At 72.6% G+C, this 54,614-nt stretch carries 56 protein-coding genes and 1 pseudogene (1 of these 57 running past the window's edge); 20 read left to right on the top strand and 37 right to left on the bottom strand.

Annotated features, from left to right (window positions below):
• Both ABZ342_RS30275 and ABZ342_RS30270 read right to left on the bottom strand, forming a co-directional pair.
• Positions 1-433, bottom strand: partial view of a DUF3800 domain-containing protein gene (locus ABZ342_RS30275; protein WP_360480005.1) — the 5' end (the start) only. It extends 482 nt beyond the left edge of the window; 433 of the gene's 915 nt are visible here — the first part of the coding sequence; its start codon is at positions 431-433; its stop codon lies beyond the left edge, outside the window.
• Between the two features lie 40 nt (positions 434-473).
• Positions 474-983, bottom strand: coding sequence for a DUF3291 domain-containing protein (locus tag ABZ342_RS30270; RefSeq protein WP_360480090.1), 510 nt, complete (start codon positions 981-983; stop codon positions 474-476).
• Between the two features lie 376 nt (positions 984-1,359).
• Here ABZ342_RS30270 and ABZ342_RS30265 point away from each other — a divergent pair, with 376 nt between their 5' ends.
• Positions 1,360-2,871: a hypothetical protein gene (locus ABZ342_RS30265; protein ID WP_360480002.1), complete on the top strand. Its 1,512-nt coding sequence runs from the start codon at positions 1,360-1,362 to the stop codon at positions 2,869-2,871.
• Here the strand turns inward: ABZ342_RS30265 and ABZ342_RS30260 are convergent.
• From ABZ342_RS30260 to ABZ342_RS30250, 3 genes are read right to left on the bottom strand one after another with little or no spacing between them, the layout of a single operon-like run.
• Positions 2,868-3,293, bottom strand: coding sequence for a Rieske (2Fe-2S) protein (locus tag ABZ342_RS30260; protein WP_360479999.1), 426 nt, complete (start codon positions 3,291-3,293; stop codon positions 2,868-2,870). The two genes, ABZ342_RS30265 and ABZ342_RS30260, sit on opposite strands and share 4 nt — an antisense overlap.
• Before the next feature lie 9 nt (positions 3,294-3,302).
• Entirely contained in the window at positions 3,303-3,848 is a 546-nt protein-coding gene (locus ABZ342_RS30255) for a DUF6529 family protein (RefSeq protein ID WP_155543550.1), read from the bottom strand.
• Positions 3,848-4,531: a hypothetical protein gene (locus tag ABZ342_RS30250; RefSeq protein ID WP_360479996.1), complete on the bottom strand. Its 684-nt coding sequence runs from the start codon at positions 4,529-4,531 to the stop codon at positions 3,848-3,850. Before ABZ342_RS30250 ends, ABZ342_RS30255 begins: the two co-directional genes overlap by 1 nt.
• A gap of 135 nt (positions 4,532-4,666) precedes the next feature.
• Between ABZ342_RS30250 and ABZ342_RS30245 the strand changes: the two genes are divergently transcribed.
• Positions 4,667-5,689 carry an alpha/beta hydrolase-fold protein gene (locus ABZ342_RS30245; protein WP_360479993.1) on the top strand — a complete coding sequence of 341 codons (1,023 nt, stop codon included), beginning with the start codon at positions 4,667-4,669 and terminating at the stop codon, positions 5,687-5,689.
• A 3-nt stretch (positions 5,690-5,692) separates the two neighbouring features.
• On the opposite strand, the gene ABZ342_RS30240 is transcribed toward ABZ342_RS30245, so the two are convergent.
• Positions 5,693-6,004 (bottom strand): hypothetical protein, encoded by a 312-nt coding sequence (locus tag ABZ342_RS30240; RefSeq protein WP_360479990.1) that lies wholly within the window; start codon positions 6,002-6,004, stop codon positions 5,693-5,695.
• Positions 6,005-6,081: 77 nt separating this feature from the next.
• Here ABZ342_RS30240 and ABZ342_RS30235 point away from each other — a divergent pair, with 77 nt between their 5' ends.
• Positions 6,082-6,936, top strand: a complete 855-nt coding sequence (locus ABZ342_RS30235; protein WP_360479987.1) for an alpha/beta fold hydrolase — start codon at positions 6,082-6,084, stop codon at positions 6,934-6,936.
• Here ABZ342_RS30235 and ABZ342_RS30230 read toward each other — a convergent pair.
• Positions 6,894-7,235: a DoxX family protein gene (locus ABZ342_RS30230; protein ID WP_155543545.1), complete on the bottom strand. Its 342-nt coding sequence runs from the start codon at positions 7,233-7,235 to the stop codon at positions 6,894-6,896. The two genes, ABZ342_RS30235 and ABZ342_RS30230, sit on opposite strands and share 43 nt — an antisense overlap.
• Positions 7,236-7,393: 158 nt before the next feature.
• On the opposite strand from ABZ342_RS30230, the gene ABZ342_RS30225 reads away from it, so the two are divergent.
• A complete protein-coding gene (locus ABZ342_RS30225) occupies positions 7,394-7,909 on the top strand; it encodes a hypothetical protein (protein ID WP_360479984.1) in 516 nt (171 codons plus the stop codon).
• Between the two features lies 1 nt (position 7,910).
• Here ABZ342_RS30225 and ABZ342_RS30220 read toward each other — a convergent pair whose 3' ends face one another.
• The 6 genes from ABZ342_RS30220 to ABZ342_RS30195 are packed head-to-tail and all read right to left on the bottom strand — an operon-like array spanning position 7,911 to position 11,864.
• The gene (locus ABZ342_RS30220) at positions 7,911-8,375 is read right to left on the bottom strand and encodes a GNAT family N-acetyltransferase (RefSeq protein WP_360479981.1); all 465 of its coding nucleotides are present in this window, start codon (positions 8,373-8,375) and stop codon (positions 7,911-7,913) included.
• Positions 8,372-9,364 (bottom strand): non-homologous end-joining DNA ligase, encoded by a 993-nt coding sequence (gene ligD / locus ABZ342_RS30215; RefSeq protein WP_360479978.1) that lies wholly within the window; start codon positions 9,362-9,364, stop codon positions 8,372-8,374. Before ligD (ABZ342_RS30215) ends, ABZ342_RS30220 begins: the two co-directional genes overlap by 4 nt.
• 32 nt (positions 9,365-9,396) lie before the next feature.
• Positions 9,397-9,816 carry a DUF6292 family protein gene (locus tag ABZ342_RS30210; protein ID WP_155543543.1) on the bottom strand — a complete coding sequence of 140 codons (420 nt, stop codon included), beginning with the start codon at positions 9,814-9,816 and terminating at the stop codon, positions 9,397-9,399.
• 56 nt (positions 9,817-9,872) lie between these two features.
• Positions 9,873-10,469: an STAS domain-containing protein gene (locus ABZ342_RS30205; protein ID WP_360479975.1), complete on the bottom strand. Its 597-nt coding sequence runs from the start codon at positions 10,467-10,469 to the stop codon at positions 9,873-9,875.
• Positions 10,470-10,525: 56 nt separating this feature from the next.
• Positions 10,526-11,446 (bottom strand): non-homologous end-joining DNA ligase, encoded by a 921-nt coding sequence (gene ligD, locus ABZ342_RS30200; RefSeq protein ID WP_360479972.1) that lies wholly within the window; start codon positions 11,444-11,446, stop codon positions 10,526-10,528.
• Between the two features lie 52 nt (positions 11,447-11,498).
• Complete coding sequence (locus ABZ342_RS30195) at positions 11,499-11,864, bottom strand: hypothetical protein (protein ID WP_360479969.1); 366 nt, start codon at positions 11,862-11,864, stop codon at positions 11,499-11,501.
• Between the two features lie 65 nt (positions 11,865-11,929).
• Here ABZ342_RS30195 and ABZ342_RS30190 point away from each other — a divergent pair, with 65 nt between their 5' ends.
• Positions 11,930-12,865, top strand: a complete 936-nt coding sequence (locus tag ABZ342_RS30190) for a LysR family transcriptional regulator (RefSeq protein WP_360480087.1) — start codon at positions 11,930-11,932, stop codon at positions 12,863-12,865.
• Between the two features lie 159 nt (positions 12,866-13,024).
• Here the strand turns inward: ABZ342_RS30190 and ABZ342_RS30185 are convergent, their stop codons facing one another.
• Positions 13,025-13,414: an STAS domain-containing protein gene (locus ABZ342_RS30185; RefSeq protein WP_360479966.1), complete on the bottom strand. Its 390-nt coding sequence runs from the start codon at positions 13,412-13,414 to the stop codon at positions 13,025-13,027.
• Positions 13,415-13,679: 265 nt separating this feature from the next.
• Between ABZ342_RS30185 and ABZ342_RS30180 the strand changes: the two genes are divergently transcribed.
• Complete coding sequence (locus ABZ342_RS30180) at positions 13,680-14,558, top strand: PfkB family carbohydrate kinase (protein ID WP_360479963.1); 879 nt, start codon at positions 13,680-13,682, stop codon at positions 14,556-14,558.
• Between the two features lie 7 nt (positions 14,559-14,565).
• Here ABZ342_RS30180 and ABZ342_RS30175 read toward each other — a convergent pair whose 3' ends face one another.
• From ABZ342_RS30175 to ABZ342_RS30165, 3 genes are all read right to left on the bottom strand, one after another.
• Positions 14,566-14,742: a hypothetical protein gene (locus tag ABZ342_RS30175; RefSeq protein WP_155543538.1), complete on the bottom strand. Its 177-nt coding sequence runs from the start codon at positions 14,740-14,742 to the stop codon at positions 14,566-14,568.
• On the bottom strand, positions 14,742-14,930 hold the full coding sequence (locus ABZ342_RS30170) for a hypothetical protein (protein WP_360479960.1): 189 nt from the start codon (positions 14,928-14,930) through the stop codon (positions 14,742-14,744). Before ABZ342_RS30170 ends, ABZ342_RS30175 begins: the two co-directional genes overlap by 1 nt.
• A gap of 154 nt (positions 14,931-15,084) precedes the next feature.
• Positions 15,085-16,632: a glycoside hydrolase family 13 protein gene (locus ABZ342_RS30165; protein WP_360479957.1), complete on the bottom strand. Its 1,548-nt coding sequence runs from the start codon at positions 16,630-16,632 to the stop codon at positions 15,085-15,087.
• Positions 16,633-16,658: 26 nt separating this feature from the next.
• Between ABZ342_RS30165 and ABZ342_RS30160 the strand changes: the two genes are divergently transcribed.
• Positions 16,659-17,465: a class I SAM-dependent methyltransferase gene (locus ABZ342_RS30160; RefSeq protein WP_360479954.1), complete on the top strand. Its 807-nt coding sequence runs from the start codon at positions 16,659-16,661 to the stop codon at positions 17,463-17,465.
• Between the two features lie 19 nt (positions 17,466-17,484).
• Here the strand turns inward: ABZ342_RS30160 and ABZ342_RS30155 are convergent, their stop codons facing one another.
• From ABZ342_RS30155 to ABZ342_RS30120, 8 genes are read right to left on the bottom strand one after another with little or no spacing between them, the layout of a single operon-like run.
• Positions 17,485-17,877 carry a hypothetical protein gene (locus tag ABZ342_RS30155; protein ID WP_155543534.1) on the bottom strand — a complete coding sequence of 131 codons (393 nt, stop codon included), beginning with the start codon at positions 17,875-17,877 and terminating at the stop codon, positions 17,485-17,487.
• An 8-nt stretch (positions 17,878-17,885) separates the two neighbouring features.
• Entirely contained in the window at positions 17,886-21,191 is a 3,306-nt protein-coding gene (locus tag ABZ342_RS30150) for a WXG100 family type VII secretion target (protein WP_360479951.1), read from the bottom strand.
• Positions 21,191-21,508, bottom strand: coding sequence for a hypothetical protein (locus ABZ342_RS30145; protein ID WP_360479948.1), 318 nt, complete (start codon positions 21,506-21,508; stop codon positions 21,191-21,193). Before ABZ342_RS30145 ends, ABZ342_RS30150 begins: the two co-directional genes overlap by 1 nt.
• Position 21,509: 1 nt before the next feature.
• Positions 21,510-21,767 carry an acyl carrier protein gene (locus ABZ342_RS30140; RefSeq protein ID WP_360479945.1) on the bottom strand — a complete coding sequence of 86 codons (258 nt, stop codon included), beginning with the start codon at positions 21,765-21,767 and terminating at the stop codon, positions 21,510-21,512.
• Positions 21,760-23,406, bottom strand: coding sequence for a fatty acyl-AMP ligase (locus ABZ342_RS30135; protein WP_360479942.1), 1,647 nt, complete (start codon positions 23,404-23,406; stop codon positions 21,760-21,762). Before ABZ342_RS30135 ends, ABZ342_RS30140 begins: the two co-directional genes overlap by 8 nt.
• 9 nt (positions 23,407-23,415) lie before the next feature.
• Entirely contained in the window at positions 23,416-24,018 is a 603-nt protein-coding gene (locus tag ABZ342_RS30130; protein ID WP_360479939.1) for a cysteine hydrolase, read from the bottom strand.
• Positions 24,011-25,405 carry an MFS transporter gene (locus ABZ342_RS30125; protein ID WP_360479936.1) on the bottom strand — a complete coding sequence of 465 codons (1,395 nt, stop codon included), beginning with the start codon at positions 25,403-25,405 and terminating at the stop codon, positions 24,011-24,013. Before ABZ342_RS30125 ends, ABZ342_RS30130 begins: the two co-directional genes overlap by 8 nt.
• Positions 25,402-25,845 (bottom strand): MarR family transcriptional regulator, encoded by a 444-nt coding sequence (locus ABZ342_RS30120; RefSeq protein ID WP_155543527.1) that lies wholly within the window; start codon positions 25,843-25,845, stop codon positions 25,402-25,404. Before ABZ342_RS30120 ends, ABZ342_RS30125 begins: the two co-directional genes overlap by 4 nt.
• 78 nt (positions 25,846-25,923) lie before the next feature.
• Between ABZ342_RS30120 and ABZ342_RS30115 the strand changes: the two genes are divergently transcribed.
• Positions 25,924-26,388 (top strand): DUF2087 domain-containing protein, encoded by a 465-nt coding sequence (locus ABZ342_RS30115; RefSeq protein ID WP_155543526.1) that lies wholly within the window; start codon positions 25,924-25,926, stop codon positions 26,386-26,388.
• Here ABZ342_RS30115 and ABZ342_RS30110 read toward each other — a convergent pair.
• Both ABZ342_RS30110 and ABZ342_RS30105 read right to left on the bottom strand, forming a co-directional pair.
• Positions 26,352-27,320, bottom strand: coding sequence for a sigma-70 family RNA polymerase sigma factor (locus ABZ342_RS30110; RefSeq protein ID WP_360479932.1), 969 nt, complete (start codon positions 27,318-27,320; stop codon positions 26,352-26,354). The genes ABZ342_RS30115 and ABZ342_RS30110 overlap by 37 nt on opposite strands.
• A gap of 63 nt (positions 27,321-27,383) precedes the next feature.
• Positions 27,384-27,899, bottom strand: coding sequence for a bifunctional nuclease family protein (locus ABZ342_RS30105; RefSeq protein WP_155543524.1), 516 nt, complete (start codon positions 27,897-27,899; stop codon positions 27,384-27,386).
• A 159-nt stretch (positions 27,900-28,058) separates the two neighbouring features.
• Here ABZ342_RS30105 and ABZ342_RS30100 point away from each other — a divergent pair, with 159 nt between their 5' ends.
• From ABZ342_RS30100 to ABZ342_RS30085, 4 genes are all read left to right on the top strand, one after another.
• On the top strand, positions 28,059-28,529 hold the full coding sequence (locus ABZ342_RS30100; protein ID WP_360479928.1) for an SRPBCC family protein: 471 nt from the start codon (positions 28,059-28,061) through the stop codon (positions 28,527-28,529).
• Positions 28,530-28,610: 81 nt separating this feature from the next.
• Positions 28,611-30,050: an MFS transporter gene (locus ABZ342_RS30095; protein ID WP_360479925.1), complete on the top strand. Its 1,440-nt coding sequence runs from the start codon at positions 28,611-28,613 to the stop codon at positions 30,048-30,050.
• Entirely contained in the window at positions 30,028-30,447 is a 420-nt protein-coding gene (locus tag ABZ342_RS30090; protein WP_360479922.1) for a hypothetical protein, read from the top strand. Before ABZ342_RS30095 ends, ABZ342_RS30090 begins: the two co-directional genes overlap by 23 nt.
• A gap of 5 nt (positions 30,448-30,452) precedes the next feature.
• On the top strand, positions 30,453-30,701 hold the full coding sequence (locus tag ABZ342_RS30085; protein WP_360479919.1) for a hypothetical protein: 249 nt from the start codon (positions 30,453-30,455) through the stop codon (positions 30,699-30,701).
• Here the strand turns inward: ABZ342_RS30085 and ABZ342_RS30080 are convergent.
• Positions 30,632-32,032 (bottom strand): PLP-dependent aminotransferase family protein, encoded by a 1,401-nt coding sequence (locus ABZ342_RS30080; RefSeq protein WP_360479916.1) that lies wholly within the window; start codon positions 32,030-32,032, stop codon positions 30,632-30,634. The genes ABZ342_RS30085 and ABZ342_RS30080 overlap by 70 nt on opposite strands.
• An 80-nt stretch (positions 32,033-32,112) precedes the next feature.
• Between ABZ342_RS30080 and ABZ342_RS30075 the strand changes: the two genes are divergently transcribed.
• Positions 32,113-33,318 (top strand): MFS transporter, encoded by a 1,206-nt coding sequence (locus ABZ342_RS30075; protein WP_360479913.1) that lies wholly within the window; start codon positions 32,113-32,115, stop codon positions 33,316-33,318.
• A gap of 9 nt (positions 33,319-33,327) precedes the next feature.
• Here the strand turns inward: ABZ342_RS30075 and ABZ342_RS30070 are convergent, their stop codons facing one another.
• Entirely contained in the window at positions 33,328-34,839 is a 1,512-nt protein-coding gene (locus tag ABZ342_RS30070; protein ID WP_360479910.1) for a helix-turn-helix domain-containing protein, read from the bottom strand.
• Positions 34,840-34,961: 122 nt separating this feature from the next.
• Between ABZ342_RS30070 and ABZ342_RS30065 the strand changes: the two genes are divergently transcribed.
• From ABZ342_RS30065 to ABZ342_RS30055, 3 genes are read left to right on the top strand one after another with little or no spacing between them, the layout of a single operon-like run.
• Positions 34,962-35,975 carry an amidohydrolase family protein gene (locus tag ABZ342_RS30065; RefSeq protein ID WP_360479907.1) on the top strand — a complete coding sequence of 338 codons (1,014 nt, stop codon included), beginning with the start codon at positions 34,962-34,964 and terminating at the stop codon, positions 35,973-35,975.
• A 1-nt stretch (position 35,976) separates the two neighbouring features.
• Positions 35,977-36,651, top strand: a complete 675-nt coding sequence (locus tag ABZ342_RS30060; RefSeq protein WP_360479904.1) for an iron-sulfur cluster assembly protein — start codon at positions 35,977-35,979, stop codon at positions 36,649-36,651.
• Positions 36,648-37,673, top strand: a complete 1,026-nt coding sequence (locus tag ABZ342_RS30055; protein WP_360479901.1) for an NAD(P)-dependent alcohol dehydrogenase — start codon at positions 36,648-36,650, stop codon at positions 37,671-37,673. The genes ABZ342_RS30060 and ABZ342_RS30055 overlap by 4 nt, the downstream gene beginning before the upstream one ends.
• Positions 37,674-37,822: 149 nt before the next feature.
• Here ABZ342_RS30055 and ABZ342_RS30050 read toward each other — a convergent pair whose 3' ends face one another.
• The 3 genes from ABZ342_RS30050 to ABZ342_RS30040 form a co-directional block, all read right to left on the bottom strand.
• The gene (locus ABZ342_RS30050; protein WP_360479898.1) at positions 37,823-38,611 is read right to left on the bottom strand and encodes a hypothetical protein; all 789 of its coding nucleotides are present in this window, start codon (positions 38,609-38,611) and stop codon (positions 37,823-37,825) included.
• An 87-nt stretch (positions 38,612-38,698) separates the two neighbouring features.
• Positions 38,699-40,225 carry a CehA/McbA family metallohydrolase gene (locus ABZ342_RS30045; protein WP_360479895.1) on the bottom strand — a complete coding sequence of 509 codons (1,527 nt, stop codon included), beginning with the start codon at positions 40,223-40,225 and terminating at the stop codon, positions 38,699-38,701.
• Positions 40,226-40,339: 114 nt separating this feature from the next.
• The gene (locus ABZ342_RS30040; protein WP_155543514.1) at positions 40,340-40,666 is read right to left on the bottom strand and encodes a hypothetical protein; all 327 of its coding nucleotides are present in this window, start codon (positions 40,664-40,666) and stop codon (positions 40,340-40,342) included.
• Positions 40,667-40,820: 154 nt separating this feature from the next.
• On the opposite strand from ABZ342_RS30040, the gene ABZ342_RS30035 reads away from it, so the two are divergent.
• The 3 genes from ABZ342_RS30035 (at position 40,821) to ABZ342_RS30025 (ending at position 49,147) form a co-directional block, all read left to right on the top strand.
• On the top strand, positions 40,821-43,031 hold the full coding sequence (locus ABZ342_RS30035) for a hypothetical protein (RefSeq protein ID WP_360479892.1): 2,211 nt from the start codon (positions 40,821-40,823) through the stop codon (positions 43,029-43,031).
• Between the two features lie 95 nt (positions 43,032-43,126).
• On the top strand, positions 43,127-43,366 hold the full coding sequence (locus ABZ342_RS30030; protein WP_360479890.1) for a hypothetical protein: 240 nt from the start codon (positions 43,127-43,129) through the stop codon (positions 43,364-43,366).
• A 306-nt stretch (positions 43,367-43,672) separates the two neighbouring features.
• The gene (locus tag ABZ342_RS30025; protein WP_360479887.1) at positions 43,673-49,147 is read left to right on the top strand and encodes a biotin carboxylase N-terminal domain-containing protein; all 5,475 of its coding nucleotides are present in this window, start codon (positions 43,673-43,675) and stop codon (positions 49,145-49,147) included.
• Positions 49,148-49,187: 40 nt separating this feature from the next.
• Here ABZ342_RS30025 and ABZ342_RS30020 read toward each other — a convergent pair whose 3' ends face one another.
• Together ABZ342_RS30020 and folP are read right to left on the bottom strand one after the other, a co-directional pair.
• A complete protein-coding gene (locus ABZ342_RS30020) occupies positions 49,188-49,928 on the bottom strand; it encodes a dihydrofolate reductase family protein (RefSeq protein WP_360480084.1) in 741 nt (246 codons plus the stop codon).
• Entirely contained in the window at positions 49,925-50,794 is an 870-nt protein-coding gene (gene folP / locus ABZ342_RS30015; protein ID WP_360479884.1) for a dihydropteroate synthase, read from the bottom strand. Before folP ends, ABZ342_RS30020 begins: the two co-directional genes overlap by 4 nt.
• A 195-nt stretch (positions 50,795-50,989) precedes the next feature.
• Between folP and ABZ342_RS30010 the strand changes: the two genes are divergently transcribed.
• Positions 50,990-52,309 carry a M14 family zinc carboxypeptidase gene (locus ABZ342_RS30010; RefSeq protein ID WP_360479881.1) on the top strand — a complete coding sequence of 440 codons (1,320 nt, stop codon included), beginning with the start codon at positions 50,990-50,992 and terminating at the stop codon, positions 52,307-52,309.
• A gap of 1 nt (position 52,310) precedes the next feature.
• On the opposite strand, the gene ABZ342_RS30005 is transcribed toward ABZ342_RS30010, so the two are convergent.
• From ABZ342_RS30005 to ABZ342_RS29995, 3 genes and pseudogenes are all read right to left on the bottom strand, one after another.
• Entirely contained in the window at positions 52,311-53,342 is a 1,032-nt protein-coding gene (locus ABZ342_RS30005; protein ID WP_360479878.1) for a class I SAM-dependent methyltransferase, read from the bottom strand.
• A gap of 62 nt (positions 53,343-53,404) precedes the next feature.
• A complete protein-coding gene (locus tag ABZ342_RS30000; RefSeq protein ID WP_360479875.1) occupies positions 53,405-54,211 on the bottom strand; it encodes a PadR family transcriptional regulator in 807 nt (268 codons plus the stop codon).
• Between the two features lie 270 nt (positions 54,212-54,481).
• Positions 54,482-54,614: pseudogene (locus ABZ342_RS29995) on the bottom strand (LysR family transcriptional regulator); the annotation flags it as partial.

Here is a 54,614-nt window from a genome sequence, read left to right as displayed (position 1 = left end):
GACGCGGGTTGAGGCGCAGGACGCTGGTGAACGCGGCGAGGAAGCACGCCCACCGGCCGGGGCCGAAGGCGGCGGGGCCGGCGCGGTGAAGGGTGCGGGCCATGGCGTCGGTGCCGTCCTCGGCCAGCAGCGTGACCGCGGCCCGCACGGCGAAGAACGTCTTGTCGGTCAGGTGGACGTGCCCCCGCCCGGCGAGCGGGCCGGCGGGGTCGAGCAGCCATTCGAGCACCGGGCGGTGCTTGCCGCGCAGGAGGTGGTTGGCCTTGTACTCCTCGGCGGGCGACCCGATGCGGGCGCGGATCTCTTCGACGCAGCCCCGCGCGTCATCGGGGGTCAGCCGGACGCCGGCGTGGGCGAAGACATCGGTTTCGCCGCCGACCAGGTTTTCGCCCTCCGAGCCCGACTCGTCGCAGGCGATCTCGACCGGGCTCACCGGTCCGATGGTGCCAGACGGCAGGACTGACGGCGACCGATTACCAGCGCCGGCGCCGTCCTCGCCCGCCGAAACGCCCCCGCCCTTCCCAGGCAGGGTTCCGGCAAAGTCTGGGGGCGCAGCCGAAGGGGGCGGTTTCGGCGGCGCTGGCGTGGCTGCGGTGTCTTGAGTGAGCGAGCCACTGCGACTTTGCCGGGCCCGCCTTTCCCTGGGGGGCGTCTCCGGTCCAGTCCATCGGTGAGGTGCGACGGAAAGGCCGGGAATCGGTAGCCGAGCCGAAGCTGTCCACAATCGGCATCGGGTGTGGATGGTCCGGCGACGCCCGCGCGAACCAGCCGCGGCGGCGCAGCAGGAACCGCCCGTGTGCACTGCGGTAGACGAACTCGTGGAGGGTGCGGTAGTCGCTCCAGACCGAGACGTTGACGACCACCTCGGCCCCGGCGGAGGTGGCGAGGACGGCATGACCGTCGGCACCCAGCCGCCGGACGAACCCGGGAGCGGCTTCGGCGAGCTTGGCGACGGCTTCGAAGGCGTTCGCGAAGCCGGCTATGGAGGGTGGTCCAGCGGCGCCCGCGGGACCGCGACGTTCACCTCAGCCAGCTCGGCCACGGCGCCAGACCAAGCACCGGCGCGGGCAATGAGCCGCACGATCGCGCCGAGACACTCTCGAAACCGGCCATCACCGGCGCGCACGTGACATCGACCCGAGCCTCCACCGCGCCGGACCATGCCGCGCACTGTCACCACGACCGCATCGAGAACTTCCGCGAAAAACAGCGGTCACCGGATCGCCCGAACGCCCGCGCGACATTAGCCTGAGCCACCACCGCACCGGGCCGGTCCCGGCCGTCACGGTTGGGCCACGGCGGCTAACGACCATGACCGGTCCGGTGACTAGCGAAGAGTACGTGCTCTGGGAGGCTCCGATGGCCACGAACGACCGGCCCGCCCGGCTCGCGCTGGCTGCGGCCGTTGCCCTGTCGCTGCTGGGCGGTGCCGGAGTCCTCGTGCAGCAACGGTTCGCGGCCGGTCCGGGTGGGACGGTCGCCGTCGCCGAGGTCGAGGTCGATGCGCCCTCCGGGACTCGCGCTTCCGTGCGGCCCGCGGGGGAACCCGGGTTCGCGGCGGCCTTCACCCGGCGGATCGGGGGCGGGGCCGACCTGAGCTTCGAAGGCGTCCGGCCGCCGCGGGTGCGGATCCTCGTCCCCGGCGCGCCGCCGGCCGGGTTCGCGCCGGTCGTCGTCACCGGGACCCGGCTCGTGCCCGCGATCTACGACGCCGCGACGCGGAGCATCGTCGCGGAGCTGAACCGGAACGGCGCTTTCTGGGGCGGGCTGCTCGACTTCGCCGCGCTGGGCCGCGAGGTCGTGCCCGACCCGGCGCCGCGGCCGGACTGCGCCGGGCGCACGGCCAGCTCCGGCGGCGTCGTCATCGGACTCGGCGGGGCCGGCCCGGCGGCCCCCATCTCCACCTGCGTCACCGCTGGCAACGGCCGCGCGAGCGTCACCTTGACGTCGAACGCGCGGGTCCCCTACCGGCTCGCCCTGCCGTCCGGCTGGCCCGACCCCACCGCCCGGACCACCGCCGCGAGCACGTCCGCCGTGCAGCTGTTCGGCCGCCCGCGCCAGCGCGACCTGCTGTGGCCCGGCTCCGGCGTGACCTACGACGTCCCGTTCGGGCAGCTGCCGGCGACGCTCAAGGGCCAGGCCGAACCGGGCCCCGGCATGGGCACGGCGCTGACCGCGGCCGCACACCGCCTGGCCGCGCTGTTCGGGCTGCCCGGCGCCCCCGAGCCGGCCGCCGGGGTGCTGGCCTGTGCCGCCGAGGCCGGTGCCGCGCACTACACCGCGGACCGCCCGGCGGCCGCCGTCTGGGCCGCTCTCGCGCCGTGCCGGCCGGACGGCGGCGACGTCGTGCGCCGGTTCCTCGACGCCGGGATCGGGCCGGTGACGACCAGCCTGGCGGCACCGGCTCCCGCCTTCGAGGTCACGGTCACCACCAGCCGCGCGCAGCGGTTCACGCAGACCGTCGAGTACCGGCCCCGGACCGGCGCCACGACCGCGCGGGCGACCGGCGCCTGCGGCTCGGTGTCCGCGGTGTCCGGCCGCCACGACGCCTACCGCTGCACGACCGGCGCCACCACCTACGACCCGTGCTTCTCCGCGACGGGAACGCGCGTCGTCTGCCCGACGTCGGCGACGAAGGCCGTGCTGCTCACCTACGCCGGCGCCCTGCCGTCCCCGCCGCAGCCCGGCGGGACCGCCGACCCGTTCCTGCTCACGCTGGACGACGGGACGCAGTGCACCGCCGTCGCGGACGACTCCGCCCCGGACACCCGCTTCGCCTGTGCGGACGGCGAGCCCCTCCGCGGCCCACCGGACCTGTCGAGTCCACTGTGGACCATCGACGGGAAGACCGTGGCGAAGGCCTACGTCTAGGCCAGGGTGATCTTGCCGTTCGCGACGGTGACCGTCTTCTTCTCCAGCGCCCGCGACGCCGGGCCGTTCGCGACCGAGCCGTCGGCGATCTTGAACTTGCTGCCGTGGCAAGGACAGTTGATCGTGCCGTCCGCGACGGCGTCGACCGTGCAGCCCTGGTGCGTGCAGATCGCCGAGAAGGCCGCGAACGTCCCCGCCGCCGGCTGCGTCACCACCACCTGCTTGTCCGCGAACACCTTGCCGCCGCCGACCGGGACGTCACCGGCCGCGCCCAGCTCCGTCCCCGCGGCGGGCGGTGGGGCCGCGGCGGACGACGTGCCCGAACCGCCGCCGTAGGTGCTGCACCCCGCCACCAGGCCGGCGCCCACCGCCGCGAGCGCCGTCCGGCGGGCGATCCCCGGATCGATGTCCTCGTTACCCACGATCGCCCCCTAGAAGGTCAAGCCCGATTGGGTGAAGAACCACAGCGACGCGCTCAGCCAGAGCCCGACGAGGGCGGTGAACACGAGGCCGCCGAAGACCGGGAGCGACCAGCCGGGCGCGCCGTCCCTGCGCAGTAGCAGCATTTTCGCGACGAACGCGCCGTAGAAGAAGCAGCCCAGCAGCGAGTGCAGGAGCACGCGGGTGTCGAACGACTGGAACCCGAGCGCGTAGAGGCAGTGCAGCGCCACCGGGATCGACACGAGGAACGCCAGCCGCCCCGACCAGCGGTGCACCGGCGCGACCCACGCGGGCGCGGTCCGGCCGAGCTTGCCGTACATCGCCAGCGCCGAGAGCAGCTGGACGACGGCCAGCACGACGACGACCGTCGCGAGCCACGCCTTCACCGACATCGGGCTCGAGAACCCGGCGACGTTCACGGCCACGCCGGTCGGCGTGTGCAGGCTGCCGTAGACGCCGAGCACCAGCGAGACGACGGCGCCGACGACGAGCGGCACGAGGAGCGCGACCCCGGCGCGGTTGCCCGCCGTGGTCATCAGAAGTCACCGTTCCCGGCCAGGCCGCTGACCGGCTCGGCGGTCACGGGCACACCGTCGACGGTCGCGGTGGCGCCGGACGCGAAGTTCAGCGCCGGCGCGGCGGCCGAGTCCTCCTCCGTCGTGAGGATGCCGACCTGGCTGCCGTCAGGTTGGACGATCCAGCCGACCTTGCCCGTCTTGCCCTTGACCTTCGGCGCCGCGCGGTAGAGCCCCGCCGGCTTCGCGGCCGTGGGCGCGCTGAACTGCCAGGTCTTGCCGGCCGCCGTCACGGTCCCGGTGACCGAAGCGGCGTCGAAGCTGCCCGTCAGGCTGGCGTTCTTCGCCCCTTTGAGGTCCAGCTTCCCGCCGACCGTCACGCCCTGCAGCCAGGCTTCGACCTTCTTGCCGTCGCAGAGGTAGGCGATGGCGTGGCCGTCACGCACCGACACCGCGACGGATGCGCCGCCGCCGGTGACGCGCCCCGCGTAGTCCGCCCGGGCGGGCGCAGCCGCTTTCGGCGCCTCGGCTTTCGGCGCTGCGGACGTCGTCGGCGGCGGCGCCGAAGTACTCCCGACGCTCGCCGCGTTGGCGGCCCCGGCGACCGGCGCGACGCCGGTCCCGGTCGCCAGGTTGACGATCCCGATCCCGCCGGCGAGCACGACGCCCGCGAGAAGTGTGAACAACGGCCCCGGATTTCTCATGGTTCTTCCCCGCATTCCCCTGACCCACCACCGTGCCCATAACACGGAGGTCGGGGCGGAACGGCTCAACGCTACCCGCGGAAAAGAGGTATCGCTTAGCCCGTGCAAGCGGTTGGGTCGTGGTTGACTGGCGGCATGCTGCCCTGGGACGGCGACCTCGCCGGCCGGCTCGACCGGCACACCTTCGAATCCGCGCTGCTGCGGGACAACCCGCTCGGCGACCCGCACGAACGGCCGCTGTGGGTGTACGTCCCGCCGGGCTACGACGACAGCACGGAGCGGTACCCCGTCGTGTACGTGATCCAGGGCTACACCGGGCACCTGTCGATGTGGGCCAACCGGACGCCGTTCCGGCAGCCGTTCGTCGAAACGGCCGACGCGGTGTTCGCCGGCGGAGCGCCGGGTTGCGTCGTGGTGTACGTCGACGCGTGGACCGCGTACGGCGGCTCGCAGTTCGTCGACTCGCCGGGAACGGGCCGCTACCACTCGTACCTCTGCGACGAGATCGTGCCGTGGGTGGACGCGCGCTACCGGACGATCCCGGACCGCGAGTCCCGCGCGATCGCGGGCAAGTCGTCCGGCGGGTTCGGCGCGATGATCACGCCGATGCTGCGTCCCGACCTGTTCGGCGCCCTGGCGACGCACGCGGGCGACTCGCTGTACGAGCTGTGCTACGTCCCGGACTTCGGCCAGGCGGTCCGTGCCTTGCGCGGCTACGACCGCGACATCCAGGCGTGGTGGGCGGACTTCCGCGCCCGGCCGGCGTTCACCCGCCCGGAGGACGCGACGCTGCTCCAGCTGATCGGGGTGTCGGCGTGCTTCTCGGCGAGCCCGGACGGGACACCGGAGCTGCCGTTCGACCCCGCGACGGGCGTGCTGCGGCCCGAGGTGTGGCAACGCTGGCTGGACTGGGACCCGGTCCGCATGGTCCCGTCGCACGCGGAGGCGGTGAGCTCGTGGCGCGCGGTGTGGATCGACGCGGGCACGAGCGACGAGTACTACCTCGACGTCGGCGCGGAGGCGTTCCGGGCGAAGGTGCTCGAGGCGGGGCTGCCGGCGGAGCGGATCCACTTCGAGCTGTTCGAGGCCGGTCACGCCGCGATCGACTACCGGTACCCGTTGTCGTTGGCGTGGCTGGCGGAGAAGCTGGCCCGCTGACGCTCAGCCGTCCATGGCGAGCGCCTCGATCACTTCGCCGCGCTGAGCCAGGTGCCGCGGGTGCAGGGCGACCTCGTCGGGCGCCGGCTTGCCCTGCTGACGCAGGTACCTCGCGAGGCGATTGAAGTTGGCCGGGCTGTAGTCCGCCGAGCGCGGATTGGCGGTGAACACCGTGCGGAAGCCCGGCTTCTGCCCATGTTCGTCGGTCAGGCGCGGGTCGCTGCAGGTCAGATGGATCGACTGCGTTCCCTCGTCGTACCAGACGTTGACCGGATGCCGGTCGTCGCCCAGCGGCGCGTAGTTCCCGGTGCTCATGGCGGCTCCCTCGGGGTGGTGGTGTCGGCTTCCGACGATCCGGACCGGCTTTTCGTTACACCGACTAGGCTCGGCCCATGGTCACCGAGACGGATCTGACCCTCCCGGACGGGCGCACGCTCCACGTCTACGACACCGGCGGCCCCACGCGGCTCACCGTCTTCTGGCACCACGGCACGCCCAACCTCGGCGCGCCGCCCGGGCCGCTGCTGCCGCTCGCCGAAAGGCTCGGCGTGCGCTGGGTTTCCTACGACCGGCCCGGCTACGGCCGCTCCACGCACCTGCCGGACCGGCGCGTCGGGAACGCCGCCGAGTGCGTCGCCGCCGTTGCCGACGCTCTCGGGATCGACCGCTTCGCCGTCATGGGGCACTCGGGCGGCAGCTCGCACGCCCTCGCCGCCGCGGCTCTGGTGCCCGGTCGTGTGAAAGCCGTCGCGAGCCTCGCCGCCGTCGCGCCCTTCGGGGACGACGGGTGGTTCGACGGCATGGCCGCCGCCAGTGCCGCTTCGCTGCGCGCCGCCGCCGAAGGGCGGGCTGCCAAGGAAAAGCACGAAGCCGCCGCCCAGTTCGATCCCGAGGTCTTCACCAAGGCCGACTTCGCCGCCCTCACCGGGTCGTGGTCCTGGCTCGACGAGGTCGTCCAGCCGGCCCTCGGTGCCGCCGGCCTGGTCGACGACGACCTCGCCTACGTCGCGCCGTGGGGCTGCGATCCGGCGGCCATCACCGCGCCGACGCTCCTCGTCCACGGCGCCGACGACCGGATGGTCCCCGCCACGCACAGCCGGTGGCTGGCGAAGCGGATCCCCGGCGCCGAGCTCCGGCTCACCCCCGGCGACGGCCACATCTCCGTGCTGGACCACTCGGCCGACGCCCTCACCTGGCTCGCCGCTCAGGACAGCAACGCCAGCGACGCGACGACCGGAGCCAGGTAGAGCACCGGGAACGCCAGGTGCCCGTACGACCGGGCGCGAGCCACGGTCACTACGGCACCAAGGAAGTACAGCACCAGCCCGATCGCCGCGGCGACGCCGATCGCCGGCACGAACAACCCGGCGACCAGGCCGAGCGCGCCGGCGGCCTTCGCCGCGCCCAGCCACGGCCACCACGCCTCCGGCACGCCGTACGAGGTGATCGGCTCGACGACCCACTTCGCCCGGGCGAAGACCGAGACGGCCGAGAACCCGACGAACGCGGCGGCGAAGAGGGTGACGATCAGGTAGGCGGTGGACATCGGAACTCCTATGGGGATCGCGGGCCCCGGGGTTCCGGGTCCGTCACCCCCACGACTCCGCCCACCGGACCGATGTGACCGACCGTGACCGCGGTCACAACCCCGGCGACGGTCGTTGTCCCCTCCCGGCGCACCCGCGCCCGTGGTCGGCTGTCCCGATGATCGTGCTGCGGCTCATCGGGACCGTGCTGTGGTTCGCGATCCCGGCCGGCATGCTCACCTTCGCCGTCCACGACCTGACCGTGCGGGACGCCCCGACCTACGACATCGAAGGCACGGTCGTCGCGCACCGCCAGGAGTACCACCCGCCCGGCAAGGACACGGCCGCGTCGACGACGTACTTCATCACCGTCCGCAGCGCCAGCGTGGCGGACTGGGAGTTCGGCGACCTCCAGCAGGCGCTCGACACCGAACCGGGCACGCCGGTGGTCGTCCAGGTCTCGAAGGTGACCGACCGGGTCCTCTTCGTGCGCAAGAGCGGCACGGTGGTCGACCTGCGCGCGACCGTCGGCGCGGACGTCCTGCTGATCGTGCTCGGCGGACTGGGCCTGCTCGTCGCGCTCGGGCGCGAGGCTCTGCTCGAGGATCTCGAATTCCCGCACGTGGCGGGGTTCCTCCTCGGTGCGCTCGCCGCGGGCGGTGGCGTGTACCTCGGCCTGCAGCTGGGCAGCTAGCTCACCACACGAGGCGCAGCACGATCTCGCCGTCGTCGATCTCGCCGGTCGGGACGAACCCGAACTTCCGGTAGAAGGCGCCCGGGCCGTCGTCGCCCGGTCGGTGGCTCGTGAGCAGCTCGGTCGCGCCGTCCGCCCGCACCAGCGAGACGACCTCGGTGAGCACCGCGCGGCCGATCCCGCGGCCCTGGTGCCGTCCGTCGACGAGCAGCCGCCACAGGTAGTACGGCCCGAGGATGCCCGGACGGCCGGGCGGGACGTCCCAGCTGAGCATCACGAAGCCGACCGGCTCGTCGCCCGCGTAGACGGCCCGGAACCAGGGCTCGCCCTCGGGCGTCGTCGCGGCGTCCTCCAGCGACTTCGCCACCGACGCGACGAACCGCTCCTGACCCGGCCGGACACGCAGAGCGCACACCGCGTCCCGGTTGCCGTCGGTGATCTCGACCAGGCGCACCGGTGCCGTCATGACTCCCCCGTCGGTTTCGGCACCCGCACCTCGGCGGGTGTCCGATCCGGCCGCAACCCGCGCCACGAGGTGTGGCGCAGCCGCAGATCCGGCGTGACGCGGCGGTGGACGACCTCGCCGACCAGGTCCGGCTCGACCCAGTGCGCACCGCGGGCGCGCTCGCGCGGCACTTCCGTGGCGAACGGCGACTCCGCGCGGGCCAGCGGCGCGAGGACGGCACGGAGGCGGTCGAGCGCGTCGTCGGTGAACCCGGTGCCGACGTCGCCGATGTACACCAGCGCGCCCCGGTCGTCGTAGCCGCCGAGCAGCAGCGCGCCGAGCGTGCCCGCGCGGCGGCCGGCGCCGGCCCGCCAGCCGCCGACGACCACTTCGCGCGTCTGGGTCAGCGCGCGCTTCGTCCACGACGGCGACCGGGCACCGGGCAGGTACGGCGCGTCCAGCCGCTTCGCGACGACGCCCTCGATGCCGTGCTGGGCCGCCGTCGCCAGCAGCTGGTCCGGCCCGATGTCGGCGCGGGTGTACCAGGGCGGCACCACGAGCCGGCCGTCGGCGGGCCGGACCAGCTCCGCGAGCAGCTCGCGGCGCTGTTCGTAGGGCCGGTCCAGCAGCGACTCCGGGCCGATCCGCAGCAGGTCGAAGGCGAAGTAGACCACCGGGACCTCGGCCCGCAGCTTCGGCGTCGGCTCGTGCATGGCGCGGCGCTGCATCAGCTCGAACTCGGGGCGGCCCGCCGCGTTCAGCGCGACGACCTCGCCGTCGAGCACCGCCACGTGCCCGCCGAGCGCGGCCGCGAAGACGTCCTGCAGCTCGGGGTAGCGGTGGGTGTGGTCGCTGCCGCTGCGGCTGGTGATCCGGGCTTCGCCGGAGTCCGCGATCCGCGCGCAGCCCCGGAAGCCGTCCCACTTCCACTCGTAGCCGTGGTGGTCGTCGTCCGGGAGGAGCCCGTCGACGGCCAGCATCGGCGCCACCGCGTCCGGCACCGTCCCCATCGCTCCAGTGTGGAGGACCGGCCCGGCCCGCGTCACCCGGCCGGCAGCAACGGCAGGAGCTCCTGGTGGCTCCCGGCGCGGCGCAGCACGGGTGTACCGGGCCCGTCCGGCTCCAAGTCCCCGGCGCGCAACGCGGCCAGGAAGCGCACGATCGCGCGCGACGGCGGCAGGATGTCGGCCCCGCCGAGGTAGGCCAGCACGATCATCTCCTCCCCGCACGCCGCCTCGACCGCGGCGGCCCAGCCGTGCACCTCGTCCCACAGCAGCGCCACGTCGCGGTCGGGGAACCGGCGCAACCGCCAGTCCACCGCGACGTAGGCCGACACCGGGACGTCGACGTCCACGGTGCAGGACTCGAGGCCGAAGCCGAGCGCCCCGGCCACCTCGCCGAGGTACGCGCGCAGGCCGCGCTGGAACCAGAACTCGAGATCGGTGTCGATCAGGACGGACACCCGTTTCCTTTCTTCCCGGAATCCGGCGGGCACCCTGCCCGGCCGGGACAAGCGGATCAGCCGACCGACGCCAGCGCGTCGGCCCGATCCCGGTAGCAGGAGAAGCCGGCGGCACCGGGCCCCCGCAGCACTCGCCACACCGCCGGGGTGCGCACCACCCACGCGAGCGGGACGGCCGCCGCTTCGGCGCGGCGCCGCACCCGGTGCAGGGCCCTCAGGCCGGCACCCGAGCAGAACATCACCCCGCCGAGGTCGATCACGAGCGGGCCGCCGACCCGCAAAGCGGTTTCCGCGCATTCGACAAGAATGGCGACGGTCGCGAGATCAATGTCGCCCACCACCGTGACAAGAGTGGTCCGTCCACCGGGGAACGTCGTCGTGACCGAGAACGGCTCGCACAACGCACCGGCCGGAGAACGACCGAATGCTCGCGAAAGCCGCGGCGGTTTCTGGATCCTCATGACCGGCTCCGACGGCTCGGGATGACGGTTTACGCGTAGACCGTACCCAGTTCGTCCAGCTTGTCGCACAACGGAACCACACCCGGTCGGCGGGCCGTGCACCGACACGGCCGTCTGCACGTGCAGCGATCCACAAAGGATGATCGAAATCGCCTGGTCGGAACCGTGTTTTGCAATTTCGGTCCGGCTCATCGGCCGCCACCGCCGGAACCGGCGCGGTTTTCGCGCGGAATTGCGAATTCCGAAATTCAGCCGAACGCAGGAATCGGGACGCGCGTGCGGCCCAGCTCGGCGAAGAGGTCGCCGAGATCGTCGACGCGTTCCAGGACCTCGTCGGCGGTGAACCGCAGGTGCGTCACGTGCCGGCAGGCACGCACCTCGTCCCACGTGACCGGAGTGGACACCGTCGGCTCGTCGCGCCCGCGCAGCGAGTACGGCGCGACCGTCGTCTTGAACGGGTTGTTCTGGCTCCAGTCGATGAAGACCTTGCCCGGCCGCAGCGTCTTCGTCATCCGCGCGACCACGAGGTCCGGCGTCTCGGCCGCGAGCCGCTCGGCGAGCGCCTTGGCGTACTGCGACGTCTCGCCGGCGTCCGTCGTCACCACTCCCGCGTAGAGCTGCATGCCCTTGGAACCACTGGTCTTCGCGACCGGGGTGAGCCCGTCGCCGGTGAGCACGTCGTGCAGGCGTTCGGCGACGCGGCAGCAGTCGACGACCGTCGCGCCGGGACCGGGGTCGAGGTCGAACACGAGCCGGTCCGGCATGCTCCGCTCGTCGTCGGCGTCGACCGTCCACTGGTGGACGTGCAGCTCGAGCGCGGCGAGGTTGGCCGCCCAGACGAGCTCGGGTAGGTCGTTGATCAGCGGGTAGGCCACGACCTCGGGGGCCTTGCCGCGGCCGGCGACGGTGAGCCGGGCGGTGCGCACCCAGTCGGGTGCGTGACGCGAGACGTCCTTCTCGAAGAACGAGCTGCCGGCCACACCGTCGGGGAACCGCACGAACGTCATGGCCCGGTCACGGATGTGCGGCAGCAGCAGCGGCGCGATGCGCGTGTAGTAGTCGAGCACCTCGCCCTTGGTGAAGCCGTGGCGCGGGTAGAGCACCTTTTCGAGGTTCGAGAGCGTGAGCTGCCGCTCACCCACGCGCACCGTGATCCGGCTCCCCGCCACGACGCCACGCTAGCACCCGTGGTCGTGGTACGGACGTATTGCCGACGGGTGCTCAGACCTCGGCCGCGAGGCGGCACGGAACCGCTTCGGCCGGCTCGTCGGCACGATGGTCCTCCGGCACCGGGGCGCCGCCCCGCCGCGGACGCAGGCGCCGGCGGACCGCGTCCACGACGCCGCGCGCGCTGATCAACGCCATGACGCTGATCAGGACCCACACGAAGTTCGCCGCGACCGCGGGCCACGAGCCGGTGGCGGCGGCCGATACGCCCAGCAGCGTGGCACCCGACAGGTTGAGCGACTGGAACGTGGCCGACTCCGGTGCGACCACCCGGCGGGAAACCAGGCCGTACGCCGTAGCGGTACCCAGTGCTCCCACCCACCCGGCCGCGGTGGCGGCCAGGGACATCATTTCCTCCATGCCGCCATCGTGACCGGCAGCCTGGGTGCAGCGCAATCGAAGTTATCTGCCCCGGGGGTTAAGCTCTGCTGAATGCAGATCGATCCCCGCCGGTTGCCGTCCTGCTCGCCGTGCACCGCGCCGGCGGCGTGCTCGCCGCCGGCGACCTCCTGCACCTGACGCCCTCGGCGGTCTCCCAGCAGATCGCCCGCCTCGAGGAGTCGACCGGCACCGCGGTGCTGGACCGCCAGCCCTCCGGCGCCGTCCTGACGCCGGCCGGGCGGGTGCTGGCCGAGGCCGCCGAGCACATCGAGGCCGAGCTGATCGACGCGCGCAAAGCCCTTGCGGCACTTCAGGAAGACGTGACCGGCACGGTCGTCATCGCCGCCTTCCAGTCGGTCATCCGCACGCTGCTGATCCCGCTCCTGCGCCGCCTGCGGGAGCAGTTCCCCGCACTGGAGGTGGTGATCCGCGAGATGGAGACCCGGAAGGCGCTGCAGTCCCTGCGGTCCGGCGCGGTCGACCTGCTCATCCTCGAGGACGCAAGCCCGGCGAGCCAGGGGAAGCCGACGCGCGGCACCCGCGACGTCCCGGTGCTCGAAGAGCCGTGGCTGGTGATTCTTCCCACCGGCATGGCGGACCCCACGAGCATCGCCGACCTGGAGCACCTCACCTGGCTCGGCGTCGACTCCGAAACCGCGGCGCACGCCGCCACCGAGCGCACCCGCCGCGGGTTCCCCACCGTGCCGACGCCCGGACACAGCTACTACGACTACAACGTCGCGCTCTCGATGGTCGCGGGCGGCCTGGGCATCGCGCTCGTGCCCGCGCTCGCGGTGCGCGAAGCCGTGCCGGACGGGGTCAAGGCGGTGTCCTTGCCCGGCCTCGGCACCCGCACCCTCATCGCCCGCCACCGCACGACGCGTTCCGAACCGCGCAAGGAGGTGGTGACCGTCCTGGACTCGATCGTCACCTTCGCCGCCGACCTCGACGTGGCCGTCTCCCACCACGATCTCCCGTAGCCGACGTCTCACGGCGACCGCCGCAGGCCGTCCGGCACGAGGGTGAAGACGCCGTCGGATCGAGCGCCTACCCCGGAGGCCTCGCGGCTTCCTCGCACACGGCTGGAAGCGGCGAAAGCTACCTTCGCCGCCGACGAAGCCCGGTGGGAATGCCCGCGCTCAGCAGGCCGCGGCCCCCGACGCCAGCAACTCGCGCAACGCGTCCGACAGCGACGCGAACATCGGGACGACCTCGGCCAGCCCCGTGATCCGGAACAGCCGGGCCAGGGTCCGGCTGCTCGCCACCACCACGAGCCGCCCGCCCTGCTCCCCCGCGAGCTCCGCAGCGGCCGCCAGGGTGCGGGCGCCGGCCAGGCCGAGGAACGCCACGTGGGACAGGTCCACCACCGTCGTCCCCGGTGGCGACGCCGCCAGCTCGCGCTTCAGGATCGGCAAGGTCAGGGCGTCGATCTCGCCGGCGAAGGTCAGCACCAGCAGACCGGGGCGGTACTCCGTCCGGCGCGCCGTGAGCGGCGCGGACCGGCTGGGGACCGGGAGGGTCGGGGACACGGGTTCGGTAGGCCTTCCGCGCCGGCGCGGGCCGGCGTCGCAACGAGGGTGATCAAGGTCGGGATCTTGATACCCAAACCTCCGGAGGGCAAACGTCCGGTTTTTCGCGGGGGCGCCGACCAGCGCCGTTCGGTCGCCCCCGCCGATTCCACTCGAACGCGGGACGCCGGCCCGCACGACCCGATCGAGCGGTTTGTGCAGCGCCCGAACCGGGGTAGTCGAACTTCGCCAACCGAGGAGGCCCCATGGACCGGCGGTACCGGTGATGTTCAGCGAAGTCGTGGTGGTCGGGCAGATCGCCCGTGACCTGGTCGTCGAGGCCCCGGACGCACCAGCCGGCCGGGGACGGGAGCTGCTCGGCGGGAAGGGCGCCAACCAGGCCCTGGCGCTGAGCCAGCTCGGGGTGGCGGTGTCGCTGGTCGGCGTCGTCGGGCAGGACGCCGCCGGTGATGCCCTGCGCGCCCGCGCCCGGGCCGATCGCATCGGCACCTCGCACGTGGTCCGGCGACCGGGCACCGAGACCGCGCTCGTCGGCCACGTCCCCGACGCGACGCTGGTGACCGAGACCGACGTCCTCGCCGCGGCCGGCCCCATCTCGGCCGCCGGGTCCGTCATCGTCCAGCTGCAGCAGCCCGCGCCGGCGGCGTTGCTGGCCGCACGGCTCGCGCGGACCGCGGGCACGCGGGTCGTCCTGGACGGCGCGTCCGAAGATGCCGAGTTCGCCGCGGAACTGCTCGCGCTGGCCGATGTCGTCCACGTGGACGACCGCGAGGCCGAGCTGCTCACCAGGGAGCCGGTGACGGACGTCGCCGACGCGGCCCGCGCCGCGGCGGACCTGCGACGGCGGGGGCCGTCGCTGGTCGTGCTCGAGGTGGCCGGTCAGGGAACCCTGTTCGCCGGACCGGCGGAGTCGTGGTTCGTGCCGGCCGTCGAGACCGAGGTGGTCGACCCGGCCGGGGCCGGCGACGCGCTGGTCGCGACGCTGACCGCGGCCCTGACCCGACGCCGCCCGCTGGAGACGGCGGCGTGCCTGGCGGTCGCGGCGGCTGCGGCGACGACCGAGCACGCGGGTGCTCGGCCGCGGTTGTCCGGTGCCGTCCTGGACCGGCTGCGGCCCCGGCGGCTCGAAACCGTCCACGCCTGAGGGCGGGTCACCCGGCCCGGTTCGCCAGCGCGAGCCACAGCGCGCCGGCGGCAGCCAGGGCGATCCCGGCCGCCGTCCACCACGACCACCAGGTGAAGAACGCGACGACCAGCCCGACGGCGAGCAGCACGCCCCCGCCGGTGTCGGCGTTCCCGGCCCGCGAGAATCCCCCGGCGACGGCCATCAGCCCTTCCTCCCGTCGACGGCGGCCACGATCAGCCCGGCGCAGTTGCGCACGGCCAGGCCGCGCTCCTGCGCCATCGAGATCAGGGCCGCCTGCGCGGCGGCGCCCGTCATTCCTTGAGCCACCAGGACTTTCAGCGCCATGGCCACGACGTCGGTGGCGGGCGGGCGCGGGGTGCGGACGGGCATCGGACGAACCTCCGGCACGGAATGAGCGGCAACGAACGCGACCGGATACCCCACCGCTCCCGGTTTCACACCGCTTCACTCAACCCGTACGGGTGACATCGGTTCAACTCCTGACGAGCCACACCGCGATGGCTCTCACCCAGCCGGACAACCCTCAGTCCCGAACGAGCCACACCGCCGCGTCCACCGGCAACCGACCACCCTCCAGCGGGACGCTCGACAACAGCACCCGCGAGCCCTCCGGCAGGTCGCACGGCTCCGCCGACAGGTTCACCACGCACCCGAACCCCGGCTCGCGCGCGAAGGACAGCACCCCCGGAGACGCCGGCAACCACGCCAGCGTCCCGTCGCCCAGCGCCGGCTGCGCCCGGCGGGCCGCGAGAGCCGCGCGATACAGCCGGAGCATCGAGCCCGGCTCGGCCGCCTGGACCTCGGCCGTCGCCGTGCGCCAGCCGGCCGGCTGGGGCAGCCACGGGCTCGTTCCCTCCGGTGCGAAGCCGAACGGCGGCGCCGACCCCGACCACGGGAGCGGTACCCGGCAGCCGTCGCGGCCGCGGCGGGTGTGGCCGGAGCGCTCCCACGTCGGGTCGGCGAGCACCTCCTCGGGCAGGTCCTCGACCTCCTCCAGCCCCAGCTCCTCGCCCTGGTACAGGTACGCCCCACCGGGCAGGGCCAGCATCAGCAGCAGCGCCGCGCGGGCCCGGCGCCGGCCCCGGGCGAGGTCACCGCCGGGCGCGAACCGCGTCACGTGGCGGACGACGTCGTGGTTGGACAGCACCCACGTCGCGGGCGCGCCGACCGCCTCCAGCGCCGCGAGCGTCCGGTCGATCACCTCGCGCAGCGCCGCCGCGTCCCAGTCGCAGCGCAGGAAGTCGAAGTTGAACGCCGTGTGCAGCTCGTCCGGGCGCACGTACCGCGCGAGGCGGTCCGGCCGGTCGACCCACGCCTCCGCGACGAACACCCGGTCCGGCCCGAACTCCCCCGCGATCTTGCGCCACGACCGGTAGATCTCGTGCACTCCGTCGAGGTCCCAGTGCGGGTGCGCGTCGCCGTCCGCGGCGAGGTCCGGGAACGCCGGGTCCTTGAGCAGGCCGTGGGCGACGTCGATGCGGACGCCGTCGACCCCGCGGGCGAACCAGAACCGCAGCAGGTCCTCGAACTCCGCCCGGACATCGGCGTCGTCCCAGTTGAGGTCGGGCTGCTCCGGGGCGAACAGGTGCAGGTACCACTCGCCGTCGGCGGCCCGCGTCCACGCCGGCCCGCCGAAGACGCTGCGCCAGTCGGTCGGCGGCAGCTCGCCGTCCGCACCGCGCCCCGGCCGGAAGTGGTACCGCTCGCGTTCGGGCCCTCCGGCCAGCGCGGCGCGGAACCACGGGTGACGGTCGGACGTGTGGTTCGGCACGACGTCGATCAGCAGCCGCAGCCCGACCCGGTGCGCCTCGGCGACCAGGTCGAGCACGTCGGTGTCCGTGCCGAACAGCGGGTCGGGGGTCCGGTGGTCCTCGACGTCGTAGCCGCCGTCGACCATCGGCGAGCGGTACCACGGCGTCGTCCACACGGCGTCGACGCCGAGGTCGGCCAGGAAGCCCAGGCGCGAGCGCAGGCCCGCGAGGTCCCCGGTGCCGTCCCCGTCGGCGTCGGCGAAGCTGCGGACGTAGACCTCGTAGACGACGGCGTCGCGCCACCAGTTCGCGGAGTCCATGACACCCGAGTATCTACGCTGGGGCCGTGACCGACGCGTGGAAGTGGGATCCGTCCCTTTATTCGGGCAGTGCCGGGTACTACGCGCGGGGCCGCGCCGCCTATCCCCCGGAGCTCGCCACGGCCTTCGCCGCCGAGCTGGCGCCGGACGGGTCGGGGCGCCTGCTCGACGTCGGCTGCGGCCCCGGCTCGCTGACGCTGCTGCTGGCCAGCTCGTTCGAGGAGGCGGTCGGGCTGGACGCCGACGCGGACATGCTCGGCGAAGCGGCCCGGCTCGCCGCCCTCGCCGGGATCGGGAACTGCCGCTGGGTGCACCGGCGCGCGGAAGAACTGCCCGCTGAGCTCGGCCGGTTCCGGCTCGTCACGTTCGCGCAGTCGTTCCACTGGCTCGAGCGGGCGCGGGTCGCCACCGCGGTGCGCGGAATGCTCGAGCCCGGCGGCGTCTGCGCCCACGTGCACGCGACGACGCACGAAGGCGCCGAGGGCTCCGTGCCGCGTGCGGAAATCACCGAGCTGGTGCAGGCGTTCCTCGGGCCGGTGCGGCGCGCCGGCCAGGGTTCCCTGCCCGGGGGCACGGCCGCCGGCGAGCCGGAGATCTACCGCGCCGCCGGGTTCCGCGGGCCGCGGCGGTTCGAAGTCCCGGGCCGGGTCGTCACGCGCACGGCCGACGACGTCGTCGCGAGTGTCTTCTCGCTGTCCAGCGCGGCTCCGCACCTGTTCGGCGACCGCCGCTCGGAGTTCGAGACCGAGCTCCGCGCGGTGCTGCACCGGGCGAACCCGGCCGGGACGTTCACCGAGCGGCTGGGCGAGATCGCCGTCGACCTCTGGCACTGAGGTCCACAGTGGACTGTCGTTACCAGGGGTTGTTGTCGTACCCGTCGTCGTCGGCCTCCGCCGCGCGCGGACGGCGGGCGCGCCGGGAACCTTCGTCACGGGCGAACGGCCGCGACTCCGGCGTCGACGCGAACGGCGACGCCGAGCCCGGCTCGTCACCGAAGGCGTCCGTGGCGAACGCCGACGGCGGTTCCGTCGTGCCCCGGTCCGTGCTCCAGCCGGACTTCGTCTTGCGCTGCGCCATCTCGCGGACGTGCTGCACGTAGCGTTCGGCCGCCTGGACCTGCTTGGTCATGTACTCGTGGGACTGGGCCTTGATCTCCTCGCCCCGCTGCTCGCGCAGGGCCCGCCGCTCGGACTGTTCGCGGACGAGACCGTCCAGCTCGGCCTTCATCGCGTCGATCTCGCTCATGCGTCCTCCTACCAGGCCCGGGCGGACGGCGGGTCTTCGTCGTCGTTGAGGGAGCCGATGATCCGGCGCCCGGGCTCACCGAGGTTGTCGAAGACCGCGCCGTCGATCCGGTAGGCGGACGACCGGCGCTCGGTGTCCCCTCCCCCGCCGCCGCCGTGGGCACCACCCATCGCGCCCATGCCGCCCATCCCGGACATCCCCGACTGGCCGCCGGGGCCGGTCGGCGCGCCGGCCGGGGCGAACGCGGCCGCGGGCTGGGACTGGGTGGCGCCGACGCCGCTGTGGACGCCGCCGGACGTCGGCGTGTCGCCGAGCCCGCCGGTTGCTCCCTCGCCGACCGAGCCGAGGCCGGCCGCCGAAAGGCCGGCGCCCCCGTGCGAGCCGCCGCCGATGCCGGCCGGCGCACCGCCGCCGTGGCCGCCGCCCCCGTGGCCGTCCCCGCCGCCGCTGCCGCTGTCGTGCGCCGGCAGGTCCTCGAGGGTGCCGCGGTGGGTGGGCAGGTCGTCGAGCTTCTTTTCCGGGGTGTCGCCGAGGGCGCCGGAGGCCTTGTCGTCCTCGCCGAGGGTGTAGGTGGTCGGGGTGCCGCTGCCGTCGTCGACGGTGACGACGGTCGGGCCGTCCGGGCCGTCGGGCCGCTCGGCGGTGATCTTGAGGTCGCCGTCCTCGATGTGGATCTTGCCGTCGGGGCCGGGGCAGTACGTGTCGTCGCCGGTCCCTTGTGGACCGTCGGCGTCCTTGGACCAGTCGAGCTTGAAGTCCTTGGCGGCGTCGGACCCTTCGCCGACCTTGATGTCCATCTTCCCGTCGTGGTCGGGTTCGGTCATCTCGAAGGTCTTGTCGCCCTGCTTGACCTTCAGGGTGTCGGGGGTGTCGTCGCCGTCCTTGTCGGGCTTCCCGTCGCCGTCCTTGTCGTCACCGAGCAGACCGTCGGGCTTGCCGTCGCCGTCCTTGTCCTCACCCAGCGGGGAGTCCGGCTTCCCGTCCCCGTCCTTGTCCACGCCCAGCGGGTTGTCCGGCTTGCCGTCGCCGTCCTTGTCCACACCCAGCGGGGAGTCCGGCTTACCGTCGCCGTCCTTGTCCACGCCCAGCGGGGAGTCCGGCTTGCCGTCGCCGTCCTTGTCGGCGCCCGGCAGGTCGCCGAGTCCGGCCCCCTCGCCGGAATCCGTCTTGATCCCTTCGCCGCTGAACTCCTTCAGCGCGTCGGCCGCCTTCTGCTTCGCCTCTTCGGCGGCCTGCTCGGCCGCGGCCTTGCCGTCGTCGGCGCCGGAACCACCCGAACCCGAGCCGGACCCGCCACCCGAACCGGAGCCCGACCCCGAACCGCCGCCCGTGCCGGACCCGCTGCCGAGACCTTCACCGCCGAGGCCTTCGCCACTGCCGGAACCGCTGCCGGAACCGCTGCCTCCGAGACCGCCGGCGCCTTCGCCGGAGTCGGTCTTGATGCCTTCGCCGCTGAACTCCTTCAGCGCGTCCGCGGCCTTCTGCTTGGCCGCTTCGGCGGCCGCGGCCGCCTGCTCCTTGGCGGCGTCGGCCTGCGACTGCGCCGACGACGGCGCTGTGTCGTCGGAACCGGAACCGGAACCCGACCCCGAACCGGAACCCGAGCCACCGCCCGAGCCACCGCCCGAGCCGAGGCCGGAACCTCCGCCGCCGGAGGACGTGTCCAGATCCGGGATCGGCGGCACCGAACCCCCACCCCCGGCACCCGAGCCGGCGCCGGAACCCGAACCGCTCCCCGAGCCGGACCCGCCGCCGGAGACGTCGGGGATCGGCGGCACCGAACCGCCGCCGCCGGCCCCGGAACCGCTGCCCGAACCACTGCCGCCGCCCGCGCCGCTGGGCAGGTCGGTACCCGAGCCCCCGGCACCCGAACCGCCGCCGAGGCCGCTGCCACCGGAGCCGGAGCTGCCTTCGGGAATCGGCGGCACCTGGCCGCCGCCTCCACCGGCCCCCGAACCACCCGAGCCCGAGCCGGACCCACCGCCCGAGCCGGAACCGCCACCGGCACCGGCACCACCCGAACCCGAACCACCCGAGCCGGACCCGGAACCCGAGCCGTTGCCCGAGCCACCCGGACCGCCGCCCGCACCACCCGCGGCACCGCCGCCGGGAGCACCCGAGCCGGACCCGCCCGGCATGGACACGCCCTCGAACTCGTTCTTGACCTTGCCCATGACCTTGTCGAGCGCGTCGTACGCCTGGTCGACGAGGTCCTTGGTGTCCTTGCAGGTCTTCTCGAAGCCCTTGTAGAGCCGATCCCACATGTCGGGGTTGAACTGGTTCTGGATCCACTGCTTGGCCAGGTCCTGGCCGTGCTTCTTGATCTCGTCGCCGTCGCAGCAGCCCTGGTCGTTGAGCGTCTTGACCAGGTTGGTGCCGAAGTTGAGGTCCATCCAGCCCGCGATCTGGGCCAGGTCCTGCTCGTTGCCGTGCTCGCCGCTGGCGACCGCGATGACCTTCTGCGCCATCGTGTAGTCGGCCTTGCCGACCAGGTCGGTGTACATGCCGATGACGGCGTCGGCCTTGCCCTTGCACAGCTGGAACACCGTGGTCGCGGTGGTCAGCGTCGCTTCGCCGCAGTCGCCGAGCGTCTGGGACAGCTTCGCCGCTTTCGGCTGGATCTTGTCGTTGTAGGTGTCGGACGCCGCGTCCGCGCCGGCGCCGCTCCACGTCTTGTAGAGGCTGCCGAGCTGGGACCCGGTGTCCTCCAGCGTCCGGTCGACCGTCTCGGAGCCGGTCTTGAAGTGCGCGGCGTCGTCGACGAAGTTCTTGAAGCTGATCCCGCGCTGCTCGTCGAACGGCGCGCGGATGTCCTTGTCGAGGTCGAGCGCGCGGGTGTTGCCGCGGCAGTCGTCGGGGATCTTCGCCAGCAGCGACCCGAAGGTCTCGAACAGCTTCAGCGCGGGCGCGGCGGCGTCGAAGATTTCGTCCGACGTCTTCGTGCCGGTGGATTCGCCGCCGTTCTCGCCGGCGGCGGGCGGCTTCGTGTCGTTGAGCTTCGTCTTGCCGTCGTCGACGGCCTTCTTTTCCTGGTCCTCGTTGTACGAGTTCTGGTCACCGCTCGACTTGGCCTTGTCGTAGGCCTCGTCCACCGACTGCCCGGCGAAGAGCGGGTTGGCGTTGTAGGCGCCGGCGTACTTCTCGGCTTCCTGCCGCTTCTGCTTGATGTCGTCCGGTTCCTGGTCGGCCAGGAACGGCGGCGGTGGCGGGTTCTCCCGCAGCCAGCTGCTGATCAGCGCGCTCTTCTGCCCGGCGGGGACGCTCGGGTCGTCGAGGATCGCCTTGACGTCGGACCACTTCTTCTTGTCGGCCATCAGAGCGAGCCCCCGGCGTTGGTGATGGCGCCCGACTGGTTGTCCTCGTTGGCGCTGTAGCTCGACCCGGCGGTGCCGAGGTTGGTGCCGAACGAGCTCAGCGTGGTGCTGTAGCCGGAGACCGCGGCCCAGAGCGCCTGCGCGCCGGCGGTGTACTTCGCGGCGTGGGCGTTGTGCGCCTTGCCGAAGCCCTCCGCGGTGACCGCCGGGGTCTCCAGGTCCGGGTTGTCGTCCAGCAGGTGCTCCGCCAGGTCCCCGATGGTCTTGGACGCCGTCGACAACGCTTCCGTCGTCGCGGTGTACCCCCCGCCGCTCATTTCAGCGCCTCTCCTCAGATCCTGCAGTTCCCAGAGCTTCCGCGAGCACCTCGGCCACCGAGCCCACGTCGGTGAAGCGCTCGAGCTCGTCCAGGTCGATCGTCACCCCGTAATAGACCTCCAGCGCCGCCAGGAGCTTGATCCGGCCCTTCGAGTCGATGCCGAGCTCCTCCAGCGGAGCGTCGGGCTCGACGAGGGCCGGGTCGAGCCGGAAGGTGTCGGAGACGACCTTCGTGACCTCGGCGCGGTGATCACCCACGGACGTCACCATAACGTGCCTTGGCCGCCGACCGGGCGACCTTGCCACTCGATGTGCGCGGAAGTCCGCCGGAAGGGACCAGATGTACCGCACGGAGCGTGAGATCGTGCTCGCGGGACACCGCGCGCAGCACCGCGCGGGTCACCTCTTTGAGGTCCGCGTCAGCGTCGCGCGCCCATTCCGCCACCACCACCGCGCCCTCACCGTCCTCGTCGGCGACGCCGAACGCGGCGACGCGGTCGCGGCGGACCGCCGGGTGGGCCTCGCCCGCCGCCGCCTCGATGTCCTGCGGGTGGAAGTTGCGGCCGTCGACGACGATGAGGTCCTTGAGCCGGCCGGTGACGTAGAGGTCGCCGCGGTGCACCACGCCGAGGTCGCCGGTGCGCAGCCAGCCGCCGACGCCGTCGAGCGTGGCGTCGAACGCGGCCGCGTCGCCCCGGCCCCAGTAGCCGGTCGCGACGTTCGCGCCGTGGATCCAGATTTCGCCGACCGAACCTTCGGGCTGCTCGTGTCCCTCGTGGACGATCCGCACCTGCTGCCCGACCGGACGGCCGACCGACAGGAGCTCTTGTCCGTCGACGATTTCGACCGCTCGGCCCTGGGCAAGGGCTTCCCGGTCGAACTTCGCGCCACGCGGACCTTCTTCGCCCGCGCTCGCGACGTAGACGGTGGCTTCGGCGAGCCCGTAGGACGGCCGGTACGCCCCGCGCCGGAAGCCGTGCGGGCCGAAGACCTCGAGAAAGCGCTCCACCGTGCGCGGGCGGACGGGCTCGGCACCGTTGAGCGCGACCCGGACGTCCGAGAGGTCCAGGTCGTCGTCCCCGGGGCCGGCGTCGGCCGCGAGGTCGTAGGCGAAGTTCGGCGCCGCGGTGAACACCGCGGGGTAGTCGGCCATCTGCCGCAACCACCGCCGGGGGCGGTGCACGAACTCGGCCGGGGCCATGAACACCGCCCGGCCGCCGGCGAAGACCGGCAGGCACAGCAGCTGGATCAGGCCCATGTCGTGGAAGAACGGGATCCAGCCCGCGCAGGTCGTGCCCTCGTCGACGGCGTAGGCCCGGCTGCCCTGCCAGCACGCGGCGACGATGGCCCGGTGCGGGATCACCGCACCGGCCGGCTCGCGCGTCGAGCCCGACGTGTACTGCAGGTACGCCGGGCTTTCCGGCTCGACCGGCACCGGGTCGGCGCCCGGCCCGGTCAGCTCGTCGGCCACCAGCAGGTCGCCGGGCGCCCCGAACTCGCGGACGCGCGCCGCCGCGGCCGACGACGTCAGCCACACGCGTGCGCCGGAGTCGGCCAGGACCCCGCCGAGCCGCTCGGCCTGCGCGCGGTTCCCCGGCGGCATCAGCGGAACGGCGATCATGCCCGCCGCCAAGGCACCGAAGAACGCGAGCGGGTAGGCGAGCTCCTGCCCGGCGAGGACGGCGACCCGCTCCCCCGGCTCCGCGACCTGGCGCAGCCCGCCCGCGACCACGCGAACGCGGGCGGCGAACTCCGCCCACGTCAGCGTGTGCTCGGCGTCGTGGGTGTGGTCCTGGTGGGTGAACAGCGGCCGAACATCGTCCGCGCGGGCGAACAGCCGGTCCACGATCGAGGCGCGCAGCACCTCGCCGGGCACGGTCTCGGGCGGACGGGGCACGAACGCAACCTACTGGACGTCCCAGAGGCCGCCCAGCTCGGCCACGTCCACGACGGTGGCGGTGCGGGGGAACAGCGTGCCGGTCAGGAAGTCGTGCGTCTCCCGCTCGCGGTCGGCACAGCCGTCGCGCAGGACGACGATCCGGTAGTCGCGGTCCATCGCCTCGCGGACGGTGCTCAGCACGACCCCGCTGGTGCTGATGCCGGCGAGGACCAGGGTGGTGATCCCGCGCTTTTCCAGCTGCTGTTCGAGGTCCGTGGTGGAGAAGGCGCCGACGCGGATCTTGCGCACTTGGACGTCCTCGGGCCGCGGCGCGAACGCGGCGTGGATCCGCGTCGCGGGCCCGTCGGCGCGCATCACCGCCCGGTGTTCGGGGGCGGCCGCGTACGGGGCGAACATGCTCGTCTCGGGGATCGCGTCGAACTCGGCGTCGTCGAAGCCGACGCGCACCCAGCCGACGTGGGCACCGCGCCCGCGGACGTCGTCGATCACGGCGGTCACGCGGTCGAGCAGCACGCCGGCGTCGGGCAGCTGGGCGACGATCCCTTCCTGGTAGTCCATCACCAGCAGCGCGGTGCGGTTCGGGTCGAGCGCGGGGTTCTGCTCAGGCATCGTTCTCGGCTTTCTCGGGTCGGGTGGTGGTGCTTCGGGACAGGGAACGGTCGAACACGGTGACGGCCAGGAAGACCACGCCGATGCCGAGGAGCAGCAGCGCGAGGTCGTGCAGCCCGCCGGTGTCGGCGGCGGTTCCGAAGAGGGCGCCCTGCAGCGCGGAGGAGACGATCGCGCCGAGGTAGCCGAAGGTGCGCAGCAGCCCGGCCGACGCGCCGATGTCGTCGGGATTCGCCTGGCGGTACACGGAGTTCTGCAGCGCGAGGCTGTTCAGCCCCTGCGGCACCCCGGCCACGAGCGCGACGACGACGAGCAGCCATACCGCGGCGGAGGAGTCGAGCGTCAGCAGCAGCGCGCACCCGGCGAGCTGCCCGAGCGCGGCGACGGCCAGCTTGCCGCGGACCGCTTCGCGCCGCCCGGTGAGCAGCGACACGAGGATCCCGGTCGCGAACAGCGGCAGGGTGGCGAGGCCGGCTTCGGTCGCCGACAGCCCGCGGCCGTGCTCGAGCCATTGCGTGTAGCCGTAGAGGAAGCTGTACGCGATGACGTAGGCCAGCAGCGCGCGGCCGTAGGTGCGCAGCAGCGGGCCGTTGCGGCCGAGCAGCCGCAGGTCGATGAACGGGTGGGCGTGGGTCAGCTCGCGCCCGGCGAAACCGGCGGCCCCCGCGACGGCGATCGCGAGCAGGTACCAGTCCCCCGCGCCCGGGTGCATCAGGAACAGCAGCAGCGAGACGAGCGTGCCGGCGAACAGCGCCATGCCGGGGAGGTCGAGGTCGAACGAGCCCGCCGGCGCGGGCCTCGCCGTCTTGGGGAACCGGCGGGCGCCGAGGACGAAGGCGGCCAGCGCGATCGGGATGTTGAGGGCGAAGGTCGTGCGCCAGCCGCCGACGCCGATGAGCAGGCCGCCCAGCGCCGGGCCGACCACGGAGATCGTCTGGGTGGAGATCGCCAGCACCGTGAGCACGGACGCGGGACTGTCGCGACCCGTCCGGTCGCTCTCGTCGCGGATGAGCCGCATCGCCGCCGGGTAGCCGGCGCACGTGCCGAAGCCGAGGACGACCCGCGCGACGACCAGCACCGCGAGGTTCGGCGCGAGCGTGCCGATCACCCCCGCCAGCCCGACGAGCGCCGTCGACGGGAGGAACACGCGCCGCGGGCCGTAGCGGTCGATCAGGCGTCCGGCCACCGGTTGCCCGACCGCGGTGGCCAGGTAGAGCGCGGAGATCAGCCACGCGGTCGCCGACGCCGGCTGCCCGAACGCGACGCCGATCGGCACCAGCGCGACCGCGATGATCGTCGAGTTGACCGGGTTGAGCACCGCACCGGAGATCAGCGGGGCGAGCAGCTTCCGGTCGAAGCCGTCGCGCATCCGCTCCCGGGTCGTCATGCCTCGACGACGCGGCCGAGCAGGGCCAGTGCCTCGTTGACCACGGCCAGTTCGTCCTCGGTGAGCCCCTCGGCGAGGGTCCGGGCCAGCCATTCGTGCCGGGAGGCCCGGGCACCCTGCGCGTACGCGCGCCCTTCGGTCGTGAGGAAGAGCAGCTGACGGCGGCCGTCGTCCGGGTCGTCCTCACGGCGGACCAAGCCGAGCTTCTCCAGCGCGGCCACGGTCGCCGCCATCGACTGCGGGCGCACCTTCTCCGCGCCGGCCAGCACGCTCGCCGTCGCCGGCTCGTTGAGCACGAGCCGGGCGAGCGCCGAGGCCTGCGCGGACGTCAGGTCACCGACCGCCGTCGCGTCCATCATCTTCCGCCGCAGCCGGCCGACGAGCACGCGCAAAGTCTGCGCGGCCGCGACCGCCGGAGCGGGAACCGTCTTCGAGCCCATATCGACAGCCTAGACTTATCAGTTGACCCTGTCGAATTTCCGGGACGGGCACCCGGAGTTCGAGTAGGCTTTCCCGCCATGGCCTCACCGGAAGCGCTGGTCTCCGCCCTCGCCGACCCCGCCCGTCTCCAGCTGTTCGCCCGGATCTGCGCGGGGCTCCCGGCCGACGGCGCCAAACTCGTGAAGCGGCTGGTCGACGCGGGGCTGGTCACGGTGGAGGGAGACACCTACCGGGCCGTGCCCGAGGTGTTCCGCGAGGCGCTCGCCAAGGCCCCGGCCGACCCGCTCGACGGGCTGTTCCGCCGCGGCAGGCTCATCACCATCCCGCACTCCGGCAAGCGGCGGCAGCTGCTGCTCGCCCACCTCGCCGAGCGGTTCGAGCCGGGCCGGCTCTACACCGAGCAGGACGTCCGCGAGAAGCTGACGATGGTCCACGACGACCACGCGACGCTGCGCCGGTACCTGATCGACGAAGGCCTGCTGCAGCGCAGCAGCGACGGTGGCGCCTATGGTCGTCCGTCGGAGGCCCGCGCCGCCGGCTGAGCCGCGGGGAGGTCGAACAGGGCCAGCACGGCGGGATCGGCGAACACGACGTTGTGCGCGACGCTCCCCCGGTCGACGGTGAACACCTGCAGGGTGTGCAGCCGGTACACCCCGGCGTCGTCGCGGCAGTAGGCGACCAGCGCGGGCTGGCCGTTGGCGGTGGTGCGCGTCATCCGCCAGTCCGGGCCGCGCATCGCGAACAGCCGCTCCAGGAACCGGCCGTAGCCGTCGCGGCCGAGGAACCACAGCGGCACCGGCGGCATCTCCATCACGACGTCGTCGGTCAGCAGCCCGACCAGGCCCGCGACGTCGGCGGATTCGAACGCCCGGACGTAGCGGTCGAGGACCGCCTCGACCGCCGAGTCGTCCGGCTCCGGGACCGCGTCCGCGGAGACGTCGCCGAGACCCGCGCGGGCGCGCTGGAGCGCGCTGTTGACCGCGGCGGGCGTCGTCTCCAGGAAGCCGGCCACCTCGGCGGCGCTGAACTCCAGGACGTCACGCAGGATCAGCACCGCGCGCTGCTTGGGCGGCAGCGTCTGCATCGCCGCGAGCAGCGCCAGCCGGAGCGTGCCCCGGCGCGCCAGGCGCAGGCCGGGATCGTCCAGGCGGGCGTCCGGGAACGGCTGCAGCCACGGGATCTCGAACGACGGCGTCAGCGGCGCGTCCGCGTCTTCGCTCGGGCGGCCGAGGCCCGAGGGCAGCGGCCGCCGCGCGCGGCCCTCCAGCGCCGTGAGGCAGGCGTTCGTCGCGATCCGGTAGAGCCAGGTGCGCACCGACGCGCGGGCCGGGTCGTAGCCGTCCCACGCCTTCCAGGCGCGGACGAGCGTGTCCTGCACCAGGTCCTCGGCCTCGTGCACCGAGCCGAGCATGCGGTAGCAGTGCACCAGCAGCTCACGCCGGTGCGGCTCGGTGCGGTCCGCGAAGTCCTGCATCGTCGCCCCTCCCGTCGGGGAATGTACCGGCGGGCGGGCCGCGGTTCATCGCCGCGGGACGATTTACAGGTCGCCGAAGTCTTCCGGCCGCAAGCCGTCGAGCTCGGCGCGGAAGCGGGCGACCTCGGCCTCGGTGTCCAGCACGTCGGCGGCGGGCCCTTCGGCTTCCTGCTCGACCTCCAGCTGCACCGACGCGACGTCGAGCACCTCTTCGGCGACGCGGATCGGGGCACCCTGGCGCAGGCCGAGCGCGACGGCGTCGCTGGGGCGGGCCGAGACGCGGGTGCCGGAGACGAGCACGAGGTCGGCGTAGAAGATGCCGTCCCGCACCTCGGTCAGCTCGACGGCGGCGACGCCCTGGCCGAACGCCGCGAGCACGTCACCGAGCAGCTCGATCGTGCCCGGCCGCGGCTGCGCGATCTGCTCGCGGGCCCGCACGAGGGCCTCGGCCTCGCCGTAGCCGATCATGATGGCCAGCCAGCGGCGGGCGCCGTCCGGCTCCCGGAGCAGCATCAGAGGCGCCTCGCCGGGCACCGGAACGGCCATCCCCACGACCTCGATCGGGATCACGCTGACCACCGCACCCTCCGTCTAGGGACTCCTCCGCGCGCGAGGTACCCAGAACCACCGCGTTTGCAACGTGGTTCGGCGACGGAGTTTTTCACCCGGCTCTCCTGGGCTGCGGACAACACCCGCGAACCTTGCCCGGCCCGGGGCGGCACTGTCACCGTCGGAGACGTGGAACCGACGATTTCGCGCAGCATCGACGTCCCGGCCGCCCCGGGCACGGTGTGGTCGTGGGTCACCGACCTGCCCCGCATGGGGGAGCTGAGCCCGGAGAACATCGGCGGCCGCTGGCTCGACGCCCCCGGCCTCGGCGCGCGCTTCCGCGGCCGCAACCGCAACGGCGAGCTGCAGTGGTGGACGCGGGTGAAGGTGGTGGCCTACGAGGAGGAGCGCCGGTTCGCGTTCGACGTGCGGACGCCGCTGGGCTCGCGCGTCTCGCGGTGGGAGTACGTGCTGGCGCCGACACCGACGGGGTGCCGGGTGACCGAAAACTGGTACCGCAGCGGCGCCTGGGTGGTGCGCAAGTTCATGGGGCCGCGGGTGACCGGGCGGGCGGACCGGCCGGGGTACAACGTCCGGTCGATCGAGCACACGCTCGCCGCGGTGAAGGCCCGTGCCGAAGAGCAGGCCGCGGCAGCGTGATCTGAGTCGCCCTGAACTGGTCAGTCTCTTGTTGAAACCCACCTCGTCCGACTAGGTTGCATTTTCAAACCTAGGAGGGTCATGACCGAAACCGCGCCGAAGCCCGGCCTCGTGCTGCTGGTCGTGTCGACCGCGGCGTTCCTCGCGAGCCTCGACACGTTCATCGTCACGATCGCGTTCCCCGGCATCCGGGCCGCCTTCCCCGGCGACGACCTCGCCACGCTGTCGTGGGTCCTCACCGGCTACACGGTCCTGTTCGCCGCCTTCCTCGCCCCGGCCGGGCGGCTGGCCGACCGGTACGGCCGCAAGCGCCTGTTCCTCCTCGGCGTCGCCGTGTTCACCCTCGCTTCGGCCGCCTGTGCCGTCGCGCCGTCGATCCCCGTTCTCGTCGCCTTCCGCGCGGTGCAGGCGATCGGCGCCGCGCTCGTCATGCCGACGTCGCTCGCCCTGCTGCTGACGGCGTTCCCCGCGCACCGGCGGCCGATGGCGGTCGGCGTCTGGGCTTCCGTGGGCGCGGCGGCGGCCGCGCTCGGGCCGCCCGTCGGCGGTCTGCTCGTCGAGGCGTCCTGGCGCTGGGTGTTCCTGGTGAACCTGCCGATCTGCGCGCTGACGCTGCTGGCCGGGCCCCGGGTGCTGCGCGAGTCGCGGGACACCACCACCGGCGTCCCGGACCTGCTCGGCGCGGCCGGCCTCCTGGTCGGCGTCGGGGCGCTGGCCTACGCGCTGGTCGAAGCACCCGACCACGGCTGGACCTCGGGGCCGGTGCTGCTCGCGTTCGCGGTCGCCGCCGTCGCGCTGGCCTGGGTGCCGCTGCGCTCGGCGCGCCACGCCGTACCGGTGCTGGACCTGCCGGCGCTGCGCGTCCCCACGCTGTGGCTGGCGTGCCTCACGACCGGGGTGTTCGCGGCCGGGTTCGCCGCGATGCTGTTCGGCAACGTGCTGTTCCTGACGTCGATCTGGCACGACTCGATCCTGGTGGCCGGCCTGTCCCTGGCCCCGGGCCCGCTGATGGTGGTGCCGGTGTCGATCCTCGGCGGCCGGTTCGTGCACCGCTTCGGCCCGGGCCCGGTGGTCGCCCTCGGCGGCGTCTCGTTCGGGGCGGGCGTGCTGCTCTGGTTGCTGCGCATGGGTTCGACGCCCGACTACGCGGCGTCGATGCTGCCGGGTCAGCTCCTGACGGGCATCGGCGTCGGGCTGATCCTGCCCAGCCTGTCGGGCGTGGTGGGCACGGTCCTGCCACCGCCCCGGTGGGGCGCGGGGTCGTCGATGGTCAACACGATGCGGCAGATCGGAACGGTCCTGGGAACGGCGGTCCTGGTGGCGATCTTCGCGGGAACGCCGGACCTGACGGACTTCCGCCACGGCTGGCTCCTGGTCCTGGGTACGGCGGTGGCGACATCGGCGGGCGGACTGCTGATCGCCGCGCGCCGCCGCACGGATCACCACGTGGAGACCCTCGCGACGGTAGCGGTGGCGGCTCCGGAGCCGACTACCGGACATGGACGACGAACTCGAGCGTGAGGCGCGCTCCGAACAGCCCCGGCCACGCGAGCGCCGGACGGCTTCCGTCATGCGGATTCTCGTCGGCGGGCTCTTCATCGTCGCGGCCCCGGCCGCGCTGGTGGCCTTTCTCGTGCAGAGCGAGCCGATCGCCCTCGCCCAGCACCATGACGTCAGCGAGTTGCTGGTGTTCGGCGCTTACGGGATCGTGATGACGTTGACCTTTATCGCGCTGACCCACCGGCTGGACCCCGGGAAGAGGATCCGGGACACCGCCCTCGCCGTGGTGATCGGCTTGTCCTCGATCGCCTACCTCGTGGTGTTCCTCTCGAAATTGCCTGCCTGTTCTCCGGGAGTACGAACGCGATCTCGCTGGACCCGCCGCAACGCGGCTTGCAGACGCGTGATGTCCAGCTGAGGTTCTTGAGAGAGGCGGCGAAGATCATTCCGGTGGTCAACGCGCAGGACACGTTCGAGTGGAAGGACCCGATCCCGGACCCCGGCGCCGCACTCGACTGGTTGCTCCTGCTGTTCAAGGTCATCCTCGTCGGCGGCATCCTGGGCGCGCTGAACCGCATCGTCAAATTGTGGAGACGCGCCGGTCACGAGCCCCAAGCCCGGTCCAGCACAGCGAGTCCGTCGTCGATCCTCTCCACCGGGATCGAGCCGTAGCCCAGCACCAGCCCCGGCGCCGGAGACCCGCCGCACAGGTCGGAAAGCGTCTGGACCGCCACTCCCGCGGCCGCCGCCCGCGCGGCGATCGGCTCCAGGTCGACGTCGGCGAGGGCGCACAGGTGCAACCCGGCCGCCGACGGAACCACCCGGAGACGTCCCGCGAACTGCCGGTCCACAGTGGACACCAGACGCTCGTGGCGCTCCGCGTACACCTTCGTCGCGCGGCGGATGTGGCGGGCCAGCAGCCCTTCGTCGACGAACCGGGCCAGCGCCGCCTGGGCCGGGACGTCGCCGTGCCAGTCCGACAGCTGGCGCGCGTGCCGCAACGCGTTCTGCAGCGACGGCGGGGCGATGAGGAAACCCAGGCGCAGCATGGGAAGAAGCGTCTTCGAGAACGACCCGACATACGCCACGCGCCCGCCGCGGTCCAGGCTCTGCAACGGCTCCAGGGGCCGGTCGGAGAACCGGAACTCGCTGTCGTAGTCGTCCTCGACGACGACCGCGTCCGCGCGCGCGGCCCACGCCAGCAGCGCCGTGCGGCGGGCCAGGGACATCGGCGTCCCGAGCGGGAACTGGTGTGACGGCGTGACGTACACCAGCTTCGTCCGCGACGGCAGCGCGGCCACATCGAGACCTTCGCCGTCCACGGGCACGCCGACGACTTCGGCGCCGTGGGACGCGAACAGCAGCTTCGCCTGCCGGTAGCCGGGTTCTTCGACGGCCACCCGGTCACCCGGCGAAATCAGCACCCGGCAGAGCAGGTCGAGGGCCTGCTGCGCCCCTTGCGTGACGAGCACGTCGTCCGCGTCGGCGCGCACCGAGCGGGACACGCCGACGTGCCGGGCGATCGCCGCGCGCAGGCCGGCGTGCCCGGCCGGATCCGCGTAGTGCGAGACGCTGTCACGGAGTTCGCGGGCGAGGAAGCGCCGCCAGGTTTCGAGCGGGAACAGCGCCGCGTCGGGGATGCCGACGCGGAAGTCGTACGCCGGCGCCTCCGCCACCGCGGCGACCGGGGCCGGCAACGACCGCCAGATCACCTTCGGCCGTGGCCCGTGCGCCGCAGGAGCCTTACGCGGCTTCGGCTCCGGCAGGGAACCGCTGACGTACGTCCCGGCACCGACCCGGCCGGTGAGGAACCCGTCGGCGGCCAGCCGGTCGTAGGCGACCGCGACCGTGTTGCGCGAGACCGCCAGGCGCCGCGCCAGCTCACGGGTCGGCGGCAGCCGCTCCCCCGCCCGCAGCCTGCCGTCCAGCACGGCGTCGCGCAGCTGCCGGTAGATCCGGACCGACAGGTCGCCACGCCCGGCCAGGCTGACGTGGAAATCCATCCGGCGAGCCTACATTGGCCCAATCCGTTTCGAGAGAATTGGATCTGGGATCGGGCCAAGTAGCGATCTACCGTTACCCCATGACCGTGACCTTGGACCGCCCCGCTCCCGCCCGCCCCGGCCGGCTGCTGGCTGCCGCCCAGCTGGCCGGGTCGCTCGGCGACGGCGCGTTCCTGACCTGCTCGGTGCTGTTCTTCACGCGGATCGTCGGGCTGACGCCGGCGCAGGTCGGGCTGGGCCTCACGCTCGGCTGGGCGGTCGGCTCGGTCGCGGGCGTGCCGCTCGGCCACCTCGCCGACCGGCACGGCGCACGCGGCTCCGCGGTGCTGCTCGCGCTGGCGACGAGCGCGTCCATCCTGACGTTCCTGCTGGTCCGCACGCCGCTGCTGTTCGTCCTCGCCGCGTGCCTCTACGGCAGCTGCCAGACCGGCCTGGCCGCCGTCCGCCAGGCGCTGCTGGCCGCGCTCGCCGACCCGGAGCGGCGGACGCGCATCCGGGCCCAGCTGCAGTCGGCGGGCAACGCGGGGCTCGCCGTCGGCGCCGGCCTGGGCGGCCTCGCGCTCTCGGCCGACACCGCGCCGGCGTACCTGACGGTCTTCGTCCTCGACGCCGCGACCTTCGTGGTCACCGCCGGGCTCATGCTCGCGCTGCCCGCCGTGACCCCGTCGGCCCCGCGCGCCGGGGAGCCGAAGCTGGCGGTGCTGCGCGACCGGCCCTACGCGCTGGTGACGCTGCTCAACGCGATCCTGCTGCTGCGGATGCCGCTGCTGAGCGTCGCGATCCCGCTGTGGATCGTCGAGCGGACCGCCGCGCCGGGCTGGACGGTGTCCGCGCTGTTCGTGCTCAACACGGTCGTCGTGGTGCTGCTCCAGGTCCGGGTCGCGGGCCGCCTGGCGAGCATCGGCTCGGCGGCGCGGATGGTGCGCCGGTCCGGGGTGCTGCTCCTCGCGTCCTGCGTGGCGTTCGCGCTGTCGGCGTCCGGGACTTCGCCGTGGATCGCGTTCGCGGTGCTGGTGGTGGGCGCGGTGGTGCAGGTGTTCGGCGAGATGCTGCAGTCGGCCGGCAGCTGGGAAATCGGCTTCGCGCTGGCGCCGGCCGACCGGCAGGGGCAGTACCAGGGGTTCTTCGGCACGGGGGTGTCGGTGGCGCGCGCGATCGGGCCGGTGCTGCTCAGCACCGTCGTGATCGGCTGGGGCCTGCCGGGGTGGCTGCTGCTGGGCGCGGTCTTCCTGGCGGCGGGCTGGGCGATGGGCCCGGCGGTGCGCTGGGCCCAGGCCACGCGCTGACCCGCCCGGCTACGACTTCAGCTGCCGCGCGTTCAGCCCGTACTGCGCCATCTTCCGGTAGAGCGTCGCCCGGCCCATCCCGAGCTTCTCCGCCGCGTGCACCACCGTCGCCCCCGGCTCGGACAGGCACCGGACGATCTCGTCCCGTTCCATCGCCTGCAACCGGCTCAACCGATGGCCCACTCCGCTGAACACCTCGGCGGGCAGATGCGCCGTGTCGATCACGTCGGACCGCGAAGCCGCTTCGCGCACGACCCGCCGTAGCTGCTTCGCGTTCTCCGGCCAGTCGAAGGCGGTCAACGCCCGTGACGCCGCCGAAGTGAACGTGACGTCCCGGCCGCGGTCCCGCCGGGCGAAGTGGTGGGCCAGCGGGAGGACGTCGTCCGGCCGGAACCGCAGCCCCGGCAGCTCGACGACCAGGTCGACCAGCGGCCGCAGCGCCGCCGGCACCGAGCCGGCGTCCACCGAGGTGAGCACGAACGGTGCCGGTCCGCCGCCCCGGACCTCGGCGAACCGCCGCGCCAGCTCCTCCGCCGCCCACGCGGGCAGCGCCTCCACGCCCGACACGATCACGCACGTGCCGTCCTTGGCCAGCTCGGGCGTCCACAGCGTCAGCCACGTGTCGACGTCGTCGGGGGCCGGCGGGCGCGCGTTGAGGAGGCGCTCGCGGGGCCGCAGCTCCCGCCGCGCCAGTGCCGCCAGCGCCGTCTTGCCCGCGCCCGGCTCGCCGACGACCGCGACGACACGACCAGCTCCGAACGCCGTGTGCGCCTCGGCGACCGCGGTGGTCCAGGCGGGCGAAAGCCGCGGCACGTCACCCGGGTCGACGCGGTCGGCGTAGACCCGGAAGACCTCGCCCCGCGGGGTCGGCCGGGCGATGCGCCCGGACGCGCGCGCCAGCATCAGCGCCGCGGTGTTCCCGGCGGCGGCCTGCGCCAGCGCCAGCAGCAGCCCCGACGACTGCTCCGACCAGGTCGTGAGGTTGACGCTGCCGGCGAGCGCGCCGGTCAGCGGGTCGAGCACCGGGACCGCCGCGCAGGTGTATCCCCGCAGGTCGGTGCAGTAGTGCTCGCTCGCCCGGACCAGCGACGGCGCCCGGTCGGCGAGCGCCAGGCCGAGCCCGTTGGTGCCCGCGTTGCTCTCCGCGAAGTAGAACCCCGGCGCCAGGTGCACGCGGTCGAGCGAGCGGTTGATGGACGCGTCCGTGCACAGCCGGCTCAGCACCAGGCCTTCGCTGTCGGTGATCATCAGGCTGATCGGCTCGTTGGCCAGCGTCGTCTGCAGGCCGCGCAGCACCTCGGTGCCGCATTCGTAGAGCAGTGACCCGGTGTCGACCGCGCCCGAGAAGACCGGCACGACCTCGTCCTCGGGCACGCCGTACCGCTCGCTGCGCTGCCACGACGCCCGCAGCCGGGGCGCGATGGCGGCCGCCCCGCGCGCGTCGAACGAGCGCGTGACCTGCACCTGCGGGTTCTCCACCTCGGCCTCCCGGGGACGCGGCTCTGCGTCGGACTCCTCCACCGTACGTCCACCGATCGGACGCCGGGAGTGCGCGCTGTCTCATATCGAGACACGCGAAGGGTCCCTGACCAGCGCCGACGTCCCTACCGTCCCAGCAACACACGACGACGTGGAGGACCCGGATGTACAGCAAGGACGGCGAGACGTACTTCATCGTGGATGCCCACGTGGCGCTCTGGGACGCACGGCCGGAGAACCAGCGCAACATCCACGGCAAGCAGTTCATCGACTGCTTCTACGACTACCACCGCAACCTCAGCCCCGAGTCCGAGGTCTGGCCGTACGAGGACTACCTCTACCAGGGCGGCGAGCGGCTGATGAAGGACCTGTTCGACGACGGGTACGTCGACCACGCGATCTTCCAGCCCGCCCACCTCGGCGCGTTCTACAACAACGGCTTCGGGCAGACCGAGGAAGCCTTCGCCCTCCAGCAGAAGCACCCCGACAAGCTCACGTACAACCACAATTTCGACCCGCGGCTCGAACAGGCCGGGCTGGACCAGCTCAAGCGCGACGCCGAGCGCTTCGGCCTCAAGGGCGTCAAGCTCTACACCGCCGAGTGGCAGGGCGACTCGCGCGGGTACAAGCTCGACGACAAGTGGACGTACAAGTACTTCGAGGCCTGCCAGGAGCTGGGCATCAAGAACATCCACGTCCACAAGGGACCGACGATCCGCCCGCTGGACCGCGACGCCTTCGACGTCGCCGACGTCGACCACGTGGCCACCGACTTCACCGACCTCAACTTCGTCGTCGAGCACTGCGGACTGCCGCGGCTGGAGGACTTCTGCTGGATCGCGACGCAGGAGCCGAACGTCCACGCGGGCCTCGCCGTCGCGATGCCGTTCATCCACACCCGGCCGAAGTACTTCGCGCAGATCATCGGCGAGCTGCTGTACTGGCTCGACGAAGACCGCATCCAGTTCTCCAGCGACTACGCGATCTGGACGCCGAAGTGGCTGATCGAGCGGTTCGTCGACTTCCAGATCCCGGAAGACCTGCCGGAGTACGCACCGCTGACGGTCGACCAGAAGAAGAAGATCCTCGGCCTCAACGCGGCGGCGATGTACGACATCCCGGTGCCGGCGGAGCTGCAGCTCGCGCCGATCGAGACCCAGGCCGTGTCGGTGGCGTGACGTGGACGCCTACACCGCGCTGGACGCGGTTCTCGACCCGGAGCTCGACGAGCCCATCACCGACCTCGGCTTCGTCAAGTCGCTCGACGTCGACGGCGGGCGGGTGACCGTCCACTTGCGACTGCCGACGTCGTTCTGCGCGCCGAACTTCGCCTACCTCATGGCGTCGGACGCCAAGGACGTGCTGACCGCGCTGCCGTGGACGTCGGAGGTCGTGGTGGAGCTCGACGACCACCACGACTCCGATCTCATCAACCGCGGGCTCGCCGCGGACGCCGGCTACCGCGGGACGTTCGGCCACGAGGCCGAGGAAGACCTCGAGGAGCTGCGGCTGACGTTCCGGCGCAAGGCGCACCAGGCGGCGATGGAACGCGCGCTGACGGTGCTGCTGCGCGCGGACGAGCACGTCGACCTGCACGACGTCACCCTCGCGGACCTGCCGGACGTTCCCGCCGCCGCGGCACTGCTGCGGCGGCGGGAAGCGCTCGGGCTTCCGTCCGGTCCTTCCTCCCCGGTGCTCGTCGATCACGACGGAACCCCGTTCCCCCGCGAGGAAATCCCGCTGCGGCTGCGGTTCGCCCGGTCGGTCCGCATCTCGATCGAAGGCAACTCGCACTTCTGCCGCGGGCTGCTCCGCACCCGTTACCCCGAGTCCACTGTGGAGGTTTCAGCATGAAGGCGGTCCAGGTCGTCGGGTACGACGAGCCGTTGCGGATGACCGACGTCCCGGAGCCGGCGGTCACCGGCCCGTTCGACGTCATCGTGAAGATCGGCGGCGCGGGCGTGTGCCGCACCGACCTGCACATCCTGGAAGGGCAGTGGAAGGAGAAGTCCGGCGTCACGCTGCCCTACACGATCGGGCACGAGAACGCGGGCTGGGTACACGCGGTCGGCAGTGCGGTCACGAACGTCGCCGAGAGCGACAAGGTGATCGTCCACCCGCTGATCACGTGCGGGCTGTGCCGGGCGTGCCGCTTCGGCGACGACGTCCACTGCACGCAGTCGCAGTTCCCCGGCATCGACACCGCGGGCGGCTACGCCGAGTACCTCAAGACGTCCGCGCGCAGTGTCGTGAAGATCGACGACTCGCTGGAGCCGGCGGACGTCGCGGCGCTGGCGGACGCCGGGCTGACGGCGTACCACGCGGCGGCGAAGGCGGCGCGGCGCCTGCGTCCGGGCGACAAGTGCGTCGTCATCGGCGCGGGCGGGCTCGGGCACATCGGCATCCAGGTGCTCAAGGCGATCTCGGCGGCCGAGCTGATCGTCGTGGACCGCAACCCGGAGGCGGTGAAGCTGGCGGTGTCGATCGGCGCGGACCACGGCGTGGTCGGCGACGGCTCCCAGGTCTCGCGGGTGCTCGACCTGACCGGCGGGAACGGCGCCGAGACGGTGATCGACTTCGTCGGCGAGGGCGGCGCGACGCGCGACGGGATCGCGATGCTGCGGCGGGCGGGCGACTACCACGTCGTCGGCTACGGCGAGAACATCGACGTCCCGACGATCGACGTCATCTCGACGGAGATCAACCTGATCGGCAACCTGGTGGGGTCGTACAACGACCTGTGCGAGCTGATGGTGCTGGCCGCACAGGGCCGCGTGAAGCTCCACACGGCCCGCTACTCGCTGGACGACTTCCAGGAGGCCCTGGACGACCTCGACGCCGGACGCATCCGCGGCCGAGCGATCCTGGTCCCCTGACCGGAAGGCGTGTTCGGAGGGGCATCACCCGTGATCAGCCGGGCATCACGTGTGATTGAGCGGGCATCAGCCGTGTCTGGGCGGGCATCACCGTGATGCCTCCCCAATCACGCGTGATGCCCCTCCGGACACGCGTGATGCCCCTCCGATCACGGGCTTGGCTGGGGTGGTGGGGCCTGGTGCAGGGACAGGTCCGGGCCGGCGGCGGAGTCCGGGGCCCAGGCGCCGGACTCCGCCGTCCAGGTCTGGCCGGCGAAGCTCACCTTGTCGACGCCCAGCGCCTCCGCGCGGCCGACCAGCCAGCTCGCGTACGTCCACCCCTGCGCCGCCGGGTGGGCTCCGCTCAGCTTGGCCGTGCCCAGCTCTTCGGTGGCGGCGGCCGCCAGGTCGCCGGGCGGCGCCAACGTCAGGTTGCGGCAGGTCAGCGTGGCCGGGAACTGGCCGGTGAACGCCGCCGCCATCGCGCGGGACTGCGGCTCCCACTGCGCGTACGCGTCCGGGACGCCCGAGCGCTGGATCTCCTGGGCCGCCTCGGTGACCGGCAGCGTCTCCCAGCCGGGCAGCTTCTCGAGCTTCTCGTAGAACGCCGTCGCGGCGTAGACCGGGTCGCGCAGCTGCGTGACCGTGCCCCAGCCCTGGCTGGGCCGTTGCTGGAACAGCCCGACCGAGTCGCGGTCACCGCCCTCGAGGTTCTGCAGCTTGGACTCCTGCAACGCCGTGGCCAGCGCGACCGTGACCGCGTGCGGCGGCAGTCCCAGCTTGGTCCCGACGGCCGCGATCCGGGCGGCGTTGTCCATCTGCTCCGGCGTGAACGTGTACCCGTTCTGCCCGGCCACGGCCACCGTGCAGCCCGGCGTCCGCACCGGGCTGCGCGTCAGCACCACCGCCACGACGACCCCCGCGGTCAGTACCACGACCGCCCCCAGGAAGAGGGCCACCTTCAGGCCACACCCGCGCACTCTGCCTCGCCTTCACCCGTTCGCCTCAGTCTGCCAAAGGCAGGACGCGGGGCGCCGGGCGGAGGTTCAATGGGCGGCGCCGAGGAAGATCGGGTTGGACATCGCCACCATCGCGTTCGGCTGGGTGGTGTTCGGGCCTCCGGACGGGCGACGGACCTCGACGCGCACCCACCGCGAATAACGCGGGTACGTCGTCCACGTCACCGTGGCCGCTCCCGAGTCGCCGATCGTCTCCGTGTGCTCCGGCCCCAGCTGGTCGAGGAACGTCACCGTCGTCCCCGGGACGCCGCCGACCGCCGCGCGCACCGTCACCGGCGTCCCGGTGCCCGCCGGGAGCCGCTCGCCGATCCCCGCCGTGCGGCCGCCGCCGGACACCGTGAAGTCCAGCTGGACCGCCGACGACTCCGCCAGCCACGACCGTCCGGCCTTCAGGCCCTCCAGGAGTTCCTTGCGGCGCAACCGGTCCGCGAGCACCACGGTGTGCGGCAGCGCGACGCGCTGGTCCGGGTTGTGCGCGTCGGAGTCGCCGATGGCCGGGATGAACCGGCCGCCGCGCAGCAGGCCGTCCCAGTGGATGACGCTCGCCTCGTCGTCCTGGGTCCACGGCCCGTTCCACACCTCGACGAGGTCGGCGATCTCGTACGCGAACTCGTAGGTGCAGCCGAAGCAGTTCGCGAACGGGTGCGCCGCGGTGACCAGGCCGCCTGCGCGGTGCACCTGGTCGGTGAAGCGGCGGAAGTCCTGCGGATCGGCGGCCCGGTAGCGCCAGTCGATCCACGTGCCGGCGGGCAGGCCGATCGCGGGCCAGTGCCCGGACCGCGTCGTCACCTCTTCGCCGTTGAGGATCAGCAGGTCGTCGGTGGCGTACTGGCCCCAGACGAGCTGCGAGCTGGACGTGTTGTGGTCCGTGGAGACGATGAAGTCGAGGCCGGCGGCACGCGCGTCGGCGACCAGCTGGTCCGGGGTGCGGCGGCCGTCGGAGTGGACGGTGTGCAGGTGGCCGTCGCCGCGGTACCAGGCGCGGCCGCGCTCGCGGGCCGGCGCGGACTCCGGCGCGGGCTTCGGCACGAACGGCGCCGCGTCCGGCCCGAAGGTGAGCGTGATGTCCACTTTGTAGTTCAGGCCCTGCGGCGCGACGGTGTACGGCCCGAGGATGACGTGCCACCGGCCCGGCTCGATCGGGCCGGCGAGGTAGCCGGGCGTCGCCTCGGACGCGCTGATCGAGAACCGGTCGCGGAAGCCGCCGGACCAGCCGCGGAAGCCGCGCGCGTTGCCCAGCTCGTGGCCTTCCGGGCCGAACATGCCGATGTCGCAGGCGTTCCCGCGGGTCCCGGCGGGCACCTGGGGCTTGTCGTAGGAGTAGACGACGTCGATCTGGCGCACCCCGCGCGGGACGTCGACGGGCAGGTAGTACCAGTCCGGCACGTCCGGTTTCAGGGTGCCGGTGACCGTCCGGGTCTGGCTGCCGGTGCCGCCCGGCTGGTCGGCGAACGCGACGCCGGGCAGCATCCCCAAGGCCGCCCCAGCCGCCCCGGCCGCCGCCACGCCGCTCGCGCGCAGCAGCGCGCGCCGGCTCAAGTCCCCAGAACTCATGCGTACCTCCGCATCGAAAGACGCTCCGACGCTAGGGGAGCAACGCGAACGCCGACAAGAACCGGCGGTGAACTTTCGGCGCGCAGCGGCAGACTCCGGTCAGGCAGTGTCCGGTCAAGCTTTGGCGCGCCGGGCGAGAATCCCGGCGAGGGCTACGACGGTGACGGCGGCGGCCAGCCCGAGCCGCGTGACGTCGACGGCGGGCACCCAGGTCACGGCGCCACCCCGGACGACGAACGCCCCGGCCGGCCGGGCGACCACGCCGAACCCGGCACCTTCCCGCACCGGCAGCGCGTCCGTGTCACCCGCGCCGCCGCCCCCACCGCCGAAGACGGTCGCGGCCGGGATCACGACGGTCCCGTCACGCTCGACCGGATCGCCGTAGACGAGCTTCGCCGTGAACAGGTCCCGCGCGGTCGACGCCAGCTGCCCGAGTTTCATCCGGCCATCATGGCGCAGGGCAAGCCGGCCGGTTCTTCATACCGCTCACCGGCACATTCATCCGACGTCTACTCATGATTTCCGCACGTCGACGCACCAGAGCGCCACTCAGCCGCGTTGACATCTGATGTATGAGCTGCCAGCGTCACGAGTCATGCGGATCGGAAGACTGGTCACGGCCCTGGGTGCGGCCCTCCTGGCCGCCGTCACGCTCACGGCACCGGCGGACGCGACTCCCGGACGTACCTTGGTCGTGGCCCCGGACGGCCACGGCACGGCGTGCGCGTGGCATCGGCCGTGCGCTCTGGAAAGCGCTTCCCGGCTGCTGGCGCGCGAACGCGGCGACGTCACGGTCCTCCTCCGCGGCGGCACCTACCGCCTGACGAAGACGCTCGAAGTGCCGCGGACCGACGCGAAGATCGCCTTCCGGGCCGCTCCCGGTGAAACGCCCGTGCTGACCGGCGCCCGCCGCGTCACCGGGTTCACGAAGACCGACGCGGCCCGCGACATCTACACCGCCGCGGTCCCCGCGGACACCGACACCCGGCAGCTGTTCGTCGACGGCGCCCGCGCCGAACGCGCCCGCACCGCGCTCTCCCCCGCGACGTTCACGGTCACCGCGACCGGGTTCAGCACCCCCGACCCGTCCTTCGCCGCGTTGACGAACCAGACGGGCGTCGAGGTCGTCCAGGAGAACAAGTGGAAGCAGATGCGCTGCCCGCTGGCTTCGATCAGCCGTGACGGCACCGGATCCGCGCTCACCGTGCAGCCGGAGTGCTGGCGGAACAACAACACCGCGGTCGTCAACCGGCAGTTCCCCTTCAACGGCAACGGGCTCCCCAAGCTCGACGGCGTCAGCTGGGTCGAGAACGCCTACGAGCTGCTCACCAGGCCCGGCCAGTGGTACCTCGACAAGAGCGCCGGGAGCCTGTCCTACATCCCGTTGCCGGGCCAGGACATGGCGAAGGCCGACGTCGAGCTGCCGCTGCTCGAGACCCTCGTGAGAGCGTCGGGCACGCCCGGCCACCTCGCGCCGGTCGACGACGACACCGCGACCTACCGCGGCGCCTGGACGACGTCCGCGAACCGCCAGGTCGGCGACTACCAGGACGGCGTCCACGTCACGTCCACCCCGGGAGCCTCAGTCAGCTACTCCTTCACCGGCACCGGGCTGGACGTCCTGGCCGAGACGAACACCGGCCAGGGCGCGTTCACCGCGACCGTCGACGGACGGCCCGACGGAAAGCCGCACACCGAAGCCGGCGACGTCCGGCTCGCGCAGCAGGTCGTCTACTCGGTCCGGGACCTGCCGAAGGGCCGGCACACCGTGACCCTGATCAGCGCGGGTGACCGGCCGTTCCTCGTCGACGCCTTCGTCGTCACGCCGGACGCGGTCCGCCCGGTGCGGGACCTGAGCTTCGACGGCCTCACCTTCACCGGGACGACGTGGACCCTGCCGTCGCGCGACGGCTACGTCGACAACCAGGCCGGCGTGCAGTGGGCGGCCGCCGCTCCGCACGCGCCGATCCGGCCACCCGCCGCACTGGAGATCCACCGCGGACGCGGGATCTCCGTCACCGGCAGCACGTTCCGCGGGCTCGGCGGCGTCGGACTGGCCCTCGCCGACGGCACCCAGGACGCCCGCGTCACCCGCAACCACTTCACCGACACCAGCGCCGGCGCGATCGCGTCCGGCGAGGTCGACGACTACTACCTCACCGACCCGGCACGGATGACGCTGGACACGACGATCGCCGACAACACGATCACGACGCCGGGCCAGGACTACCACGACGCCGTCGGGATCTGGGCCGGCCACGGCAGGCGGACCACGATCGAGCACAACGCGATCGCCGGAACGCCGTATTCGGGCATCTCGCTCGGCTGGGGCTGGGGCTGGGCGTCCCCGTGCGAACTGCAGGCCAAGCAGGGGTTGACGGCCTGCCGCCGCGGCACGATCTACTCCCGCGACAACCGGATCCTCGGCAACGACATCCACGACGTGATGCGCACGCTGCTCGACGGCGGCCCGATCTACACCCTCGGCGGGCAGGACGGCACCACCGAATCGGTCACCGCGGGCAACTGGGTGCACACCGCCCCGCACAACAACAACATGCTCTACCACGACGAGGGAAGCTCGTACTGGAACACCTACGGCAACGTCGTGAGCAACGAGACCGGCCGCTGGACCGGCATGTGGACGCCGACCATCCACGACATCCGGATCCACGGCAACTTCACCGACAACACGGTCGTCAAGAACCTCGGCACGAACGTCGTCCTCAGCGACAACACCGTCGTGACCGGCGGAAACTGGCCGGACGCCGCGAAATCCGTGATGGCTGCGGCGGGTCCGCGCTGACTTTTCCGCCGGACGGGGTGTGAACCCGGTGTATCCGGGGCATTAACGGGTGACACCTGTGCTGCACAGGGAGTGCTTTCCGAGGGGAGACCGCGATGACCTTCGACTTCGTCAGCCGCTGGCTGGGCAGGCATCGTGACCGACCCGGGGTCAGCGTCGACCTGGCCTGCGGCGGCCGGGTGACCCTCCGCGAAATCGACGGGCGGCCGGTGCTGGCCATCACGACGGCCCCGGGCCCGGACGGCCGCTGCAGCGTCGCCGCCGTGCCGCTGTCGGAAGCGGAGCAGCGGGAGCTGAGCCAGGTGCTGGAGTCGGACGTCCTCCTGGCCTCCTGACCCACCGGCCCCGAGCCGCGTCCGGGCGAACAGGGGTCCCGTACTTCCGCATCACCGGATGTTCCCCTACTTGTTCCCGCCGTAAGCTGCGCACCGTGCTTTGTGGCAGTCCTCGCGAGAAATCCGGCCCCGGCGGTGTGGCGCGGGTCGCTTTTTGTGGGGTTCCCACAACGCAGCCGCCTTGGCATGCGCCATGGCGGACATTGGTCTACCCGGCGGTAATCCAGCAGGGTAGAGACAGGTGCAGGCGACGCCCCGGAACAGGTGCGTCGCCTTCTGTGCGTGGGTACTTGGGAGGCTCAGCCGGTGTTCAATCGTGTCGCCATCGTCAACCGCGGAGAGGCCGCGATGCGGCTCATCCACGCCGTCCGGGATCTGTCGGCGGAAACCGGGACGCGGATCGAGACGGTCGCCCTCTACACCGACGCGGACCGCACGGCCACCTTCGTCCGTGAGGCCGACCTGGCCTACGACCTCGGTCCGGCGTCGGCCCGCCCGTACCTCGACCTGGCCAAGCTCGAAAAGGCCCTGGTCGAGACGAAGGCGGACGCCGCGTGGGTCGGCTGGGGCTTCGTCGCCGAAGACCCGGCCTTCGCCGAGCTGTGCGAGAAGATCGGCATCACCTTCGTCGGCCCGAGCGCGGACGCGATGCGCAAGCTCGGCGACAAGATCGGCGCGAAGCTGATCGCCGAAGAGGTCGGCGTGCCGGTCGCGCCGTGGAGCCGCGGCGAGGTCGCCACCCTCGAAGACGCGCTGAAGGCCGGCGACCGGATCGGCTACCCGCTGATGCTCAAGGCGACCGCGGGCGGCGGCGGGCGCGGCATCCGCATGGTCGCCTCCGGCGAGGACCTCGCCGACGCCTACGAGCGCACCAGCCAGGAAGCCCTGCGCGCGTTCGGTTCCGGCGTCGTGTTCCTCGAGCGCCTGGTCACCGGCGCCCGCCACGTCGAGGTCCAGGTGATCTCCGACGGCGCGACGGCGTGGGCGCTCGGCGTCCGCGACTGCTCGGTGCAGCGGCGCAACCAGAAGATCATCGAGGAGTCCGCGTCGCCGGTCCTCGACCCGGCGCAGACCGCCGAGCTGAAGACGTCGGCCGAACGGCTCGCGGTCGCCGTCGGCTACCGCGGCGCGTGCACCGTCGAGTTCCTCTACCACCCCGGCGAGAAGCTGTTCGCCTTCCTCGAGGTCAACACCCGCCTGCAGGTCGAGCACCCGATCACCGAGATCACCACCGGCACCGACCTGGTCAAGCTGCAGCTGCACGTCGCCGGCGGCGGCAAGCTCGAAGGCGACCAGCCCGCCGAGCTGGGCCACGCCGTCGAAGCCCGGCTCAACGCCGAGGACCCCGACCGCGACTTCGCCCCCTCCCCCGGCCGCATCGCGCGGCTGGCGCTGCCCGCCGGCCCGGGCATCCGCGTCGACACCGGCGTCAGCGAGGGCGACACCATCCCCGCCGACTTCGACTCGATGATCGCCAAGATCATCGCCTACGGCCGCGACCGCGACGAGGCGCTCGGCCGCCTCCGCCGCGCGATGGCCGAAACCACCGTGATCATCGAGGGCGGCGCGACCAACAAGAGCTTCGTGCTCGACCTGCTCGACCAGCCCGAGGTCATCGACGCGAGCGCCGACACCGGCTGGATCGACCGCGTCCGCGCCGAAGGCCGCCTGGTCACCCACCGGCACTCCGCCGTCGCGCTCGCCGCGGCCGCCATCGAGGCCTACGAGGACGAGGAAGAGGTCTCCGTCCGGCGGCTGCTGTCCACCGCGCACGGTGGCCGCCCGCAGGTCCAGCACGAGACCGGCCGCCCGCTCGACCTCAAGCTCCGCGGCGTCGGCTACCGCGTCAGCGTCGCGCGCATCGGCCAGAAGCGCTTCCGCGTCGGCGTTTCGGCCGGGACGTCGGAGGTGCACCACGCCGACGTCGAGATCGACCGCTTCGACGCCCACAGCGGCCGGATCCGGGTCAACGGGCAGGGGTTCCGCTTCGTGGCGGCCACGCACGGCCCGATCCACCTCGTCGAGGTCGACGGCATCACCCACCGCGTCAGCCGGGACGAAGGCGGTGTCGTCCGCTCCCCCGCGCCCGCGCTGGTGGTCGCGACGCCGCTGTCGGTCGGCGACGAGGTCGAGGCGAACGCGCCGATCCTCGTGCTGGAGAGCATGAAGATGGAGACGGTGCTGCGCGCGCCGTTCCGCGCCCGCGTCCGTGAATGCCCGGTGTCGGTCGGCAGCCAGGTCGAGACCGGTGCGCCGCTGATGCGCCTGGAGCCGGTGGCCGACGGCGCCGGCGACGAGGTCGCCGAGGAGACCGAGACCGTCGAGATCGAGCTGCCGGCGGAGGCGGCGGACGTCTCCGCGGCCGACCGCGTCGAGCGCGGTCTCCAGGACCTGCGCAGCCTGCTGCTCGGCTTCGACGTCGACCCGTCGGAGCGCAAGCGCGTCCTGTCGGCCTACGTCGCCGCGCGCGCCGAGCTGGACGGCCGTCCGGTCGAAGGCGAGCTGGAGCTGCTCACCGTCTTCGCCGACCTGTCCGAGCTGAGCCGCAACACCCCGGGCGGCGAGGACACCGTGCCGAACGGCGCGGTGCACAGCCCGCGCGAGTTCTTCCACAGCTACCTGCAGAGCCTCGACGTCGAGCGCGCGGGCGTCAGCGAAGGCTTCCAGGCCAAGCTGGCCAAGGTGCTCGGCCACTACGGTGTCACCGACCTGGAGCGCACCCCCGAGCTGGAGTCCGCGGTCTTCCGGATCTTCCTGGCGCAGCAACGGACTTCGGCCGACGTCGCCGTCGTCTCCGAGGTGCTGCGGCTGTGGCTGGCCGGGGCGCAGCCGGCGGAGTCGCTGAGCGACCGCGCCGGGCTGGCCCTGGAGCACCTGGTCGAAGCCACGCAGGTGCGCTTCCCCGCGGTGTCCGACCTGGCCCGCGGTGTGGTGTTCCGCTGGTTCGCCCAGCCGCTGCTGCGCCGCCACCGCGCCGAGGTGTACGCCGCCGTCCGCACCGAGCTGCGCTACCTCGACCAGCACCCGGACGCCGCCGACCGCGCCGAGCGGATCCAGGCCATGATCACCGGCTCGCAGCCGCTCGTCCGGCTGATCGGGCAGCGGATCGGGCGGCCGGGCCGCGACCACGCGCCGCTGCTGGAAGTGCTGACGCGCCGCTACTACGGCAACCGCAGGCTGACCGGCGTCACCGTGCGGGACGCGGGCGGCTCCCGGTGGCTGACCGCCGAGCTGAACACCCCGGACGGCGCGCTGCCGCTGGTCACCACGGCCGTCGACTTCACCGCCCTGCCCGACGCGCTGCGCGCGCTCGGCGAGGTGGCCACCGACGGCGTGGTCGCCGACCTGTACCTGCGCTGGGAGGACCAGCCGGACGTCGACGCGACGGCCGAGCGGCTCGGCGCGCTGCTGGCCGAGCACGGGGTGCCGGCGAGCGTGCGCCGGATCGTGGTCACCGTGGCCGGCACCGGCGGCGCGGTGATGCACCACCACTTCACCTTCCGGCGCGACGACAGTGGCTCGACTGCCTTCACCGAGGACCGGCTGATCCGCGGCCTGCACCCGCAGATCGCGCAGCGGCTGCAGCTGGAGCGGCTGCGCGAGTTCGACCTCACCCGGCTGCCGTCGGCGGACGAGGAGATCTACCTCTTCAAGGCCGTGGCGAAGAGCAACCCGGCCGACGAGCGGCTGATCGCGATGGGCCAGGTCCGCGACCTGACGCCGCTGCGCGAAGCCGACGGCCGGCTGGTCGCCCTGCCCGCGCTCGAGGACGCGGTCACCGCCTGCCTCGACGCGATCCGCAACATCCAGGCGCAGCGGCCGCAGAACAAGCGGTTCGACACCAACCGGATCATGATGTACGTCTGGCCGCAGACGGAGCTGACCACCGACGAGCTGAACACGCTCGTCCAGCGCATCCTGCCGACCTCCGTCGGCGCCGGGCTGGAAGAGGTGCAGTTCCTGGCCCGCCGGCGCACCGACGCGGGCAAGCTGGCCGAGCTCGCCGTCCGGATCACCTTCGACCCCGGGCACGGCGCACGGCTGCACGTCGGGCCGCCGTCGACCGAGCCGGTGCAGCCGCACGACGACTACCGGCTGAAGGTGCTGCGCGCCGCGCGCCGCGGCACGGTCTACCCGTACGAGCTGACCGGCCTGCTCGCCGGGGCGGACGGCACGTTCGTCGAGCACGACCTCGAGGCGGGCGCGCTGGTCCCGGTCGACCGGCCCAAGGGCAAGAACTCCGCGGCGATCATCGCGGGCGTCGTCACGACCCCGACCGAGCGGCACCCCGAGGGCGTCACCCGTGTCGTGCTGCTCGGCGACCCGACGAAGTCGCTCGGCGCGTTGTCGGAGCCGGAGTGCTCCCGCGTCATCGCGGCGCTCGACCTCGCCGAGCGGATGCAGGTGCCGCTGGAGTGGTTCGCGCTGTCGTCGGGTGCACGGATCTCGATGTCCTCGGGCACCGAGAACATGGACTGGGTCGCCGCGGCGCTCAAGCGGATCGTCACGTTCACCCAGGACGGCGGCGAGATCAACATCGTGGTCAACGGCATCAACGTCGGCGCCCAGCCGTACTGGAACGCCGAAGCCACGATGCTCATGCACACCAAGGGCGTCCTCATCATGACGCCGGACTCGGCGATGGTGCTGACCGGCAAGCAGGCGCTGGACTTCTCCGGCGGCGTGTCGGCGGAGGACAACTTCGGCATCGGCGGCTACGACCGCGTCATGGGCCCGAACGGCCAGGCGCAGTACTGGGCGCCGAACCTGCCGGCCGCCCGCGCGGTGCTGATGTCGCACTACGACCACACCTACGTCGTCCCGGGCGAGGCCGGGCCGCGGAAGGTGGGCACGAACGACCCGGTCGACCGCGACGTTTCGCCGTTCCCGCACGCGATCACCGAAAGCGACTTCCGGACGGTCGGGGAGATCTTCTCGGCCGAGCACAACCCGGACCGCAAGAAGCCGTTCGACATCCGGACGGTGATGCGCGCGCTGTCGGACCAGGACCACCCGGTGCTGGAACGCTGGGCGGGCATGGCCGACGCCGACACGGCGGCGGTGCAGGACGTGCACATCGGCGGCCGCCCGGTCTGCCTGGTCGGCATCGAGTCGCGTTCGGTGCCCCGCCGCGGCTTCCCTCCCACCGACGGGCCGGACACCTACACCGCGGGCACGCTGTTCCCGCGGTCGTCGAAGAAGACGGCGCGGGCGATCAACGCGGCGTCCGGCAACCGGCCGCTGGTCGTGCTGGCGAACCTCTCCGGGTTCGACGGCTCGCCGGAGTCACTGCGGAAGCTCCAGCTGGAGTACGGCGCGGAGATCGGCCGGGCGATCGTCAACTTCGAGGGCCCGATCGTGTTCACCGTGATCTCGCGCTACCACGGCGGCGCGTTCGTGGTGTTCTCCAAGGCGCTCAACCCGAACATGACGGTGCTGGCGCTGGAGGGCTCGTTCGCCTCGGTGCTGGGCGGCGCCCCGGCCGCGGCGGTGGTGTTCGCCGGCGAGGTGGCCAAGCGCACGGCGAACGACCCGCGGGTGACCGAGCTCCAGACGCAGGTCGCGGGGGCCGACGCGCCGTCCCGCGCGGCGTTGAGCGCCAAGCTCGCGGAGGTCCAGTCGTCGGTCCGCGCGGAGAAGGTCAGCGAGATCGCGGCGGAGTTCGACAAGGTGCACAGCATCCAGCGTGCCGTCGAGGTCGGCTCGGTGGACGCGATCATCAGCACGGCCGAGCTGCGGCCGCGGATCATCGAGGCCATCGAGCACGGGCTGAAGAAGTAGCGTCCCGGGGCCGGTCACCGCGGTGACCGGCCCCGGTCCGTCACGGCACCAGGTAGCGCGTCAGCAGGCTCGCGCCGTCGCTCAGGACCGTGGCCAGCTCCAGCCGAAGCGGGTCGAACGCGCCGCCGACCGCGGCGCGGTCCGCCGTGCCCGCCACGAGGTAGGGCGCGACGGTCAGCCGGAACTCGTCGACCAGGCCCGCTTCGGCCAGTGACGCGAACAGCTTCGGACCGCCTTCGCAGTCGATCCGCCGCAGGCCGCGCTCGGTCAGCGCGGCCACGGCGACGTCGAGCGCCACCGCGTCCTCCCCCGCGACGATCACCTCGGCCCCCGCGGCCACCCAGGCAGCGCGCAGGTCCGCCGGCGCTCGCTCGCAGGTCAGGACGATCGTCGGCACCGCGGCCCGGGTGAGCACCGGCGAGTCCGGCGGCAGGCTGCGGCCGGTGGTGACGACCGCGATCGGCGGGATCGGCTCGAGCCCGTGCCGGCGGCGGCGGTCCGCGGTCTCCGCGTCCGGGTGGACGCCGTCGAACTCCTCGATCACCGCGGTCCCGGCGCCGAGCAGGACGACGTCGGCGAGGTCGCTGCCCAGCTTGAACACGACCCGGTCGGGGGCGGTCGACAGCGGGCGCGACCGGCCGGCGACGGTGATCGCGCCGTCCGTGCTCGACACGAAGTTGACGACCAGCCACTTCGCGACGTCGGGGAAGCGGTAGAGGGCTTCGAGGTCGCCGGTGTCGAGTTCGCGACCGGCTTCGGGCGGCCAGATCTGCCGGATCACAGCCACCGCACCGCGTTCTTCGGCGGGCGGGTACCGATGATGCTCGCGATCATCTCGACCGTGTGCCGTGTCTCGCGCACCTGGTGCGCGCGGAACATCGCGGCGCCCTGCGCGGCCGCGAGCGCGGTGGCCGCGAGCGTGCCGGTGACCCGGTCGTCCATGGCGACGTCGAGCGTCTCGCCCACCACTCCCTTGTTGGACAACGCCATCAGCACCGGCCACCCGGTCGCGACCAGCTTGTCGACGTTCCGCAGGATCTCCAGGGACTGGTAGGTGTTCTTCGAGAAGTCGATGCAGGGGTCGATCATGATCCCCTCGCGCGGGACGCCCTTCGCGACCGCCCGTTCGGCCAGCTCGGTGGTGTCCGCCACGACCGACGCGACGACGTCGTCGTACTGCGGCTTGATCGGGTCGGTGCGCGGGTCGAGGCCGTCGACGTGGGCGCAGATGTACCCGGCGCCGTGCTCGGCGGCGACGTCGAGGATCTCCGGCTCGTAGGCGGCCCAGTTGTCGTTGATCAGGTCCGCGCCGACCCGGCAGACGGCGTCGGCGACCTCGGCGCGGTAGGTGTCGACGCTGATCACGACGTCCGGGAACGCCGCCCGGATCCACTCCACGGTCGGGACGACGCGGCTGATCTCCTCCGCGACGGTGACCTCGGGGCCCGGGCTGGCGGGCACGCCGCCGATGTCGATCACCGCGGCGCCGTCCTCGATCGCCTTGCCGACGGCCGCCCGCGCCCGGTCTTCCTCGTACGTCACGCCGTTGTCGTAGAACGAGTCCGGCGTCCGGTTGACGATCGCCATGACCAGCGCGTGGTCGCTGGTGAGCCGTCGCCCCCGGAAGACGAGGTCGTGGATCGGCATGCGCACTCCGTTCAAGATCGGATCTGGCCCCTTCCGAGCATAGTGAGGACGGTCGTCCGGGGTCCGCCGCGACCGGTTTCGCGACTTTCGGGGGTATGGCGCGTTTGTCCCGGACCGACACACTGTGCGTGCCGGTCCGGTGACCGAGAGCCCCGGGCCGGAACTCCATCCGTGCGTACGTGAGGAGATCCCCCGATGGCGTCAAGGTCCCTGTCCCGGCTCGCACTGGCGGCGACCGGTGTCGTGCTGTCCGCGCTGCTCGGCGGCACCGCGGCCGCGCAGCCCGCCGACACCCCCGTGTTCTGGCGCGTCCCGGCGACCGCCGCCCAGGCCCACGCACTGGCCGCGGCCGGGTTCGACGTCGAAGAGGGTGACGCGGGCACGGTCAGCGTCGTCGGCGGGCAGGCCGTCGCGAACCGGTTGCGGGCCCTCGGTTACCGGCCGTCGTTCTTCGACACCGTCTACAAGGAACTCCCGGCGCAGGCGAACTCCCTGGCGGCCGACACCTTCTACGGCGGGTACCGCACCGTCACCGCGCACGAGAACCACCTGACCGCCGTCGCCGCCGCGCACCCCGACCTCGCCACGAAGTACACGATCGGGCAGTCGTGGAAGAAGGCCCAGGGCCAGGGCGGTCACGACGTCCAGGCCATCTGCCTCACCAAGAAGCAGACCGGCGACTGCACGCTCTCGACGACGTCGAAGAAGCCGAAGTTCTTCCTGATGGCCCAGATCCACGCCCGCGAGCTGTCGACCGGCGAGCTGGCCTGGCGCTGGATCGACTACCTCGCCGACGGCTACGCCACCGACGCCACCGCGAAGTCCATTCTGGACACGACCGAGGTGTGGGTGGTGCCGATCTCCAACCCGGACGGCGTCGACATCGTCGCTTCGGGCGGCAACTCGCCGAAGCTGCAGCGCAAGAACGCGAACAACACCCGCGGCGGCTGCTCCGGCACGAACATCGGCGTCGACCTCAACCGCAACTCGACGTTCAAGTGGGGCGGCGACTCCAACTCGGCGTGCTCCGAGACCTACCAGGGCGTGAGCGCCGGCTCCGAGCCGGAGACGCAGGCCCTGGAGAAGCTGGCCCGCGCGATCTTCCCGGACCAGCGCGGCACCGGGAACAACGACCCCGCGCCGTCGACCGCCAAGGGCACGATGATCACGCTGCACAGCTACGGCAACGACATCATCATCCCGTGGGGCTTCACCCAGGCCACGTCGCCGAACGACGCGCAGTACCGCAGGCTCGGCGCGAAGTACTCGGCGTCGAACGGCTACCTCGTCGGCACCAACGAGGAGACCGTCGGTTACGACACGAGCGGCACCACCGACGACTTCACCTACGGCGAACTGGGTGTCGCCAGCGTGACGTTCGAGGTCGGCGGCTCGAGCGGCACCTGCGGCGGCTTCCTCCCCCGCTACACCTGCGTCGACAGCACGTTCTGGCCGAAGAACAAGGGCGCGCTGGTGACGGCCGCGAAGGCCGCGGCGGCGCCGTACCAGCAGTGAGTCACGGCCGGCAGGCGTAGATGCAGTTCTGCGGACGCGGGGAACCGAGCACGTCGACGTGCCGGAACCCCGCGTCCGCGAGCATGTCCCGCGCGGTCTCGGTGCCCCACATCGCCCCGAGCGCGGCGCCGCCCTCGGCCAGCGACGTCGTCGTGCAGTACATCAGGCTGATCGAGTAGCACAGCGCGGCCAGCGGGTTGCCGACGTTCTTCGCGACGTCGCTGGAGAAGTTGGTGTCTACCATGAAGAACAGGCCGTCATCGTGCAGCGCACCGCGGATCCGGCGCAGCACGACGTCCGGCCGGTCCTGGTCGTGGATGGCGTCGAAGGCGGTGATGACGTCGTAGTCGCCGGCCAGCTCGGCGGCATCCCTGACGGCGAACTCGACGTTCGGCAGGTCTTTCGAGGTCTCGCGCGCCTGCTCGACGACGCTCGCGTTGATGTCCACGCCGGTGAACCGCGAGGCGGGGAACGCGCGAGCGGCGACGGCGATGGCGTTCCCGGTGCCGCAGCCCAGATCGAGCACGCGCGCCCCGGCGGTGAGCCGCTCTTTCAGGCCGGGGACCGCGCCGAAGAAGCCGTCGACGAGGTGTTCGCGGTAGACGTGCTTCCAGCTGTCACCGGTCTTCGCGCCGAGGGTTTCGAGATGGGGCCCGTAGGCCGACCGCGGGACGCCGCCGCCTTCGGCGAAGCTGCGTTCGAGGTCGGGCAGGATGCCGGTGAAGGCGCTGAGCGTCAGCAGCGACGGCATGAGGTTGGCGGCGGTCTCGCCGAGCAGCAACTTCGCGTGCTCGGACGGGAAGGTGTACCGGCCGGCCTCAAGGGTGAAGATGCCCCCGGTCACCATCGCGCCGAGCCATTCACGGACGTACCGCTCGTGAAGGCCGGCACGTTCGGCGAGTTCATCGCTGGTGGCGGGCCCGCGCACGGCCGCTTCGAAGAGCCCGGTGCGATGGCCGACCCCGATCAGCATGGTGAGCGCGCTGCCGGTCATGGTCGCGGTCAGGTGCGCCGCGAAGTCCTTTTCCTCCATGCGGCCCGAGCTTACCCGCCGGGCGGACCGTCCACTGTGGACGATCCGACCGGCGGGGCAGGTCAGTCCTCGTCCTCCAGGCCGGCGTCGGCGAGCACCGCGTACACCCGGCGGCGCGCGTCGGCGAGGATCTTCTTCACCTCGGCCACCTGCGCTTCCGTTCCGCTGTACCCCACCTGCGCGGCCGCGCCGGACAGCTCCCCCAGCGCGTGCCACAGCGCGGCGAACCGGTCCGCTCCCGGCTCCTCCTCGGGCTCTTCCCACAGGGCGGCGAACTCGGCTTCCCGCCCGGCGACGTGCTCCCGCCCGGCGTCGGTCAGCTCGGCGACCCGGCGGCCACCGGTCTCGGCCGTGTGGACCAGGCCTTCGTCCTCCAGCTGCTGCAGGATCGGGTAGACCGAGCCCGGGCTGGGCCGCCACCGGTCGTGGGTGCGGCGGCGGATCTCCTGCATCAGCTGGTAGCCGTGCATCGGCTCCTCGGCGAGCAGCGCCAGCACGGCCGGCCGCACCGGACGGCTCGGCCCGCGCCCACCGCCGCGGAACTCCCGCACCCGCTGGAACGGCCCGGCCCCGCCACCCCAGCCACCGGGCCCGCCGAAGGACCCCGGGCCACCGGGAAAACCCGGAAGGCCCGGGAAGCCGGGGCCGCCCGGCGCCCCCGGCGGCTGCGGCGGGTGAGGTGGGTGCGGCGGGAAGCCGCCCGGAGGACCGCCGCGCGCCAGCTCGGGGCCGCCGTCCCAGTCCTCGTGCCCCGGCTCGCCGCGGTCGTGATCCGGGTGACCGAAGGGACCGCCGGGCCCCGGGCGCCCGAACCCGCCGCTGTCGTGGTGCCCCGGCACACCGTGGCCATGGTCCAGGTGCTCCGGCACACCGTGGCCGTGGTCCGGGTGACCGAAGGGACCCCCGGGCCCCGGGCGCCCGAACCCACCGTGGCCGTGGTCCGGACGCCCGAACCCGCCGTGAACGTGGTGACCAGGCTCGTGACCACCGAACACACCGCCGCCCCCGAAACCGCCGAACATCCGTCCCGCTCCCGCGCTCATCTCCATGACCGTCTCCTCCACTCGCCGTATCGCCGACACTACGACGATATATCGCCGTCCGATCGACGGCAACCCACCCGACGCGAGGACAGACCCTCAAGCCCCGGACTTGACCGCCAGCGTCAGCAGCTCCGCCGCCGGACCGGCCAGCCGCCGCCCCGCCGGCCACACCGCCCGCAGCACCCGGCCGAGCTCCACCCCGGCCACCGCGACCGGCACCAGCCGGCGG

The organism is Amycolatopsis sp. NPDC005961 (genome assembly GCF_040629235.1).
In the GTDB taxonomy this organism is placed as follows: Bacteria; Actinomycetota; Actinomycetes; order Mycobacteriales; family Pseudonocardiaceae; genus Amycolatopsis; species Amycolatopsis camponoti.
This window is presented reverse-complemented; position numbering and strand designations above follow the sequence as displayed.

What these genes read in the sequence shown, in the direction of transcription:
- ABZ342_RS30265 (WP_360480002.1), top strand. Translation starts at nt 1,360, where the DNA reads ATGGCCACGAACGACCGGCCCGCCCGGCTCGCGCTGGCTGCGGCCGTT.
- ABZ342_RS30255 (WP_155543550.1), bottom strand. Translation starts at nt 3,848, where the DNA reads ATGACCACGGCGGGCAACCGCGCCGGGGTCGCGCTCCTCGTGCCGCTC.
- ABZ342_RS30250 (WP_360479996.1), bottom strand. Translation starts at nt 4,531, where the DNA reads ATGAGAAATCCGGGGCCGTTGTTCACACTTCTCGCGGGCGTCGTGCTC.
- ABZ342_RS30245 (WP_360479993.1), top strand. Translation starts at nt 4,667, where the DNA reads ATGCTGCCCTGGGACGGCGACCTCGCCGGCCGGCTCGACCGGCACACC.
- ABZ342_RS30240 (WP_360479990.1), bottom strand. Translation starts at nt 6,004, where the DNA reads ATGAGCACCGGGAACTACGCGCCGCTGGGCGACGACCGGCATCCGGTC.
- ABZ342_RS30235 (WP_360479987.1), top strand. Translation starts at nt 6,082, where the DNA reads ATGGTCACCGAGACGGATCTGACCCTCCCGGACGGGCGCACGCTCCAC.
- ABZ342_RS30230 (WP_155543545.1), bottom strand. Translation starts at nt 7,235, where the DNA reads ATGTCCACCGCCTACCTGATCGTCACCCTCTTCGCCGCCGCGTTCGTC.
- ABZ342_RS30225 (WP_360479984.1), top strand. Translation starts at nt 7,394, where the DNA reads ATGATCGTGCTGCGGCTCATCGGGACCGTGCTGTGGTTCGCGATCCCG.
- ABZ342_RS30220 (WP_360479981.1), bottom strand. Translation starts at nt 8,375, where the DNA reads ATGACGGCACCGGTGCGCCTGGTCGAGATCACCGACGGCAACCGGGAC.
- ligD (WP_360479978.1), bottom strand. Translation starts at nt 9,364, where the DNA reads ATGGGGACGGTGCCGGACGCGGTGGCGCCGATGCTGGCCGTCGACGGG.
- ABZ342_RS30205 (WP_360479975.1), bottom strand. Translation starts at nt 10,469, where the DNA reads ATGAGCCGGACCGAAATTGCAAAACACGGTTCCGACCAGGCGATTTCG.
- ABZ342_RS30195 (WP_360479969.1), bottom strand. Translation starts at nt 11,864, where the DNA reads ATGGAGGAAATGATGTCCCTGGCCGCCACCGCGGCCGGGTGGGTGGGA.
- ABZ342_RS30180 (WP_360479963.1), top strand. Translation starts at nt 13,680, where the DNA reads ATGTTCAGCGAAGTCGTGGTGGTCGGGCAGATCGCCCGTGACCTGGTC.
- ABZ342_RS30175 (WP_155543538.1), bottom strand. Translation starts at nt 14,742, where the DNA reads ATGGCCGTCGCCGGGGGATTCTCGCGGGCCGGGAACGCCGACACCGGC.
- ABZ342_RS30170 (WP_360479960.1), bottom strand. Translation starts at nt 14,930, where the DNA reads ATGCCCGTCCGCACCCCGCGCCCGCCCGCCACCGACGTCGTGGCCATG.
- ABZ342_RS30165 (WP_360479957.1), bottom strand. Translation starts at nt 16,632, where the DNA reads ATGGACTCCGCGAACTGGTGGCGCGACGCCGTCGTCTACGAGGTCTAC.
- ABZ342_RS30155 (WP_155543534.1), bottom strand. Translation starts at nt 17,877, where the DNA reads ATGAGCGAGATCGACGCGATGAAGGCCGAGCTGGACGGTCTCGTCCGC.
- ABZ342_RS30150 (WP_360479951.1), bottom strand. Translation starts at nt 21,191, where the DNA reads ATGGCCGACAAGAAGAAGTGGTCCGACGTCAAGGCGATCCTCGACGAC.
- ABZ342_RS30145 (WP_360479948.1), bottom strand. Translation starts at nt 21,508, where the DNA reads ATGAGCGGCGGGGGGTACACCGCGACGACGGAAGCGTTGTCGACGGCG.
- ABZ342_RS30130 (WP_360479939.1), bottom strand. Translation starts at nt 24,018, where the DNA reads ATGCCTGAGCAGAACCCCGCGCTCGACCCGAACCGCACCGCGCTGCTG.
- ABZ342_RS30125 (WP_360479936.1), bottom strand. Translation starts at nt 25,405, where the DNA reads ATGACGACCCGGGAGCGGATGCGCGACGGCTTCGACCGGAAGCTGCTC.
- ABZ342_RS30120 (WP_155543527.1), bottom strand. Translation starts at nt 25,845, where the DNA reads ATGGGCTCGAAGACGGTTCCCGCTCCGGCGGTCGCGGCCGCGCAGACT.
- ABZ342_RS30115 (WP_155543526.1), top strand. Translation starts at nt 25,924, where the DNA reads ATGGCCTCACCGGAAGCGCTGGTCTCCGCCCTCGCCGACCCCGCCCGT.
- ABZ342_RS30110 (WP_360479932.1), bottom strand. Translation starts at nt 27,320, where the DNA reads ATGCAGGACTTCGCGGACCGCACCGAGCCGCACCGGCGTGAGCTGCTG.
- ABZ342_RS30095 (WP_360479925.1), top strand. Translation starts at nt 28,611, where the DNA reads ATGACCGAAACCGCGCCGAAGCCCGGCCTCGTGCTGCTGGTCGTGTCG.
- ABZ342_RS30090 (WP_360479922.1), top strand. Translation starts at nt 30,028, where the DNA reads ATGGACGACGAACTCGAGCGTGAGGCGCGCTCCGAACAGCCCCGGCCA.
- ABZ342_RS30080 (WP_360479916.1), bottom strand. Translation starts at nt 32,032, where the DNA reads ATGGATTTCCACGTCAGCCTGGCCGGGCGTGGCGACCTGTCGGTCCGG.
- ABZ342_RS30075 (WP_360479913.1), top strand. Translation starts at nt 32,113, where the DNA reads ATGACCGTGACCTTGGACCGCCCCGCTCCCGCCCGCCCCGGCCGGCTG.
- ABZ342_RS30065 (WP_360479907.1), top strand. Translation starts at nt 34,962, where the DNA reads ATGTACAGCAAGGACGGCGAGACGTACTTCATCGTGGATGCCCACGTG.
- ABZ342_RS30055 (WP_360479901.1), top strand. Translation starts at nt 36,648, where the DNA reads ATGAAGGCGGTCCAGGTCGTCGGGTACGACGAGCCGTTGCGGATGACC.
- ABZ342_RS30045 (WP_360479895.1), bottom strand. Translation starts at nt 40,225, where the DNA reads ATGAGTTCTGGGGACTTGAGCCGGCGCGCGCTGCTGCGCGCGAGCGGC.
- ABZ342_RS30040 (WP_155543514.1), bottom strand. Translation starts at nt 40,666, where the DNA reads ATGAAACTCGGGCAGCTGGCGTCGACCGCGCGGGACCTGTTCACGGCG.
- ABZ342_RS30035 (WP_360479892.1), top strand. Translation starts at nt 40,821, where the DNA reads ATGCGGATCGGAAGACTGGTCACGGCCCTGGGTGCGGCCCTCCTGGCC.
- ABZ342_RS30030 (WP_360479890.1), top strand. Translation starts at nt 43,127, where the DNA reads ATGACCTTCGACTTCGTCAGCCGCTGGCTGGGCAGGCATCGTGACCGA.
- folP (WP_360479884.1), bottom strand. Translation starts at nt 50,794, where the DNA reads ATGCCGATCCACGACCTCGTCTTCCGGGGGCGACGGCTCACCAGCGAC.
- ABZ342_RS30010 (WP_360479881.1), top strand. Translation starts at nt 50,990, where the DNA reads ATGGCGTCAAGGTCCCTGTCCCGGCTCGCACTGGCGGCGACCGGTGTC.
- ABZ342_RS30005 (WP_360479878.1), bottom strand. Translation starts at nt 53,342, where the DNA reads ATGGAGGAAAAGGACTTCGCGGCGCACCTGACCGCGACCATGACCGGC.